At 29.7% G+C, this 51,104-nt stretch carries 46 protein-coding genes, 1 riboswitch and 2 other annotated features; of the genes, 13 read left to right on the top strand and 33 right to left on the bottom strand.

All coding sequences use genetic code 11. From position 1 onward, the window contains the following. Positions 1 to 60 precede the first annotated feature (60 nt). The 5 genes from B3630_RS07420 to B3630_RS07440 all read right to left on the bottom strand — a co-directional run bounded on the left by B3630_RS07420 (position 61) and on the right by B3630_RS07440 (position 6,333). Entirely contained in the window at positions 61 to 1,794 is a 1,734-nt protein-coding gene (locus B3630_RS07420) for a phospho-sugar mutase (protein WP_346896851.1), read from the bottom strand. A gap of 33 nt (positions 1,795 to 1,827) precedes the next feature. Beyond that, entirely contained in the window at positions 1,828 to 3,294 is a 1,467-nt protein-coding gene (locus B3630_RS07425; RefSeq protein ID WP_346896854.1) for a lipopolysaccharide biosynthesis protein, read from the bottom strand. Between the two features lie 11 nt (positions 3,295 to 3,305). After that, on the bottom strand, positions 3,306 to 4,046 hold the full coding sequence (locus tag B3630_RS07430) for an N-acetyltransferase (RefSeq protein WP_346896856.1): 741 nt from the start codon (positions 4,044 to 4,046) through the stop codon (positions 3,306 to 3,308). Positions 4,047 to 4,295: 249 nt separating this feature from the next. Continuing rightward, positions 4,296 to 5,849 carry a cell wall-binding repeat-containing protein gene (locus B3630_RS07435; protein WP_346896858.1) on the bottom strand — a complete coding sequence of 518 codons (1,554 nt, stop codon included), beginning with the start codon at positions 5,847 to 5,849 and terminating at the stop codon, positions 4,296 to 4,298. Positions 5,850 to 5,994: 145 nt separating this feature from the next. Continuing rightward, positions 5,995 to 6,333 carry a hypothetical protein gene (locus B3630_RS07440; protein WP_346896860.1) on the bottom strand — a complete coding sequence of 113 codons (339 nt, stop codon included), beginning with the start codon at positions 6,331 to 6,333 and terminating at the stop codon, positions 5,995 to 5,997. 376 nt (positions 6,334 to 6,709) lie between these two features. On the opposite strand from B3630_RS07440, the gene B3630_RS07445 reads away from it, so the two are divergent. Further along, a complete protein-coding gene (locus B3630_RS07445) occupies positions 6,710 to 8,200 on the top strand; it encodes a 4Fe-4S dicluster domain-containing protein (RefSeq protein WP_346896862.1) in 1,491 nt (496 codons plus the stop codon). Positions 8,201 to 8,266: 66 nt separating this feature from the next. On the opposite strand, the gene B3630_RS07450 is transcribed toward B3630_RS07445, so the two are convergent. Both B3630_RS07450 and ileS read right to left on the bottom strand, forming a co-directional pair. Beyond that, a complete protein-coding gene (locus B3630_RS07450) occupies positions 8,267 to 9,262 on the bottom strand; it encodes a LacI family DNA-binding transcriptional regulator (RefSeq protein ID WP_346896864.1) in 996 nt (331 codons plus the stop codon). A gap of 156 nt (positions 9,263 to 9,418) precedes the next feature. Beyond that, positions 9,419 to 12,520: an isoleucine--tRNA ligase gene (gene ileS / locus B3630_RS07455; RefSeq protein ID WP_346896866.1), complete on the bottom strand. Its 3,102-nt coding sequence runs from the start codon at positions 12,518 to 12,520 to the stop codon at positions 9,419 to 9,421. A 177-nt stretch (positions 12,521 to 12,697) separates the two neighbouring features. Next, positions 12,698 to 12,912, bottom strand: a binding site (T-box leader). 246 nt (positions 12,913 to 13,158) lie between these two features. Between ileS and B3630_RS07460 the strand changes: the two genes are divergently transcribed. The 4 genes from B3630_RS07460 to thiT all read left to right on the top strand — a co-directional run bounded on the left by B3630_RS07460 (position 13,159) and on the right by thiT (position 16,799). Beyond that, positions 13,159 to 13,791 carry an MBL fold metallo-hydrolase gene (locus B3630_RS07460; protein WP_346896868.1) on the top strand — a complete coding sequence of 211 codons (633 nt, stop codon included), beginning with the start codon at positions 13,159 to 13,161 and terminating at the stop codon, positions 13,789 to 13,791. Positions 13,792 to 13,943: 152 nt separating this feature from the next. Continuing rightward, on the top strand, positions 13,944 to 15,407 hold the full coding sequence (locus tag B3630_RS07465; RefSeq protein WP_346896870.1) for an SH3 domain-containing protein: 1,464 nt from the start codon (positions 13,944 to 13,946) through the stop codon (positions 15,405 to 15,407). A gap of 200 nt (positions 15,408 to 15,607) precedes the next feature. After that, a complete protein-coding gene (locus B3630_RS07470) occupies positions 15,608 to 15,808 on the top strand; it encodes a cold-shock protein (RefSeq protein WP_035130858.1) in 201 nt (66 codons plus the stop codon). A gap of 140 nt (positions 15,809 to 15,948) precedes the next feature. After that, positions 15,949 to 16,044: riboswitch (TPP riboswitch) on the top strand. A 110-nt stretch (positions 16,045 to 16,154) separates the two neighbouring features. Next, positions 16,155 to 16,799, top strand: coding sequence for an energy-coupled thiamine transporter ThiT (thiT, locus tag B3630_RS07475; protein ID WP_346896872.1), 645 nt, complete (start codon positions 16,155 to 16,157; stop codon positions 16,797 to 16,799). A 72-nt stretch (positions 16,800 to 16,871) separates the two neighbouring features. Here the strand turns inward: thiT and B3630_RS07480 are convergent, their stop codons facing one another. The 7 genes from B3630_RS07480 to B3630_RS07510 all read right to left on the bottom strand — a co-directional run bounded on the left by B3630_RS07480 (position 16,872) and on the right by B3630_RS07510 (position 23,856). Then, positions 16,872 to 17,678 (bottom strand): hypothetical protein, encoded by an 807-nt coding sequence (locus B3630_RS07480; protein WP_346896875.1) that lies wholly within the window; start codon positions 17,676 to 17,678, stop codon positions 16,872 to 16,874. A gap of 93 nt (positions 17,679 to 17,771) precedes the next feature. Further along, the gene (locus tag B3630_RS07485; RefSeq protein ID WP_346896877.1) at positions 17,772 to 18,356 is read right to left on the bottom strand and encodes a hypothetical protein; all 585 of its coding nucleotides are present in this window, start codon (positions 18,354 to 18,356) and stop codon (positions 17,772 to 17,774) included. A gap of 94 nt (positions 18,357 to 18,450) precedes the next feature. Further along, entirely contained in the window at positions 18,451 to 19,989 is a 1,539-nt protein-coding gene (locus B3630_RS07490; RefSeq protein WP_346896879.1) for a hypothetical protein, read from the bottom strand. A gap of 101 nt (positions 19,990 to 20,090) precedes the next feature. Beyond that, on the bottom strand, positions 20,091 to 20,933 hold the full coding sequence (rsmA, locus tag B3630_RS07495; protein ID WP_346896881.1) for a 16S rRNA (adenine(1518)-N(6)/adenine(1519)-N(6))-dimethyltransferase RsmA: 843 nt from the start codon (positions 20,931 to 20,933) through the stop codon (positions 20,091 to 20,093). Position 20,934: 1 nt separating this feature from the next. Next, on the bottom strand, positions 20,935 to 21,477 hold the full coding sequence (gene rnmV, locus B3630_RS07500; RefSeq protein WP_346869230.1) for a ribonuclease M5: 543 nt from the start codon (positions 21,475 to 21,477) through the stop codon (positions 20,935 to 20,937). A gap of 269 nt (positions 21,478 to 21,746) precedes the next feature. Then, positions 21,747 to 22,772: a 3D domain-containing protein gene (locus B3630_RS07505; protein WP_346896883.1), complete on the bottom strand. Its 1,026-nt coding sequence runs from the start codon at positions 22,770 to 22,772 to the stop codon at positions 21,747 to 21,749. A 319-nt stretch (positions 22,773 to 23,091) separates the two neighbouring features. Then, complete coding sequence (locus tag B3630_RS07510; protein ID WP_346896885.1) at positions 23,092 to 23,856, bottom strand: TatD family hydrolase; 765 nt, start codon at positions 23,854 to 23,856, stop codon at positions 23,092 to 23,094. A gap of 226 nt (positions 23,857 to 24,082) precedes the next feature. On the opposite strand from B3630_RS07510, the gene B3630_RS07515 reads away from it, so the two are divergent. Next, on the top strand, positions 24,083 to 24,850 hold the full coding sequence (locus B3630_RS07515; RefSeq protein ID WP_346896888.1) for a histidinol phosphate phosphatase: 768 nt from the start codon (positions 24,083 to 24,085) through the stop codon (positions 24,848 to 24,850). A 20-nt stretch (positions 24,851 to 24,870) separates the two neighbouring features. Here the strand turns inward: B3630_RS07515 and B3630_RS07520 are convergent, their stop codons facing one another. Together B3630_RS07520 and metG are read right to left on the bottom strand one after the other, a co-directional pair. Continuing rightward, complete coding sequence (locus B3630_RS07520) at positions 24,871 to 25,119, bottom strand: TIGR04076 family protein (RefSeq protein WP_346896890.1); 249 nt, start codon at positions 25,117 to 25,119, stop codon at positions 24,871 to 24,873. 80 nt (positions 25,120 to 25,199) lie between these two features. Next, on the bottom strand, positions 25,200 to 27,134 hold the full coding sequence (gene metG / locus B3630_RS07525) for a methionine--tRNA ligase (RefSeq protein ID WP_346896892.1): 1,935 nt from the start codon (positions 27,132 to 27,134) through the stop codon (positions 25,200 to 25,202). An 84-nt stretch (positions 27,135 to 27,218) separates the two neighbouring features. Further along, positions 27,219 to 27,467: a binding site (T-box leader), on the bottom strand. A gap of 387 nt (positions 27,468 to 27,854) precedes the next feature. Here metG and B3630_RS07530 point away from each other — a divergent pair. Beyond that, positions 27,855 to 29,240 (top strand): MATE family efflux transporter, encoded by a 1,386-nt coding sequence (locus B3630_RS07530; protein ID WP_346896894.1) that lies wholly within the window; start codon positions 27,855 to 27,857, stop codon positions 29,238 to 29,240. Positions 29,241 to 29,339: 99 nt separating this feature from the next. Here B3630_RS07530 and B3630_RS07535 read toward each other — a convergent pair whose 3' ends face one another. Both B3630_RS07535 and B3630_RS07540 read right to left on the bottom strand, forming a co-directional pair. Beyond that, positions 29,340 to 29,873, bottom strand: a complete 534-nt coding sequence (locus B3630_RS07535; protein ID WP_346871208.1) for a spore maturation protein — start codon at positions 29,871 to 29,873, stop codon at positions 29,340 to 29,342. Between the two features lie 14 nt (positions 29,874 to 29,887). After that, positions 29,888 to 30,463: a nucleoside recognition domain-containing protein gene (locus B3630_RS07540; RefSeq protein ID WP_346896896.1), complete on the bottom strand. Its 576-nt coding sequence runs from the start codon at positions 30,461 to 30,463 to the stop codon at positions 29,888 to 29,890. 174 nt (positions 30,464 to 30,637) lie between these two features. Here B3630_RS07540 and B3630_RS07545 point away from each other — a divergent pair, with 174 nt between their 5' ends. Together B3630_RS07545 and B3630_RS07550 are read left to right on the top strand one after the other, a co-directional pair. Next, complete coding sequence (locus B3630_RS07545; RefSeq protein ID WP_346896898.1) at positions 30,638 to 30,841, top strand: hypothetical protein; 204 nt, start codon at positions 30,638 to 30,640, stop codon at positions 30,839 to 30,841. A gap of 77 nt (positions 30,842 to 30,918) precedes the next feature. Beyond that, positions 30,919 to 31,104, top strand: a complete 186-nt coding sequence (locus tag B3630_RS07550; RefSeq protein ID WP_035130839.1) for a hypothetical protein — start codon at positions 30,919 to 30,921, stop codon at positions 31,102 to 31,104. A gap of 51 nt (positions 31,105 to 31,155) precedes the next feature. Here the strand turns inward: B3630_RS07550 and B3630_RS07555 are convergent, their stop codons facing one another. Both B3630_RS07555 and B3630_RS07560 read right to left on the bottom strand, forming a co-directional pair. Continuing rightward, positions 31,156 to 32,649, bottom strand: a complete 1,494-nt coding sequence (locus B3630_RS07555) for a leucyl aminopeptidase (protein ID WP_346896900.1) — start codon at positions 32,647 to 32,649, stop codon at positions 31,156 to 31,158. A gap of 86 nt (positions 32,650 to 32,735) precedes the next feature. Then, entirely contained in the window at positions 32,736 to 33,611 is an 876-nt protein-coding gene (locus B3630_RS07560) for a YitT family protein (protein WP_346896902.1), read from the bottom strand. Positions 33,612 to 33,811: 200 nt separating this feature from the next. On the opposite strand from B3630_RS07560, the gene cls reads away from it, so the two are divergent. Further along, positions 33,812 to 35,266, top strand: a complete 1,455-nt coding sequence (cls, locus tag B3630_RS07565) for a cardiolipin synthase (protein ID WP_346896904.1) — start codon at positions 33,812 to 33,814, stop codon at positions 35,264 to 35,266. Between the two features lie 122 nt (positions 35,267 to 35,388). Here the strand turns inward: cls and B3630_RS07570 are convergent, their stop codons facing one another. Then, positions 35,389 to 36,954 (bottom strand): hypothetical protein, encoded by a 1,566-nt coding sequence (locus B3630_RS07570; RefSeq protein WP_346896906.1) that lies wholly within the window; start codon positions 36,952 to 36,954, stop codon positions 35,389 to 35,391. Positions 36,955 to 37,070: 116 nt separating this feature from the next. Beyond that, on the bottom strand, positions 37,071 to 38,630 hold the full coding sequence (locus B3630_RS07575; protein ID WP_346896908.1) for a hypothetical protein: 1,560 nt from the start codon (positions 38,628 to 38,630) through the stop codon (positions 37,071 to 37,073). 232 nt (positions 38,631 to 38,862) lie between these two features. On the opposite strand from B3630_RS07575, the gene B3630_RS07580 reads away from it, so the two are divergent. Further along, the gene (locus tag B3630_RS07580) at positions 38,863 to 39,435 is read left to right on the top strand and encodes a hypothetical protein (RefSeq protein WP_346896910.1); all 573 of its coding nucleotides are present in this window, start codon (positions 38,863 to 38,865) and stop codon (positions 39,433 to 39,435) included. Between the two features lie 63 nt (positions 39,436 to 39,498). On the opposite strand, the gene B3630_RS07585 is transcribed toward B3630_RS07580, so the two are convergent. Beyond that, the gene (locus tag B3630_RS07585; RefSeq protein WP_346896912.1) at positions 39,499 to 40,674 is read right to left on the bottom strand and encodes an N-acetylglucosaminidase; all 1,176 of its coding nucleotides are present in this window, start codon (positions 40,672 to 40,674) and stop codon (positions 39,499 to 39,501) included. 169 nt (positions 40,675 to 40,843) lie between these two features. On the opposite strand from B3630_RS07585, the gene rluF reads away from it, so the two are divergent. Next, entirely contained in the window at positions 40,844 to 41,569 is a 726-nt protein-coding gene (gene rluF / locus B3630_RS07590) for a 23S rRNA pseudouridine(2604) synthase RluF (RefSeq protein ID WP_346896914.1), read from the top strand. Positions 41,570 to 41,642: 73 nt separating this feature from the next. On the opposite strand, the gene B3630_RS07595 is transcribed toward rluF, so the two are convergent. Beyond that, the gene (locus B3630_RS07595) at positions 41,643 to 42,188 is read right to left on the bottom strand and encodes a hypothetical protein (protein WP_346896916.1); all 546 of its coding nucleotides are present in this window, start codon (positions 42,186 to 42,188) and stop codon (positions 41,643 to 41,645) included. A gap of 575 nt (positions 42,189 to 42,763) precedes the next feature. Between B3630_RS07595 and ispF the strand changes: the two genes are divergently transcribed. Beyond that, positions 42,764 to 43,246, top strand: coding sequence for a 2-C-methyl-D-erythritol 2,4-cyclodiphosphate synthase (gene ispF / locus B3630_RS07600; RefSeq protein ID WP_346896918.1), 483 nt, complete (start codon positions 42,764 to 42,766; stop codon positions 43,244 to 43,246). Between the two features lie 53 nt (positions 43,247 to 43,299). Here the strand turns inward: ispF and B3630_RS07605 are convergent, their stop codons facing one another. The 9 genes from B3630_RS07605 to pyrB form a co-directional block, all read right to left on the bottom strand. Further along, positions 43,300 to 43,782, bottom strand: coding sequence for a YhcN/YlaJ family sporulation lipoprotein (locus B3630_RS07605; protein WP_346896920.1), 483 nt, complete (start codon positions 43,780 to 43,782; stop codon positions 43,300 to 43,302). Between the two features lie 122 nt (positions 43,783 to 43,904). Then, a complete protein-coding gene (locus tag B3630_RS07610; protein WP_346896922.1) occupies positions 43,905 to 44,126 on the bottom strand; it encodes a hypothetical protein in 222 nt (73 codons plus the stop codon). 186 nt (positions 44,127 to 44,312) lie between these two features. Then, complete coding sequence (gene pyrE, locus B3630_RS07615; RefSeq protein ID WP_346896924.1) at positions 44,313 to 44,885, bottom strand: orotate phosphoribosyltransferase; 573 nt, start codon at positions 44,883 to 44,885, stop codon at positions 44,313 to 44,315. A 12-nt stretch (positions 44,886 to 44,897) separates the two neighbouring features. Beyond that, the gene (locus tag B3630_RS07620) at positions 44,898 to 45,794 is read right to left on the bottom strand and encodes a dihydroorotate dehydrogenase (protein WP_346896926.1); all 897 of its coding nucleotides are present in this window, start codon (positions 45,792 to 45,794) and stop codon (positions 44,898 to 44,900) included. A 10-nt stretch (positions 45,795 to 45,804) separates the two neighbouring features. Beyond that, positions 45,805 to 46,548 carry a dihydroorotate dehydrogenase electron transfer subunit gene (locus B3630_RS07625; RefSeq protein ID WP_346896928.1) on the bottom strand — a complete coding sequence of 248 codons (744 nt, stop codon included), beginning with the start codon at positions 46,546 to 46,548 and terminating at the stop codon, positions 45,805 to 45,807. 73 nt (positions 46,549 to 46,621) lie between these two features. Next, positions 46,622 to 47,497 (bottom strand): orotidine-5'-phosphate decarboxylase, encoded by an 876-nt coding sequence (gene pyrF / locus B3630_RS07630; protein WP_346896930.1) that lies wholly within the window; start codon positions 47,495 to 47,497, stop codon positions 46,622 to 46,624. A 19-nt stretch (positions 47,498 to 47,516) separates the two neighbouring features. Then, on the bottom strand, positions 47,517 to 48,704 hold the full coding sequence (locus tag B3630_RS07635; RefSeq protein ID WP_346896932.1) for a dihydroorotase: 1,188 nt from the start codon (positions 48,702 to 48,704) through the stop codon (positions 47,517 to 47,519). Between the two features lie 22 nt (positions 48,705 to 48,726). Further along, complete coding sequence (locus tag B3630_RS07640) at positions 48,727 to 49,161, bottom strand: aspartate carbamoyltransferase regulatory subunit (protein WP_346896934.1); 435 nt, start codon at positions 49,159 to 49,161, stop codon at positions 48,727 to 48,729. Between the two features lie 21 nt (positions 49,162 to 49,182). After that, on the bottom strand, positions 49,183 to 50,106 hold the full coding sequence (pyrB, locus tag B3630_RS07645) for an aspartate carbamoyltransferase (RefSeq protein WP_346896936.1): 924 nt from the start codon (positions 50,104 to 50,106) through the stop codon (positions 49,183 to 49,185). Positions 50,107 to 51,104: the final 998 nt, after the last annotated feature.

Consider the following 51,104-nt stretch of genomic DNA (forward strand, 5'->3'; position numbering starts at 1 on the left):
GCCCATGCTGGGCGCACTTAATAGGAGCTACATGGATTAAATTCCATGTAGCTCCTGCTTTTACTGTGGTAAAAACTCTTTTATACTATTTAAAACAGCGTCTTCTAATTTTAATAAATTTCTATCCGAAACTTCATTGTTCTCTCCAGTTACACCTAAGTATATTTTCATCTTAGGTTCTGTTCCTGAAGGTCTTACTACAAAGTAACATCCATTGCAGAAGATGAATTTAATAACATTTGACTTTGGTAAATTTATAACCTCTTTACTAGAACCTTCAACATTAATACTATAACTTAGTTTATAGTCTTCCTTAACAGATATTTTATAATCTCCAAAACTTCTTATATTCTCACTTCTGAAATACTCAATTATTTCTTTAATTTTTTCTTGACCATCCTTACCTTTTAGCTCTATAGATATTAACTTTTCTTTATAATATCCATAACTTTCATATAGTTCTATTAATCCTTCATATAAAGTCTTACCTATGGATTTATAATAAAGAGTCATTTCACATATTAAAGCTGCTGCTATAACTGCATCCTTATCTCTAACAAAATCCCCTGCTAAATATCCATAACTTTCTTCAAACCCTAATAGGAACTTATTATTACCTGGAGCTTTTTCAAAGTTTCCTATAAGCTCTCCTATATACTTAAACCCTGTTAGAACTTCCTTAATCTGTACGTCAAATTTCTTACATATAGGTTTTATCATATCTGTGGAAACTATAGTTTTAATTATAGTACCCTTAGTATCTAAATTTCCTGTTTCTCTTAAGGATGATATTATATAATGAGTTAATAGTACACCTACTTGATTACCCGTAAGAACTCTATATTCACCTTTATTATCTTTCACTACAGCCCCTATTCTATCACAATCAGGATCTGTACCAAGGATTATATCAGGAGCAAAATCCCTTGCCATTTCTAAAGCTAGCTTAAATACTTTACTATCCTCTGGATTTGGATATGGTGCTGTTGGAAAAGCTCCATCAGGTAGTTCTTGTTCTTTAACTACCTCTACATTCTTATAAGACAGTTCATCTAGTACTCTTCTTACTGGAATATTGCCAGTACCATGAATAGGAGTATATATTATTTTAAGCTCCTTACCATGATTTTTTACTAGTTCTTTTCTTATGGTAAGCTCCTTTACTCTTTCTATATACGAAGTATATATTTCTTCTCCTATATAGTTAACTAATTTTTTTTCAACTGCTTCCTTAATATCCATTACTGTAACCTGGGCAAAGGAATCAATATTATTTACAAAGGTTATAATTTCATTAGCTGATGCATCTGTAACTTGACATCCATCATCACCATAGACTTTATATCCATTATACTCTTTAGGATTATGTGAAGCTGTTAATACTATGCCACCTTGGCAGTTTAACTCTCTTGCAGCATAAGAAAGCATAGGGGTAGGAGTAAGCCTATCATATAAGTATACTTTTATACCATTACCAGCTAAAACCCTAGCAGCATACTCTGAAAACTCCTTAGACATATGACGAGAATCATAAGCTATTGCAACCTTTGGAGAAGTATATTTATTATTTAAATAATTAGCAAATCCTTGTGTTGCCTTTCCTACAGTATATATATTTAACCTATTGCTCCCAGCTCCAATTATTCCTCTTAATCCTCCTGTTCCAAATTCCAGCTCTTTATAAAATCTATCTTCTAGTTCAGTTTCATCAATAATGTTTTTTAGTTCTGCTTTAGTTTTATCATCAATTTCAGGTGAATTAATCCATAAATTATATTTATCTCTATAATTCAATTATACTCCTCCCTATTTACATATTTTATCTTTTTAAATTTTTATTTTTTTATCTTTAAATATCATGTCTTTCATACTTTTAATAGTATTTCTATATAAGAATAAAACTATTAATATAACTATAATGCCAATAATTACTGTAATAATAGAAAATTCCATAAAACTTGTGTATAAAGCAAGAATAGATATAGCTAATATAGCTACTGTAGTCCTTCCTATACTATAATCCACTTTATAGAGTTTTCTAGATATTAAAGTTCTTGCATAATAAAATACTATATATGCTAGTCCTGTAGAAATACCAGCACCTTTAGCTCCTAGCATTGGTACCAAAATACTATTTCCTATAACATTAAATAGGCAAGCTATTGAAGCTATTACTATGTGATATTTAGGTTTCTTTTTAAAATTTATACCTCCAACTGATACCTCTGACATGGTATATAATACAGGCATAAATACTAAAAATGGCATTATGTAAGATGCAGTTCTATACTTAGGTCCTAAAATTAACACAATTACATCTTTAAACAATATTATGCCAATTCCTATTCCAAACATTAAAAAACTAACTATATCATTAATATTTGAAAAAAACTTTGTATCCTCTGGAGCTTTTTCATACTTTTCAAAAGCCACCGGTATCCAAAAGGTTGCAAATGATGTCTGTAATATGTTTAATATGGCTATTATACTATTAGCTGAGCTATATATTCCCACTTCATAATTACCATAAAAAGCTTTTATTGCCATCTTATCAGCAGATTGGAATAACCATGTAACCAATACTGTAAAGATCAATGGTATTCCATATTTTAAGATATCTAATTGAGAATTTTTTAGTTTTTTATCTTTAATGTTCTTAAAGTTCCAACTATCTCTCTCAGCAAATATAGATATACCTGCTACTACAGCATTTGAAATCACGGTTGCATAAGCAAGAGTTAAGAAATTATTACTATATATCATAAAAAACAATGCTATAGACATAAGATAACTTAGCTTTTGCATTACCTGTAGCATAGAATATAGTCTTCCCTTTTGCTTCATTCTTACTGTCAAAAGTGAAAATCTGCATATAGAAGCTAAAGTTACATTTAATATAAGTAATATTATAAAATTTGGATTATATTCAGATATTACATAATTTGATATAGGAACTTTAAATATAATGATTATAATCGATATTAATATATTTAATATCAAAGGAATCTTTATACTATCAAATAATAATTTGTTTCTATTAACTTCATCCTCTTCGTAAAAAAATCTTACATAAGACTGGTCTAATCCACAGGTTATAATTAACGTAAGTATGCCAGCATATAAATTGAACATTCCAAACTTACCGTATTCCACAGGCTCTATTATCCTGGTTATAATTGGAGAGGATATAAGCCCTATGATTAATACTATCCAATTCCCTATAGAGAAAGATAGAAACTTTCCAAGTAAAGAATTCTTTTTTATACCACTTAATTTTGAATTTAAATTACTCATAATCTTTAATCCTACTGATTCTCTAGAAGTTGATCCTCTGGTACATCTCTTAAAACTTTTGCTGGACTTCCAACTACTACTTTTCTAGCTGGTACATCCTTTGTAACTAAAGACCCTGCTGCTGCAAATCCTTCCTCTTCTACAACTTTACCTGGAAGTACTACCACTCCTGCTCCAAGTCTACCACCATTTTTAATAGTAATACCTTTGAACTTTCCAAATCTCTCCTTTGAACGTGCTGCATAATTATCATTTGAAGTTACAACACAAGGTGCTATAAATACATAATCCTCCACAGTAGAATATGCAGTTAAATATACATTAGTTTGAATCTTACAATTTGATCCTACAACACAGAAGTTTTCTACAGTTGAGCCTCTTCCTATAACTGTTTTATCTCCTATAGTTACATTTTCTCTTATAGTTGCCATGTCTGCAATTAATGTCTTATATCCTATGATTGCTCCTCTATAAATTATTGTAGTAGCCCCAATTAAACACCCTTCTCCTATGGTGCAGTTTGGTAACTTCTCTTCATCTTTAAATATACTGTTTACCCCCCTCATTGGAGTTTTACCTATAACAGTATTATCATCTATCCTAACATTATCTTTTATTATAGTATCTTCATGGATAACTACATTATGACCAATAATGCAGTTATCCCCTATAATAACATTATCTTCAATAACCGCAAACCTTCCTACCTTAACATTGTCTCCTATAGTAGCTTTTTCTGATATATAATTCATATATTACACTTCCTTTTTATATGCTAATCCATTATTCACTTATATTATTTTTAGATTTTATACAAAATCGAATATAACATGTTGTATTCTCTATTGTTTATTAATAACTACTAGATATATTATATCTTATTTAATACTTATCTTCTATATAAATAATTTTTCTATGCACAGCTTAAATTTAAAGATTTATTAATTTTATTAATAATATAAAAATTGACTTAAGATTAACTATCTTAAGCCAATTTTTAACTATATCCCAGATTCGTGAAGATATGACGGTACTTTTGGATTAGATGTTAATCTTATAAATAATTTACTTACTGATTTATAACCTATACCTTCTCTTATCATATCTTTATTATCTAATTCATACTCACTACATGCATTAAGAACTTTTTTCTTTTCTTCATTATTATCTGCAACACTTTCTATTAATTTATGTCTTAAAATTCCTGAGATTTTATCCTCTCTAGCTAAAAATCTACAGTCTTTTATAAGTCCATTTACATACAAACTATTAACTGTATTTCCTGTAGCTATGTGTTGCAGATGGGTTTCATATTTATAACTATGGGTAATGTGTGTTACATTATTAAAGGTATTTTCAAAATATAATACAGTATCTTTTAAAAGTTCGTTATTTATTTTATCTTCTGGTTGATTTAAAAATATTACATTTTCTAATTTTACCCCTAATCTATCTATTGCTGCTTTAAATTCATTGTCTCTTAAATTTACCTTCTGCTCATGTGTAAGATCCTTGTATCTTTCGTAATTAAACACCTTAGATCCACTTCCATCTGTAACTAGGACTATATAAACATTCTTACTTCCTACAGACTTTATAGCATCTATTACAGTGCTTCCACCAAAAATAGTTTCATCATCTTGATGTTGTACATAAAATATCACTTTATCTCCATATAAATAACTCTTAGCACGACTTATAGCAATTTCGCTTATATTTCCTAAAATAGTAGCACTCTTAGCACCTGCAATTATACTCTTATCCGAATCATCCGAAACTAAAACTACAGGCTCCTTTAATACTGAAGCTGTTAATGCATCAACTAATATATGAGACTTACTTAAATTAACATGACGTTTATCGTGGAAAAATTGATTAATAACATTCCTATTAGTATCAAATCTATCTATTCCATCAATTCTCGTAGAAAAATTATTAAAATTAGTACTCATAACTCCAGTACCACCTATAGAGTAAGATTGTACATTTTTTCTGTAAGTCGTAGAGTTACCATCTGTTAAAATTACAGGATTTCCTTTATTAGCTGCTACTGGAGCTATACTCATAGCATCCGCTTCTCCTCTAAGTCCGTTTACATAATATATTTCTCTAATACCATTTATTTTTTCAATTTTGTTTGCTATTAAAATAGATGTATCATATCTATTTTTTCCACCAATCCTTATAACTTTTTTACCCATCTTGGTTATCTTTGACTCTATATTGGAGGAAATTACGCTCTTTCCACCTATAATGTATACAGTACTCGCTTTTTTTAGCTTACTACGTGTTACTTCTGGTAGGATATTGGACTGAGTCAGTAAGATCGGAGAATTTACTGCACCACTTAACCCACTAGCAGAAAGTCCATCTGCTAATGAACTTCCATTAACTAAAATAACAGAAGAATATTGCATTTTAGATGCAATAATAGATGCTGTTTCATACCTATCTATACCACAAATATAGTCCGTATCTATTCCATATGCACTCATTATATTGAATGTTAACAATATAAATAAGCTCACTAATATCTTTGTACAGCATCTTCCCATATCAATTTCCTCCAAATATTGATAAATTATTATTATAATACTATTATTATATCATATATTTACAAACTACATCGTAATTTTCCCATATTGATTTATTTCATTTAAATAAAGAGCAAAACATAATAAATATATTTTGCTCTTTTCTTTATACTATTTCTTCATTACTATCTTCATTACTATCTTTATTATTCTCTTCAAATCTAAATTGCCCATAAGTAAATCCTTTAAACATATCAAAACTTAAATCATTTACTTTCTGATCTTTTTCAATCCAATTGGTAAATAATTTAAATGGCTCTTCACTAAAATACTTTGAATTTACTCTAGGGAATCCTTCTAATACATTAAAGCCTTCTTCCATAGCTCTTTTCACTTCTCCTAGATTATACCTAAAGTAGTATCTATGGTCACTATTTAAAATCTCCCCTATTATAAAACTATTGTTCTCTTCACTTTTCCATATAACATTAATTTTATTACTCATTATAATCTCCTCCTTCTTTTAGTCTTCTTATAGTTAAAATATCTTTTCTTTATCATAAAATTTTATTATAAACCTTTTAATATAAATTAAATTATCTTCTTTATTAATTCTATGTTTTTATTATGAAATTTATTTCTATTTAAATTAAAATAAACTTCACGGGTATAAATACTTTTTTTAACCAATAATTAAACCTTTATTAGTATATAACTATGTGACCCTAATTTCAAATATATTTATCTGATGACTATCATCACTAATATATTCTTACCAAATTTTATTTTTCAATGCTTGACCTATTGCATAAAATTAAAATGATGCTATAATTAATGTTGGTTAAAAAATTAACAATGTTATTAAATTAGGAGGGATTTTAATGTTTACTTTTGATACATCGTTAAAAAAGATTAAGCATGAGGTTCTAAAGCAAATTGTCCTTTTATCTATTAATGATAATCTAAATACCAAAGAAATATTCAATATTCATAAATTTATAGTTGATAAAGATACCCCCGCATATAGATGCTGTATTTTTAAAGAGCGTGCTATAGTAAATCAAAGAGCTAAACTAGCTGCTGGATATATGCCTATAGGGGATGAATATAGTGATCTTATTGATATTAAAAATAATGAGCAAATTATGTACGTCATAGAAGCTGCTTGTGATAGATGTCCCATAGATAAATATACCGTTACAGAGGCTTGTAGAGGTTGTATTACTCATAAATGTAAGGAAGTATGTCCTGCTAATGCCATGATGACTGTAGGTGGTAAATCATATATAAATCAGGAATTATGTAAAGAATGTGGACTTTGTAAGAAGATTTGTCCTTATAATGCTATATCTGAAGTTCGTCGTCCTTGTAAAACTTCATGCCCAACTGGAGCTCTCAAGGTAGACGAAATCACTAGACGTGCTATTATTAATGAAGATGATTGTATTCAATGTGGAGCTTGTATGACAGCTTGTCCTTTTGGTGCTATATCTGATAAAAGTCTTGTGGCTCCTGTATCCAAAAAATTATATCAGAAAAAACACAACATGATTGCAATTGTTGCCCCATCAATTTCTGGTCAGATGGGCAATAATGTTCCAATAGGTAAAATTAAATCTTCATTAAAAGCAATTGGATTTTCTGATGTGTTCGAAGCATCTTGTGGTGCAGATATGGTAACAATGCACGAAGCTAAGGAATTTGTAGAGAGAATGGAAAATGGACAAAATTATATGACTAATTCTTGTTGTCCAGGCTTCTTTAGCTACATTGAGAAAAGATTTCCTACTGAGGTTTCTCACATCTCCAATACAGTGTCTCCAATGATTGCAATTGGACGTGCTATAAAAAATGAAACTCCTGATGCTAAAATAGTATTTATCGGTCCATGTACAGCTAAGAAAGCTGAAGCTAAAAGACGGGATGTAGCTGCAGTTATTGACTACGTGCTAACCTTTGAAGAGCTTTGTGCTATATTCGATGCTTTCGATACAAATCCTGAAAACTGTAGTGAAGAGACCCTTGAAGATGGCTCAACTTTAGGTAGGGGCTTTGGTATGGCTGGTGGACTTACTGCTGCTATAGAAAATTATGTTAGTACAGAAAATATTGATGTAGAATTTAAACCAGTAAAAGTTTCAGGTTCTACAGAAATAAAAAAAGCTTTAAACATGGCAAAAATAAACAGACTACAAGGTAACTTTATTGAAGGAATGATGTGTAATGGTGGATGTATAAATGGTGCTGGAATCTTCTCAGATCCTGTGACCACTAAGGGAATCTTTATTAAAGAAGGTAAAAGTTCATCTATAAAAAATGTGTCTGATAATAAGGCTAATAAACTTATGGGAAAAGTATCCTTAGATAGATAAACAATAAAAAAGTGGATTCTAAAATCCACTTTTTTATTGTTTAAATTATTTTATATTTAATTTTATTTATTTCTTACAAGAATCTCTTTCAACTATGTTATATGGTAATCTGTAATAAGTCTCTTCAACCGGAATCTTATTTACAAGCTTTATAAGAAGTCTCATTCCCACAGATCCCATATCGTATAGGGGACGAGAAACTGTAGTAAGCTTAGGATAAAATACTCCTGATAATGCTATATTATCAAAGCCTATAACATTTATATCTTCTGGTACCCTAATTCCTTTTTCTCTTAACGCATTTATAACTCCAAGAGCTGATTGATCGCTTCCACATAAAACTGCATCAATCTTATTATCTTTTATAATATGAGTGATTCCTTCAAAGCCGTCCTCATATTTTAAACTTCCAAGATAAACTAGTTTTTCATTGAAACAATTCTCTTCATCCATGGCGTCTTTATAGCCATGATACATTTTTTTATATTCAGTAGCATTTTCTTTAATGTATCCTATATATGCTATGTTTTTATTATTTTTTGAGAATAGATAATTTACAGCATCGTATGCAGCAGTATAACTATCTATACCTACACTAGGAACATCTCCTTCATCATCCATAGCACCTATTGATACTACAGGAGTGCCAACAGATTTTATAGCTGCCTTTATCTCTTTATCTAGACGGTCTCCCATATATATTATACCGTCTACCATCTTCTCTCTTAATATATTAAAACTTTCTTTTTCTCTACTCTTGTCTAGATCAGTATTACATAACATTATATTATAATTATAAATACTTGCTAAGTCCTCTGCCCCTCTTACAATCTCAGGGAAAAGGGAATTTGATATATCTGGTATTATTATACCAATTGTGCTTGACCTTTGAGTCTTTAAGCTTCTTGCTAAAATATTTGGTCTATAATCTAACTTGTCTATTGCATCTAGAACTCTTTGCTTTGTCTCTTGATTGACTACATCTATATCATTTAATACTCTTGAAACTGTGGCAATAGAAACATTTGCTTCTTTTGCTACATCTTTAATTGACGCTGCCACTATATATCACCTCTCTTATTATTCTGCATATTTTTAATACATATATACCTTATTTATACTATAAAGTAAAGTATAATTATAAAGTTTAGATGGAGCAATTTATTATCATATTAACTCCATCTAAACTACTTAATATTTTAATTTAACATATTATTATTAAACTCTTTCTACATGTAATAATAACTTTTCACCATTAATTTTAACTTCATTTATAGCCTTATCACTATTATAGGCTACAGTTAATGCTAATGTATCTTTCTTTATTTGATTTTCAAACTTTCTTATTACATTCTCTAAGATTTCATTTCCAGCAAAGTATAAGTTTATCTTGTCTGAAACTTCAAATCCTGTTTCTTTTCTCATGTTTTGTATTTTGCTTAGAACTTCTCTTATGTGACCTTCTTCTCTAAGTTCTTCTGAAATATTTGTATCTAATACTACACCTATTTCACCTTCCCCAGCAAAAGCAAATCCTTCTAAGCCCTGCATTGTTACAAGTAAATTTTCTTTATTTAACTCTATTTCAGTTCCATCTACATTTATTGTAACCACTTCACCATTATTTACTCTTTGTGCAAGATCCATTTGATTCATTGAGGCTATACCTTTTCTGATTCCTGGAATCATTTTTCCGTAAGCCTTTCCTAGTACTGGAAGATTAGGTTTTATTTCAAAGTTAACATATTTAGAAAGGTTTGCTCCTAGTTCTACTTGTTTAATATTAAGCTCATCCTTAACTATGTGTCCATAATATTCTGGAAGTGAATCTACAGATACAAGCATTTTTCCAAGTGGCTGTCTATTCTTAATATTAGCCCCATTTCTTGCACTTCTTCCAAGCTTAACTATCTTATATGCCTTATCCATTTCATCTTCTAATACCTCATCTACATCAGCTTTAACGTATTCTGGCCATTTACATAGGTGAACACTCTCTTCTGCATCCTTATCAAAAGCAACAACAAGATTTTGATATAACTCTTCTGTTATAAATGGTATAAATGGTGCAGCTATTTTAGAGAATGATACAAGTACTCTATATAAAGTCATGTAAGCACCTATCTTATCCTCTGTAAGCTCTTCACCCCAGAATCTTGCTCTGTTTCTTCTAACATACCAGTTAGATAATTCATCTACAAAATCTTCTAATTCTTTAGCTCCTTGAGTTATTCTGTAGTTTTCTAAATGCTCATCTATATTTTTAACTAATGTATTCAGCTTAGACATCATCCATTTATCCATTATATTTTCTGATTTAAAATCTTTATAATCCATTGGATTAAAATTGTCTAATTCTGCATATAGAACATAGAAGGAATACACATTCCATAGTGTTCCTATAAATTTTCTTTGAGCTTCTATAACAGCTTCTTCATAGAATCTTGATGGAAGCCATGGTGCACTACCAGTATAGAAATACCATCTTAAGGCATCTGCTCCTTCATTTTCAAGTACTGTAAATGGACTAAGTACATTCCCTTTATGTTTAGACATCTTAAGTCCATCTTTGTCTAAAACGTGTCCTAGTACTATACAATTTTCAAAAGGATTATTCTCAAACACAGTTGTAGAAATAGCAAGAAGTGTATAGAACCATCCTCTTGTTTGGTCTACAGCTTCTGAAATAAACTGTGCTGGGAAGTTTGCTTCAAATAGTTCTTTATTTTCAAAAGGATAGTGATATTGAGCAAATGGCATTGAACCTGAGTCAAACCAACAATCTATAACTTCTTCAACCCTTGTCATTTCCTTTTGGCAGTGTGGACAAGTAAGCTTAACCCTATCAATATATGGCTTATGAAGCTCTATTCCCTCTGGTACACTTACACCTTTTTTCTTAAGTTCTTCAACACTTCCTATTAACTCTCTGTGCCCACATTCACATTCCCAAATTGGAAGTGGAGTACCCCAATATCTATTTCTAGAAATTCCCCAATCAATTACATTCTCAAGGAATTTACCCATTCTACCTGTTTTTACATTGTCAGGCATCCAATTTATTTTGTTATTATTTTCAATAAGTTGGTCCCTTACTGAAGACATTCTTACAAACCAACTTTCTCTTGGATAATAAAGAAGTGGTGTATCACATCTCCAGCAATGTGGATATGAGTGCATAAATTTCTCACTCTTATAAAGAATATTATTTTCTTTTAAATAAGCTAAAATCTTCTCATCTGCTTTTTTTACAAATATTCCAGCCCAAGGAGTTACTGCTGGAACAAAGTTACCTTCTCCATCTACTAGATTAATCATAGGAAGACCATATTTCTTTCCTAATTGATTATCATCATCTCCATAAGCAGGTGCTATATGAACTATTCCAGTACCATCTGTTAATGTTACAAAATCTCCATGAACTATATAAAATGCTTTTTCTTCAGGCACTTCGAACTTAAACATTTGCTCATATTCTTTTCCAAGCAATGTTTCTCCTTTAAATTCAGCTACCACTTCATACTCACCTTGAAGTTTGTTTAAAAGAGCTCTTGAAAGAATTAGATATTCACCTTCATGTAAAACTTCCACATAATCATAAGATTTATTGATAGCAAGAGCAACGTTACTTGGTAATGTCCAAGGAGTTGTTGTCCATACTAATACATATTTGTCTTCATCTTTTAATTTAAATTTTACATAAGCCGAGCTATCTTTTACATCTTTATATCCCTGTGCTACTTCGTGAGATGATAAAGTAGTTCCACATCTTGGGCAATAAGGCATTACTTTGTGTCCTTTATATAATAAATCCTTATTCCACATTTGCTTTAAAGCCCACCATACTGATTCTATATAATCATTATGATAAGTTACATATGGATTTTCCATGTCAATCCAATAACCAAGCCTTTCAGACATTTCTCTCCACATTTCAACGTAAGAGAATACACTATCTTTACATTGAGTAACAAATTCTTCTACACCATACTTTTCAATCTCAGGCTTTCCTGAAATTCCAAGTTTCTTTTCAATTTCAAGTTCTACTGGAAGACCATGAGTATCCCATCCAGCTTTTCTTAAAACCTTATATCCTTTCATAACTTTGTATCTTGGGATTATATCTTTCATAACTCTAGTTATAACATGGCCTATGTGTGGTTTACCATTAGCGGTTGGCGGTCCATCATAGAACGTAAAATATTCACCTTCATCATTTAAGTCGAAGTTCTTTTGTATTACGTCTTTTTCTTCCCAAAGCTTTAACATATCTTTCTCAATGTCCATAAAAGACTTTGTGTTGTCAATTTTCTTATACATATATTTTTCCTCCTTACATAGTTTATCTGTACCATTTCTGGTTAATCTCATGGGATCTTTTAAATATTGTAAAGTATTATAAGGTCAAATTAATTTAATAGTATATATTCCTAATTTTATCCATATCATACATTAATTAATCTAATATATCCTGGATAAAAATTAAAACTCCGCCCTACTAAGGACGAAGTTACTTCGCTATACCACCTACAGTGTTGATAATTTCGGATACTAACATATCCTATTCCTTAACGCAGAAATACGGAAAAACTTACTAAATTTCAGTTCTCAGCTCCTAGGTGATCTTCCTCTAATTATTCACTATGGGTTTTCACCTACCCCCACTCTCTTTAAGCTACCTTTTAGAGTACTGTCCTGTTCTTAGCTTTTATCTATACTATCTTATAAATTAATTTTACATCTATTATATTATATAAAAATTTTAATGTAAAGGCCTTTATCTCTAATAACATAATAAAATATTATTTAATCTACTACAATTTTGTCTAATCTCATTATTGTAGTCATCTTATTAAATTAAAATGTTCTTTTCACATACTAAAGCATAAATTAAGCTAAGCTGTTAATAATTAAAATAGACTAAATAATTAACTTTACTTAATTAGGAGGTACTACCTATGGTAATTACTTGGTTTGGACATTCTTGCTTTCTACTTGAAAATTCTCATGGAGAAAAGATACTTATGGATCCTTTTAATAAATGTTTAGGTGGAACACCCTATAAAGGTTCTGTAGATATAGTTACCATCAGTCATGACCATTTTGATCATAACTATACGGATTTAATAAACCCTGGTGCAATTATTATAAACACACCTTGCTCATATGAAAGCTCTTCTATTAAAATTCAAGGCTTTCCATCTTATCATGACAATATAAAGGGAGCTAAACGTGGTGACAATATAATTTACTTAATAGAAACGGATAGCTTAAAACTATGTCATTTAGGAGATCTTGGACATATGCTAGCAGCTGAAGAATTAGATTTATTGGGCACTGTAGATATACTCTTCATACCAGTAGGGAGTAATTTTACCATTGCTCCTGAAATTGCTGCCACTCTTTGCAATAAAATCCAAAGTAAACTAGTAATTCCAATGCATTATAAAGTTCCACATATAGACTTTCCTGTTCATGGAATAGAAAATTTCATATCTTTTATGAAAAATGCTGTAAACCTGAAATCTCATACATTAGCTATAAACCAACCTTTAGAAGGTGTAAATTTAGTTAAAATTTTTGAACTCTAATCTTAAAACTAGATTAGAGTTCTATTGAATTAAAAAAATATAGATGTATTTGCTGTTATTTGTTGTTATATATCATTTTTTACCTTATAATTTAAGTAATAATATGAAATATATTCTATGGGAAAATATTGTTGAGAAAGGACTGTTAATTAATGAATGATAAAGCATTGAAAGTTTTATGTACACTTGCAACGGGCACAGCCATTGCTACTTCTATGCAAGTTATAGCTATAGCTGATCCAGCTCAAACTTCAAATTCTTCATACAACTCTGAAGTTACAGGAACTATAACTGCAGATGTATTAAATATAAGATCAAATCATAATACCAGTAGTAATATTATTGGTAGAATAAATTATAATACTAAAGTATTAATTCTAGAGATATCAAATGGATGGTATAAAATTAAATATAATAATACTACGGGTTGGATTTCTGGAGAATATGTAAGACTAGATAATAATTCTAATACAGTACAAGCATCTAAGAATGGAATCGTTACAGCTACTGCCTTAAATGTGCGTTCTGCAGGTAATACTAACAGTAGAATTATTGGCTCTCTTTCTAAAAATGCTAAAGTCCAAATAATATCTACTAGCAATGGTTGGCACAAAATTAAATATAATAATACTACGGGTTTTGTTAGTGCTGAATACATTAATACTTCTTCAACTAATACAAACTCAGGTAATAGTACTAATAATAACTCTTCTACTGATAGTACCGTTAAATCTACGGGTTTTGTTAATGCAGATGCTCTAAATGTTCGTTCTAGTGGAAATACTAGTTCTAAAATAGTTGGAACTCTATATAAAAATTCTAAGGTTGAAATACTGTCAACCAGCAACGGTTGGCACAAAATCAAATTTAAAGGTAGTACAGCCTTTGTAAGTTCAGAATTCATATCAAAGAATAGTAGTTCTACTGACAAGAATCCTGGTACAGGTACTGTTACACCACCTGAAGTAACTCCACCTTCTCACACTGTAAACGGTAAGGTTGCAATTGTTAATGCAGATGCTTTAAATGTCCGTTCTGGAGCTGGCACTAGCCATGCTATCATAACTACAGTAAGATATGGTAGTAAATTACCTATTATTTCTTATACTAATGGTTGGTATAATGTTAAGGTAGGTAATACTAATGGATATATTAGCGGTGACTATGTAACCATAAGTGATGAAAATCAATCATCAAATCCTATAGTAAAGGAAACTCCTCTTATTCAAAGTAACTATACTGGAGATGATATAGTTTCTAAAGCTGAAGAATACCTTGGAGTACCATACCTTTGGGGTGGATTTACCCCTGTAGGTTTTGATTGTTCTGGGCTTGTACAATATGTGTACAAGCAACTAGGTATCTCTCTAGAAAGATCTACATACTATCAAGTGCATCAAGGTGTTATTGTTGATCGTAAGGATTTAAAACCTGGAGATTTAATCTTCTTTACTACTAATGATGATGATTCTAATGATATATCTCATGTAGGAATCTATAAAGGTAATGATTTATTTATACAATCTCCTAAACCCGGTGACTGCGTAAGAGTTTCTAACTTAAATTCTGCTTATTATAGTAATAGATATTATATTGCTAAACGTATAATAAAATAGTATAAAAAATTTCAAATTGAGAACACTATAATTAATATCTAAGAAATTAGATATGGTCAAATATTTTGAAAGGAGATTCCGTGCTTATCTTAATAATATTAAGATTTGATGCCCTAGAGTACACGACCAACAGGAGTAGCACCGCAAAACTGAGTATGTTGAAAAGGGTGCAACTATTTAAGTTGCTTAACGGAGATTATATGGAAGTAGGAACAGTAAAATGGTTTAATAGTGAAAAAGGGTTTGGATTTATATCTATGGAAGGTCATGAAGATGTATTTGTACATTTCTCTGCTGTAACAGGAGATGGCTATAAGGTTCTTGATGAAGGACAAAAGGTTCAGTTTGAAATAGTTAGTGGGGATAGAGGCCCTCAAGCAGCAAATGTTACAAAAATATAAATATATATTTTAAAGAAATATGTATTATTCATCATTATAGAGACACGATTAAAATTCGTAGTCTCTATTTTTATCCGGTTTCTATAAGGCTCTATTGAACTATAAAACTATGTGTGCTATCATGAAAATATAAAATAATATTATTGTGCTAGGGGTGCTTCGGCTGAGAAATGATATTTCATTACCCTTTACCTGACCTAGATAATGCTAGCGTAGGGAAGCGATTAATAAGCTTAAGTTAATGCTTAGTTATTTAGCCGTGTTCTTACGAACATGGCTTTTTTGTAGAGTATACTTCAGCTTCAACATTAGTCCTTAGCACTAGTTAATTAAAGGAGGACTCTCTATGAATATCTTAGCAAATATGAAAAATATTCTAGCTAGTTGGACAACTATTGCCACCTTATTTGGTGTCCTAATTCTATTATGTGTGTTTATAAAAGTTAAACATATCAAGTTTACTTCTAGGCTAACAACTCATATAGCCTTAGCAGTTGCCATGTCGGTAATTCTTCAATTTTTCAAATTTTTTGAATTTCCTTTAGGTGGAAGTGCAACCCTTGCTAGTATGCTACCTATAATTTTAATATCTTTAATTTATGGACCTACTATAGGAATGTTCACTGGCTTTGTGTACGGAATATTAAACTTTGTTATAGGACCTACATATATTCTGCATCCTATTCAAGTTCTTTTTGACTATACTCTACCTTTTATGGCAATTGGATTTTCAGGATTTTTTAAGAAAAATAAATATTTAGCTATAATAGTGGCTTTCTTTGCAAGATTTATATTCCACTACATAGCGGGAATAATTTTCTGGGGAAGTTATGCTGCTGAATATAACTTAACTCCGGCAGTATATTCATTAGTATATAATGGTACTTATATTCTTATAGATTGTATAATTTGCTTAGCTGTATGCTCAGTTATAAATTTAAGTAGTCTTACAAAAAGATTAGCTCCTTATACTAATAATTCTATACAATAATCAAAAGGATATAGCATGATGTTCATTTAATCATCACGCTATATCCTTTTAATTACTATACTTATTTTACTTTTAGAATTCTTTGGGTTCTTCATCACTTATGCTAAACTTCCATTCTCCACGATCATAAACGTTACTTATATAATAGCTAGTGGAGGAAGCATTTTCAGTCTTTTCAAATGTAACAATACCTTTATATTTCTTAGATGTATATCCTTCTGTTTTTATATTCATAACTACATTAAAGTCGTCTCTGGTAACAGAGTTATCCATAAATGTTACTGATTTAAGTTTATTTACTTTCTTCTTAAATTCCTCAATCTCTGTGGATATTTGAAAACGTGCAGCCATATTATCACTAGATATATTAACTCCAACATTACCTGCATCTTTATTAGCGGATACGTACTTATCTAAACAACTTAAAATAGAAGTATAATATATATACTCAAAGTCGATAGGTTTTCTTATATTTGCAAAGTTTTTTATAATATCATTATCAAGCCTCTTAGAAACAATATACTTATTATCATCATTATACAAATTTGCCCCATCCTTTTTATCAAGTCCAGCTACATAATTAAAGGTCTTAAATTCTGTTGGGCTCTCATATATCTCCAGAGTATAGTCTGGCTCTAAAGTTGACTTTTTCTCAACAACACTTGCACTAGAAAGTATACTATATATATCATTTATTACATCTTTGTCAGTAACAGCAAACTTGTAACTTTTATCTCTAGTACTCTGAATTGTAACCTTCATAATGTTCCTTTCTTGCATATAGTTAAAATCACCATTTCCCCTTATACCACAAGCGGAAATTAGTAATGATGATATTATTAATAATATAACTATGAAATTACTTTTTACTCTTCTCACCTTTGCCCTCCACTTGAAAAATTCTTAGAATTTTTCATTCTTTATCATATGTTTTATTATAATAGTTGTTATACATTAAATCAAATAACTCTTTTACTTTTCAAAGGAAAAAGTTTTAATTATATTCTCAAATACCACTTGTGTATTCTCTCTAGCTTTTTTATCACTAATTATAAATGTTATTCTAGCTACGTAATCATCGTATGGAACATAATATTCATAGGTTCTTTTTACATTTTCTTTACTACTTTTTAAATCATACTTAATATAATCTAATTCTATATTATCTATCTTTACTTTTTCTTTTTTATAGTCTTTTATTCCCATGCCTTCTACATCTGCTATGCACTTATCTATTGTTGCTTTAACACCTTCACTGCTACTTATGAACTCTATAGAACCATAAGTATTAGCATCATTTGAAACAAACTCATTTAAGTATACAACTTTATCATCTTTATTCTCTTTTATTGTAGTTAACCAGCTACTAGGTAACTTATATTTTATTTTACCATCTAGAATATCATATTGCTTAAATTCAACCATACTATTTTGAGTTAATGTAGCTGTTCTTAGACTTTCTTCAAAATATTTTCCAACTCCTAATATAACTATCATAAGCCCTGCTAGTATTATTGCTAATCCTAATTTTCTCATATTATCATCTACTAATTTCATATGTTACCCTCCCTTTATTAATATACTATGTACCTTTTTCAAAAAATAGAATAAACTCCGAATAAAATTCGGAGTTTTAAACTCATATATTATCTTATCTCTTAACTGGTACAACCACAGTATTGCCTTTTATATCATAATACATTAACCAATGACCTGTTTTATCATTATCTTCATCTGGCATGAAAGTTACGAAACCAGTCTTTCCTTCATATGGTTGGTCTGCCAAATCTCTTGTGCCTGGTATTGCATATATAATATATTTTAAATTACCTTCATCATCACATTTATATCCAACCATGAAATTTCCATGTCGTGATATATAAGGATAATAGCAAATCATCGGATAAAACACCACAGAATATTTATTGTAATCATAAACACAATACATATCCTCTAATTTTTTTACATGAGCTTTATACCAAAAACAGTTTTTAATATTCTCATTACTGCCAATCTTCTCTAAACCATAGATTACTTCTTTAAAAAATTTACCCATAGTTCCGATTGGATAATCCTTATCATTCCATTCATTTTTTTTATATTTCTCAGGTTTACAATCTTCATATTTTTTATTTATATCGTCATAATCATATGACTTTTTCACCTTACAATCCTCATATTTATTCTTCTTTTTAGAGTGTTTTTTTCTATAATCTTTTAACCTTTCTATTTCTTTTTCATATTCTTCAAATATTCTATTCTCCTCATCAATATAGTCTTCATCATTACTTTCTAATTGCTCATTTATTAGATCATTCTTTACCAAAGGTTCAATCTCTTCAACATCAATAATATCTACTTCATCACTTATATAATTTTCATCGCTTCTTGTATTAGACATTGGAGTAGGGGTGATTCCAGGTATATTTATATTAGGGATAGGAGTAGAAGTACTCCCAGGTATATTAGGAATAATTCCACCATATGGAGGATTAGTAATGTTTGTATTATCAGTTCCTACATTTTGTGGCATTCCTGTTTGTTGCTGTATATTATCAATTCCTGTATTTTGCGGCATTCCTGTTTGTTGCTGTATATTATTGGTGTTGTTTTGTATAATTCCAGCATTACTTTCTTGCTGCCCCAAATTTGTATTTTGAATTTGAGGCACTACTTTATTAATATTTTCATTATATGATTTTGGAGTTTTTTTTACTGGTGTAGTTTTACTATTATTTTCTTTTACAGTATTACTATCACTCTTGGCTAGAGGATAGTTCTGCCAGTTTTTAAGCTCTTCCCCTCCAATAAACCCTACCATTACAGGCATAACTTTATCTTCACTTATCTTACCAATAGCTGCTCCTTGCACCTTGTCCATACCTATGTTTGTATTTACTAAATTATTAGCATCAAATTCATTGCTAACATCAGCTTTTCCTCCATCATCTATATTGATTCGACCAAGATTTATTAGTTCATTACCATTATTTCCTTGAACTATTAAAATCATAAAGTATGGGCCCTTTTGCTTTTTAAGATTTTGAGCATAAAATGAGGCTTTTGCTTTATCATTTCTTACCTCTAACTTAGCGTAGCCTGAAGGTGTTTTATTGGAATCTAGTCCATATCCTTTTTGATCTTCTTGTAATATTATAAAAAATCTATTATAGCTTTTTCTAGACGGCATACTCTTTACCTCCACTTTTATTTATACATTATAATATATGACTATTATGTATAAAAAATGAAGGATATTCTCTATTTATTTTTATAAGAAAAAAGATTCGTCTATTTAAGGCGAATCTCGTATATTTTATTTGCTAAAGTAGCAAACTCTTCTATTGTTAGAGTTTCACCTCTTCTAGTTGGATTAATACCCGCATCTTCAAAAGCCTTTTCTTGTAGTTCCTTAGATAATCCTATAGCTTTCATACTATTCCATAGGGTTTTTCTTCTCATATTAAAAGATTGCCTTATTATATTAAAGAAAAGTTTTTCATCCTTCACTTCAACTCTAGGTTTATCTAATTTATCTAGTCTAATAACTATAGAATCTACTTTAGGAGATGGAATAAAGCAACTTGGAGGTACACTCCTAATAATTTTTGTATCACAATAATACTTTGCAAGTAGAGTAAATGCTCCGTATTCTTTAGTACTTGGTTCTCCGTTAATTCGTTCTGCAACTTCCTTTTGAATCATAATGGTTATAGATTTTATATCTAATTTATTATTTAAAAGATTTGCTATTATAGGTGTTGTTACATAATATGGTAAATTAGCTACTACCTTTACACTTTTTTCTTCACCTATTAGTTCTCTATAATTTACCCTTAAAGCATCTTTATTTATTAAACTAAAATTCTCATAACTAGATAATTCTGATTCTAAGATAGGTATTAATCTAGAATCTAGCTCTATACTAGTAACTCTTTTAGCCCTTTTAAGTAACTCCTTAGTTAAAGTTCCAACACCTGGACCTATCTCTATTACGTAGTCATTCTCAGTTATATTTGCACCCTCTACAATATCCTCAAGTACTGTGTAATCAGTTAAAAAATTTTGTCCTAAACTTTTAGTAAACTTAAAATTATATTTTTCAACTAGTTCTTTTGTATTTAATTTATCCATACTAAATCTCCTTATCTACCTTCTTCATAGCTTCTACAAATTCATCCTTAGATATACCATAATTATTTAATCTAGTTAGTAGCTGATTTGTATTACTATACCCTATTCCTAATTCTCTTCCAATAGCATCTCTTCTTTTTTTAGCATCTTTATCTGCTGTTAATCTAAAATAGTGCATATCTTGTATAGTAAACTCGTGTCTAGGATCTTTTAATTCACACTTTGCTCCATTTAAAGCCTTGATAATAGTTTCTGGTGAAGCATTTTCAACTCCTATATTATCACCTTTTCTTCCTTCGCTTTGAGTTATATAAGCATGTTTAATATTAGGAATTCTTTTAGCTATAATTCTTCTTATTTTTTCTCCAGCAAAATCAGGGTCTGTTAAAACTATTACCCCTTGTCTCTTATTAGCCTCTTTTATTCTTTCAATAACTCTACTATTTATACCAAATCCACTAACTGATATTACTTCAGCATCAACAGCTCTTTTTACAGCTGTTACATCATCTCGTCCCTCTACTACTATTACTTCCTTAATCATAAAAGCCTCCATCATGCATTATTCTATATAAAATATTATGTAACTTTTATATATAATTTATCCGATGACTAGCTGCTCTAATACCCCCATTTTCTTCAAAGTGGGAGTAAAGAACAGCTACGTCTCTGGATAACGACTTCTAAAGCTTCGAAGAAGCTAAGAACTCTGTTTATATATATTTCTTTGTATTTTAAAATTTCTCAATGTAATTATATCATAGCATATTTAATTTTAGGCATCTGAAAATAAAAAAATAGGAGCCTATGCTCCTATTTTAAAATATAAACGTTAACCTGTCTTCTTCCCCAGTTAACAGCTTCATCATAGCTATTAACATACACATCAACCTTATTACCTACTATGGCTCCCCCTGTATCTTCTGCAATGGCAAGTCCATATCCTTCGATATAAAGCTTTGTTCCTAATGGAATTACTCTTGGATCTACAGCTACAGTGCTGTATCCATTTGGATTACGTTTAACAGTTGTACCTGTTGCTGTTATAGTACCTGAATCTCCCCTATCGGAAGTATAGGCAGTTGATACACAAGATATCATACTTGAATATGCAAAGTCTTTTACATCGCCACCACGTGATGGTCTTACAACAGCTAAGGTTCCTATATCTATTATCTTATTTATAGGATTCTTACTAACAACCTCTTTTACAACTCTTCTATTAACCTCTTTACCATTCTCATACACAACCTCTGTTGTGATAGTTCTCTTACCCTTAGAACCTTTTTGAACTACTTTTTCTACTCCTTGGTTAAGTTCAGAGTTTTTCCTTGTTTCAGTTTCAAAAGCTATTGGTTGAACTTCTTTTAAAAGTTTCTTCTTTACTCTTGTAACTTCAACAGTCATACCTGCTTGTAAATTTTCATCCATAGATGGAACTATCTTGTCCTCTTGACTTATTTTAATATTCTCAGCTTCTAACATATCTTCTACTGTCTTCTCTGCTGATGCTATTGATAAGTTTTTTCCATCTACCACTACTTCTACATCTACTGCCTTATTAATATAAATTATGTCACCATCATTAACTTCGCTGTCTAGTTCCACAGAAACTTTATCCTTCTGAGCAACTGTTATGCCGTTGTTCTCTAGTATAGTATTTAAATTTTTTGATAATGTAGTTATTTCTACTTTTTGACCATCAACTACTACTTCAACGGTATTCCTTAACCCCCAAATAGTAACTGCAGCACTTAATAGAATTAATACAACAACGAACACCGTCTTTGGCCAAATTGAAAAATTACTTTTCAATTTATCTTTGAATTTAATCATCATAAAGATTACCTCCCTCAGACAAGAGTACTTTGCTATTATATATTAGATACCGTAGTTATGTCAAATTTAGCACTCTAATCATTGAATTGACTGAACTTAATGCATACTATGCATAATAAAATAATAATTAAAATAATAGCTTTTTTGTGTTTTAGTTTCAGTCTTTCCGGGGTGATAAGTACAGGTTTATACTATACATATGCAAAAATAAGTTCATTTATTCTTTATATACATTTGACTTAAAAACTAATGAAATTTATATATATAATTTCATATATCTTAACTACACTTTCAAATTTATATTTCAAATTATACATCACTAATTTAAATTAAACAAGCTTTTTGTGTTAAATATTGTAATTTCTTCAATTTGCTCTCTGCTTGTACCTTTAATATTAGCTATTTCTTCTATAATAAACTTTATATAATTAGATTGATTTCTCTTTCCTCTATTTGGTGTTGGTGCCATATATGGGCAGTCGGTTTCTACCAGCAACCTATCTAGGGGCAATTCCTTTACCACTTCTTTTATAACCTTAGAATTTTTAAAAGTAACTACCCCAGTAACTCCTATATAATATCCTAATTTTAAACATTCCTTAGAAAATTCTACACTTCCTGAAAAGCAGTGAACTACACCTACTACATCAGGAAATTCCTTTAATATTTCTAGGGTATCTCCATGGGCATCTCTATCATGAATTATGACAGGCAAATTAAATTCTTTAGCTATAGCCATTTGCTCTCTAAAAACTTTCTTTTGTACTTCTCTTGAAGGATTTTCTTCCCAATAGTAGTCTAGTCCTATTTCCCCTATTGCAACTATCTTCTTATCCTTAGCTAGGATACGTATTCTCTCTTTAACTTTATCCTTAAATTCATCAGCATTCTCTGGATGAATTCCTGCCGCAGCATGAATGAAATCATAGTCTTCAGCTAACTTTACAGACATTTCAAGCCCCTTCAAGCTAGAACCACAATTTATTACTCCTATAACCTCTTTATCTTTTATCTCCTTTAAAATAACATCTCTATCATCTTTAAATTGTTCATCATCATAATGAGCATGTGAATCAAATATCATATTATCCCCACTTTCCTAAGTTAAGTTTTTATCAATTCAATATTTATCATTTAATTTATCATATATGGTAAAATAATCTTTGTCTATAGCTAAAATTCACTAATAAATATATAAGCTAGTAAGGTATTTAGATTTTATCCAATATATGTGAATTTATTCATGATAGCAAGGGGGTAAATTTTATACTGTGTTATAATTATATAGTAATATTTAAGGGGGTAATCTTATGATTTTTGATAGCCACGTACATACATGTTTTTCAACTGACTCTAATATGAGGCTGACTGATGCTATTAATACAGCAGGTAAACACAACATAGGTTTAGTTATTACAGACCATATGGATTTAAATTATCCTAAGGAAGCTGGATTTCGTTTTAATGTAGGTGATTATTTTAAAGAATACGGAAAATACAGAAGTGATAATCTATTATTAGGTATAGAGGTTGGAATGTCTCTAGATTATAAAGAAGATAATGAAAATCTTATAAATTCTTATGACTTTGATCAGGTTATAGGTTCTCAGCATACAATAAGCAATATTGATATTGGATACTCGGATATTTACGAAGGCTTACCCTATAGAGAAGTTCTAATTAAGTACTTTCAAGAGATTTATGACTGTATAAAAACTCATCCTTACATAGATACTTTAGGACATATAGATTATATATCCAGATATGCACCTGTAAGTGATAGTGAGATTTATTATGATAAATATAATGATTTAATAGATAGTGTTATAAAAACTTGTATTGATACTAATACTGCTATGGAAATAAATACTCGTAGAATAAAAAGCAATGTAACCTTTGATAATCTTAGAAAAATCTATAGTAGATATAGAGAATTAGGAGGGATGTATGTAACTATTGGTTCTGATTCACATAATCCTTCTGCTATTAATAACAATTTTAAAGAAGCTCTTTTATTATGCCATCTATGCAATGTTAAGCCAATATATTTTAAAAATAGAAAGCCTGAATTTTTCTAAATACTCAGGCTTTCTATTTTTTATTCTATAACTTCTCCCTTAACTTTCACCCTTCCTCCATCTGGACATGAAAGCTGAAACATCTTTCTACGTTCATCTCCAAAATCTAAATCTCCTCCATTAAGTAAAGTGTATACACTTGGATAAATATTTTGCCACAATTCATGACAAATTGGAGGACAAATATCTTCCACTTCATATATATATCCCTTTTTATGATATCCACACCTACACTTACTTTCTAAAATAGTTATTCTTACCTTTCCCATATAATTCTCCTTAATAGTATATAATTACCTCTAATTATACAATAAAAAAAGCTACATCCATAGGATGTAACTTTTTTTTATTAACGTACTATTGAACCTGATTCTATGTCACCTGGATCTACTACACATAGTTTTGAATCATCATCTGTAGCTGCAGAAAGAATCATACCTTGAGATATTTCACCTCTTAAAGTTACAGGCTTAAGGTTTGCAACTAAAACTACGTTCTTTCCAATTAACTCTTCTGGCTTGCAGTGCATTGCAATACCTGATATAACTTGACGAATCTCTCCACCCATATCTACCTTAAATTTTAAAAGCTTTTTAGCTTTCTTAACTGGCTCACATTCTAAAACTTTAACTACTCTAAGGTCAATTTTTTCAAAATCATCTATAGTTATTTCTTCTTTTATTGGAGTTATTTCTCTTTTTTGTGCAGCTTTTTTAGCTGCTTCAGCGATTTCTTCAAGTTCTTTTATTTTAGCTTCTACATCTATTCTTGGGAATATTACAGCTCCCTTATTAACATTAGTTCCTGCAACAGTACCATCAAAAGAAGTCAAACTTTCCCATGTAGCATTAGAAATGTTTAATTGTTCATTTATTTTAGCACTTGTTGTTGGTAAAAATGCTGAAGTTAAAGAAGATATTATTCTTAAACTTTCACATAAGTTATAAAGAACTGTAGCCAATCTTCCTTTCAAGTTTTCATCCTTACCTAATATCCAAGGAGTTGTCTCATCGATGTACTTATTGGTTCTTCTAATTAATGTCCATATATGATCTAGCGCATCAGAAACTCTTAAATTCTCTATTTCAGCTTCAACCTTCTTAGGTACTTCTAATGCAACGGAAATTAACTCTTCATCGATAGCCTCCTTAACATCTGGAGCTGGAATTACTCCTCCAAAGTATTTCTCTACCATAGTTACAGTTCTTGAAACTAAATTTCCAAGGTCATTAGCTAAATCTGAATTAGTTTTCTTTATGAATATTTCATTGTTGAAAAGTCCATCAGAACCAAATGGTATTTCATGTAGTAAGTAATATCTTACAGCATCTACTCCAAAGTGATCTACAAGTATCACTGGGTCTACTACATTTCCTTTAGATTTAGACATTTTACCACCATCAACTAAAAGCCATCCATGACCAAATATTTGTTTTGGTAACTCTAATCCTAATGCCATTAACATAATTGGCCAATATATAGTATGGAATCTTAATATATCTTTTCCTATTAGATGTACATCTGCTGGCCAGAACTTCTTATAAAGCTCTGTGTTTTCTTGGTTATAACCTAATGCAGTTATATAGTTTGAAAGAGCATCTATCCAAACATAAATTACATGACCATTATCAAACTCAACTGGTATTCCCCAATCAAAAGATGTTCTTGATACACATAAATCTTGTAATCCTGGTTTTAAGAAGTTATTTACCATTTCATTTTTTCTTGATTCTGGCTGTATAAAGTCTGGATGAGATTCTATATACTTTAAAAGTCTATCTGCATATTTAGACATTTTGAAAAAATATGCTTCTTCTTTTGCCTTTTCTACTGGTCTACCACAATCTGGACACTTTCCATCTACTGCTTGAGTCTCTGTCCAGAAAGCTTCACAAGGTGTACAATACCAACCTTCATAAGAGCCTTTATATATATCTCCTTGTTCATATAGCTGATTGAATATTTTTTGTACAGAGCTTTTATGATAATCATCAGTAGTCCTAATAAATTTATCATAACTAATGTCCATAAGCTTCCAAAGATCTTTAATTCCAGATACTATTTCATCTATGTATTCTATTGGTTTAACTCCCTTGTCTTCAGCTATTCTTTGAAGTTTTTGACCATGTTCATCTGTTCCTGTTAAAAACATCACTTCATGACCTGTAAATCTTTTAAATCTCGCTATAGCATCAGCTGCCACAGTTGTATAAGTATTTCCTATATGAAGATTTGCTGATGGGTAGTATATTGGTGTAGTAATATAAAATGGTTTCTTTGTCATATTTCTTCCTCCTAAAATTATTGTATTTTTATTATGTTTTTTGGCTTTAAGTCTAAAAAAAATCTCCATGCAGAAATATTTCTACATAGAGACGTTATATACGTGTTACCACTCTAATTTATATCTACTTCACAGTAGATACCTCAATAAGTAACTCAGCCTTAGCCTTTATTACTTTGTCCTATAAGGGGGACTTCCCTATTTCCCTTGGTGACTACACTTCAGAAAATCTGCTCCAAGACCATGTTCCTAAACTTCTTTTTCGCTAGTTTTCACCTATTCTAGCTCTCTTTAGAAAATTTCATTTAGTACTCTTCTTTTCTTCGCATTAAATATCAATATTAATTAATATGATAATACTATAATTATTTTATGTCAACGGTATAATTAATATATTATGTTTATTAATATATTATTAAATAGTAGCAATATAATTATTCATAACTTCCCTTTATACAGATGTTTAATCACATCTTAAAAGGGTAGAACAGTCCTAAAATCCGCATAACCACAACAAATAGTTAACTATATAACTATTTACATAGGTGTATATTTATATAGTTATTTATTCATTTTTATGAGTTTTTATACTTTACTTATTTTTATTTATATTACATCTATTTTTTTTGGCAAATATGAATTATCATTATATATGTGCCATAATTTTCTTACGTTATTATTAGGCAATTAAAAGGGAATTTTTTAAAAGGAGGTAGTTATATGGAATTATTAAAAAAGAACCTTTATTTAAATAAATCTACAGTAAAGGATGTACTTAAACTATCCTTACCAGCTGTAATAGAAATGTTATTATATACAATGATATGGACTGTTGATACTATGCTTATAGGTCAATATGGAGGAGATATTGCTGTTAGTACTGTAGGAATGTCTAGTGAAGTTATTTATACCTTTACTAATATTTTAGTTGCTCAAAGCTTATCTGTTGGAATTACTTCAATTGTAGCAAGAAGATATGGTGCTAAAGAATTAGATAAGGCTAATGAATACGCAACCTTAGGATTTTCTTTAGGGTTCCTAGTAAGTATGGCTACTACACTATTTATATTCTTATTTAGTAAAAAATTATTAATTTTAGCTGGTGCTGAGCCAAGCATAATAGGATTAGGTACAACTTATATAAACATTGTATGTATTGGCTTGCCCTTTAATATGTTATCTAGTATGTTAAATGCTGTTAATAGATCCTATGGAAATACTAAAACTCCAATGATTGTTTCTATTGTTATGCTTGTAGTTAACCTTTCATTAGATACTATATTAATATTTGGTTTACTTGGTTTTCCAGAACTTGGAGTTAAAGGTGCCGCTATTGCTACAACTATAGCTAATATATCAGGATTTATTTATTCAGCTATATATACCTATAAAAAATCCCTAATAAAAATTGAATTTAAATACTTAATGAAATTTAGCGGTGCTAGAATAAAAAATATTACTGCTTTATCTATACCTGCTGGAATGCAAGAAGCTGCCTATAGCTTAGCTAGACTTTTCACAAGCATGATGATTATGCATCTTGGTACCGTCGCCTTTGCTGCCAACCAAATCACTTTAACCTTAGAATCTATTTCTTTTATGCCTGGATGGGGATTTGCTGTTGCTGCTACAACTCTAGTTGGAAATAAAGTTGGTGAAGGTGACTATAAAAAAGCCAGGGAATATGGTCGTACTGCTATGATTTTAGGGATAGGTGTAATGTGTATATTCACATTACTATTTTTACTATTTCCAGTACAGCTTATTAAAATGTTTATAGATAGTAGTAATACTGAAGTTATTTCTCTTGGGGCAGCTTGTTTAATGATAGCTGCTGCAGAACAACCTGCCATGGCACTATCAATGGTTGTAGGTGGAATTTTTAAAGGTTATGGTGATACTAAAACTCCATTTGCTATAGCCTTCATAACCTCTTGGTTTATAAGACTTCCACTAGTGTTTATATTCATTTATTTACTAGGCACATCAATAACTGTGTTCTGGATTATATGTCTAATTCAATGGTCTGTAGACGGACTTCTGCTATATATATTCTATGTAAAAAAACTAAAACCTATAAATAGTCATATAACAAAGCTAGACTAAAATATTGATATCTATATATTAAAAACTGCCTAATAAAGTATGCTAATGTTCTTTATTAGGCAGTTTCATTTACTGTTATTTCCCAACTTTCAGTTTTCTTTATTTCATTAACATTACAGCTAAATTAACAGCTAATAGTACGGCACAAAAATCAACTATTAGAGCTACCCATAAACTGTGTCTTACCTTCTTTATACCAACAGCTCCAAAATACACAGTAATAGTATAAAATATAGTTTCTGTACCACCCATTATTATGGATGATAAAAACCCTAAGAAAGAATCTGGCCCGTAGCTTTTTACTATATCTGTGAAAACTCCAATTGCTCCACTACCTGACAGCGGTTTTATAAATATTAATGGAACGATTTCTGGAGGTATACCTACCACGTTAACAGCGGGCTTTATCAAGTTTATAACATAATCCATAGCCCCCGAAGCCCTAAAGCAATTTACTGCTATAAGCATAGCTAAAAGATAAGGAAAAATCCTTACACATACATTTATACCTTCCTTAGCTCCTTCTACAAAACATTCATATACTTTTACCTTAGCAATAATGCCATATAGTACTACAGCACCTATAATTATTGGAATTATTCCCTTTAATAAATAATCAAATATATTTCCCACAGCATATCCCTCCTTTAAAAATATCTTTGTAAAAACTTACATAAAATAATTCCAAGTATAGATGCAAAAGTTGTAGTAAATAGTGCTGGTAGAATTATTGAACCTGGATTTCCAGAATTAAATGCAGCTCTAATAGAAACAACTGTAGTTGGTACAAACTGAATACAGGCTGCATTTAACACTAGAAATAGTACCATATCGTTGCTTGCCACATCTTTATGCCCATTTATTCTATCCATTTCCTCCATAGCTCTTATACCAAAGGGGGTTGCTGCATTAGATAGTCCAAACATATTAGCTGTAAGATTCATAACTATAGCTCCTAAAGCCTTATCATCTTTTCCTGCTTCTTTAAAGATTTTTCTAAGTATAGGTTTTAACAATCTTGCTAATTTGTCTGTAAGTCCACTTCTCTCTGCAATTTTCATCACCCCACACCAAAGACACATCATTCCTAATAGCTCTATAATAAGCTTAACTGTATCTGATGTAGTTGATACTATGGTTTTAGATAAGAGCTCTCCATCTCCTGTAAGTACGCCAAAAGCTATACCTATAAATAAAATTCCGAACCATATTACATTTATCATACAAACTCTCCCATATCTTTAATAAATTAAAATATATTTATATGTAATGTATATGTTCTTCCTTTAAATAATATTTAACTTTTTATTTTATAGAAAATTCTATCCTCTATTTTATCATGCATAAAAACTGTCAGTTTAGGGAAAACTACTAAAAATCATATTAGGAGGTATATTATGGATTTAAATGAAATAATAGAAATGAAAAATCAAAATCCTGGAGCTACTGGTTATTATAACAATAGAGAGTTATTCATTAGAAAAATTTATGATAATTCTGGTCTTGTAGAAGTTATTGATTTAGTTAATGGAGAAGTATACTCCCTTCATAGTAGCAAAATTGATAAGTCTTATACTAACTCCTATAATTCATTTCAATAAATTTATAGTTGAATTTAAATCTTCTCAATGATAACATTTAATGTATAGATTAAATAAATAACTAAAGGAGATTTTTTATGAATGAAACTAATTTAAAGCAAGCACAAAAAGAGATTGATGAAGCACTTTCTACTATTGAAAAATTAGAAGAAAATATTAAATTTAATTCTGTATCTGAGGACATGATAAAAGAAAACTTTATTTCTCTTGCTAAAAAAGTCCAAGAGATTGAATCTGTTCTTAAAAATGAAGGTATCTTATAATTAAATATTTACATAATAAAAACCTGTGTTTACACAGGTTTTTTATGTTTATTAATATCTTTTAGCAATTTCATATAATAATCTTGACCCTACTCCTGTTGCGCCCTTTGAGAAATATTCTCTATTTGGTGTCTGTGATGTAAAAGCTGTAGCTGCAATATCAAGATGTAACCATGGCTTATCTTCTACAAATTCACCAATAAATAATCCTGCTGTAATTGCTCCTGCACCTACAGGGCCAGTTGAGTTAACTAAGTCTGCATTACCAGTTTTTATTTTTTCTTTATATTCATCAAAGGTTGGGAATCTCCAAACTCTTTCATCACAATGTAAAGAAGCTTGCTCTAAAAGTGAGTAGAATTCATCATCATTAGTTACAACTCCTGTAGCGGCACTTCCTATAGCACCACCTACAGCACCAGTAAGAGTAGCAATATCAACTACCTTAGTTACATTTTCTTTTCTTATTATATACGTAACTGCATCTACTAAAGTTAATCTGCCCTCAGCATCTGTATTTATAATTTCTATGGTTTTACCATTCATAGTATTAATTATATCTCCAGGTCTATATGCATCTCCTGAAATTAAATTCTCACAAGCAGCCACTACAGCTACAATATTTTTCTTTAATCCCTTTCTTGCTATGGTAGACATGGCACCGATAACAGCACCTGCTCCCCCCATATCACTCTTCATAGTCCACATACTTCCTGCAGTTTTTAGGCAATATCCTCCTGCATCAAAGGTTAATCCTTTACCTACAAGCCCTAATATATTTTCTTTATTATCAGTATCACCCATATACCTCATTACAATTAGCTTAGGTTCATTTGAAGAACCTTTACCAACGGATAAAAATGATTCCATACCAAAGTTTTTAATTTCTTCTTTATTATATACTTCAACTTGGAATCCATGATCAAGACCTAATTGTTGAACTTTTTTAGATAATGCCTCCGGAGTTAAAATATTAGCAGGCTCATTTACAAGCTCTCTTGAAATTAAATTTCCTTCTGCAAGTAGTCTTCCTTCTTCTACAGCTTCATTTAATTTAGCTAAATCTTGGTCCTCATGAAATATAATTCTTACTTCTTCTAATAGTACTTCTTTTTTATCACTTTTATATTTATCAAAATTATAAGTGGTCATTATAATGGACTCAGTAATAGCTTTAACTTTTTCATAATTACAACAACAATCCATAGATTTCACATGTAAATCTAAAGTTTTTATTTTTTGTTTGATTACTTCCTTGATTAACTTAGAAGTATTATTTCTAACATTATCTACTTTACACTTAGCTTTTTCACCAAGACCTACAAGTATAGTTTTTTGTATATACCCATCTTCTATATTAGTTAGTGTATATAAATCTCCTTTTTTGCCAGTGAACTCTCTACTTTCACTTAAGCAACTAAGGATACTAGCTAATTTGTCACATGAGAATCCTTGTTGTAATTCCATATAACTTTCAAATAAAAATATACCTTTGGAATTATTATGTGATTGAACATTTTTTAAGTTCTCAACTTTTATATTCATTTAAATCACCTATCCTTTCAAAACTGAATATACATTCTATACTTAAATAGTTTCTATACTTATTTTCTAAATCCTTCTATAATCTTCTATTTTTCTTCTTTGTATCCATCATACTGTGGCTGAGTAAACCCTCTTCCAACTACTTCTCTTACATCATTTATTATTATAAAAGCTTCAGTATCTACTTCTTTTACAATTCTTTGAAGCTCAATTAATTCTTCTGTAGAGCATACAATATACAATATATCTTTACTTTTTCCAGTATATACACCCTTACCATTTATACTTGTTATTCCTCTATTTAAGTGCTTCATTAATTCTTGTGCTATTTCACCAGACTTTTCTGAGATTATATGTACTTCTTTAGAGTAATTTACACCCTCTACTAAGGTATTTACTACTTTAGAAACTATAAAGATAGATATCAATGCATACATAGCCTTTTCTACGCCAAAAACAAATAAACCTACTACTATTATCATTCCATCTATGCACATCATTATTTGATTTATAGGTATTTTCTTTAAATAATGTTTTATAATTATTGCAAGTAAATCTGTACCTCCTGTTGATGCAGATGATCTTAATACTAATCCAACTCCAGTTCCTACAAAAAGGCCTCCAAATACACTTGATATTAATAAGTCCGATTGAACCGGTGGTATAAAACTAGTATACCAAAGGGCAATAGATACAAAAGCTGCTCCAAATATAGATTTTTTTGCAAAATCCATCCCTTTTATTTTTATTCCTACTATAAATAGTGGTATATTTACAATTACATTAGTTAACCATAGTGGAATGCTAAATACATAATCTAATATAATAGCTAAACCTGATACTCCTCCCGTAACTAAATGTTGTGGTGAATAGTATACGTTTATTCCTATAGCCAGTATTGTTATACCAACCATTATCATTAGATAATTTTTAAGTTCACTTTTGTTTAAAAACTCCTTCATTTTGCCCTCCCGTTTACTTTATGTTATACTATATTATTTATGTTACACTAGTTTTATAGCATAGAATCATACATGTTGCAAACACTAATTTCAATTATACTTTTATTATTATAATAATTATATAGTTTTTAGAGTTTTTTATATGTATTTTTTATATGTTATGCTAAAATTTAATTATTATATTATAATAAGGAGTTTTTATGAGTAATTATACTGTTTTTTTAAATATTATAAACCTTATATTTGTTGTAAATATTGCTTTTGCTATAATTGTAATTATATTTGAAAAGAGAAATACTAGTAATACTTGGACATGGCTTATGATAATGCTATTTATACCATTTATTGGTTTTATAATGTATTTATTCTTTGGTCAAAATCTTCGTCGCAAAAAATTCTTTGTTCTAAAAAAGGAAGAAGAATCTGTTCTTATGCAATTCTCTGAAGAGCAAAAGCGTCTTCTCAGCGACAAAGCTATAGTTAATAATAACTCTCTATTAAAAGAATATCATGATGTAATAAATTTAAATCTATATAGTGATAATTTTATTGTTACTAATAATAATAAAGTAGATATTCTTAATAATGGAAATGAAAAATTTCCTATCATGATAGATTGTATAAAGAATGCTAAAAATTTTATTCATATTCAGTACTATATATTTAATGATGATAACCTAGGTACTGAAATACTTAATCTTTTAGTGGAGAAAGCAAGGGAAGGTATTGAAGTTAAACTTCTTTACGATGGTATGGGTTGCATTCATAATAAAAAGCATTTTTTTGATCCACTGGTAAAGGCCGGTGGAGAAGTGTATTGCTTCTTTCCACCTTTTATACCTTACATAAATGTGAGGATAAACTATAGAAATCATAGAAAAATATGTGTTGTAGATGGAGAACATGGTTTTGTTGGAGGTTTAAACGTAGGAGATGAATATTTAGGACTATCTAAGAAATTTGGCTTTTGGAGAGATACTCATCTTCACCTTCAAGGTGACTCTGTAAATTATTTAGAAGTAAGATTTTTAATGGATTGGCGTTTTGCAAGCAAAAAAGACTTTTTTATGGAAGAAAAGTATTTTTCTAGAAAACAATATATAGATAATACAGCTGTTCAAATAATTTCTAGTGGTCCAGATTCAGAGTGGTGTAGTATAAGAAATACTTACCTTAAACTAATAAACAAAGCTGAAAACTCTATTTATATCGAAACTCCATACTTCATTCCAGATGAAAGTATCTTAACAGCTCTTAAAATAGCATGCCTATCTGGTGTAGATGTTAAAATTATAATACCTTGTAAACCAGATCATCCATTTATTTATTGGGCATCTAAGTCTTATATTTGGGAACTTGTAGAATGTGGTGCCAAATGCTACACCTACGACAATGGATTCATCCATAGCAAAATGGTATCCGTAGATGGGAAAATGTGTACTATAGGAACTGCTAATATGGATATTCGTAGTTTTAATCTAAACTTTGAAGTTAATGCCATAATATATGGTACAAGAACTACCTCTGTAGTTGATAAAGCTTTTGAAGCAGATATATTGCAAAGCACTTTACTTACTCCTGAACATTATTCTAATAGATCTCTAATAATTAAATTCAAGGAAGCTATATCTAGATTACTATCTCCTATTCTATAAATAGCATTTTAGTTACTCTATAGATAACTTTATTGATTATAACAAAAGTATTGTGATTATTAAATAAACCGTCATATCTATAACTATTAGAAGTTTAAAATAGATATGACGGTTTAAATTTTTTATATTATTAATGGAGCATATATCATCAAAGTTAATAATGCATCAATTAATAAACTTAAAGCAAATTTTGATATGAATATCCCCTCAAATTCACTTGTATAAGTGCAGTATCCATAACTATATGTTATAACTGCTATTAATATACATAAGGCAATACCAATATAAATAGGGGCTATAGCTGACGGTAACATATATACATATTTAACATAGAACATTTTTATTATGAAAAAGGTCTTCGCACAAGCTGTTAATGTAGCTACTATTATATATGCACTCTTCTTTTTCTTATTAGATAACTTATAGTCTAGGAATGTAACTGCTCCACTTAAAACTAAACCTATTGCTATCCATGGGAATCCAACAATTATTATACATACAAAGCTATTCATCAGTCCCTCAATGGTATAAGTAAGAGCACTTTTCTTCTCTGACTCTCTTGGTAAATTATTTACATCCTTAAATTCTTTATCTGTTGATGCTATGACAACATCATATAAATCTTCATCTCTAAAACTTAAGTAACTAATATAATCCTCGTTTATATTAGGGTTAATGCATACTCCTCTTGTTCTTGTAACTGGCTCAACCTTATTTATCTTACCATCCTTTACAACAAAGGACGCTATTCCTCTTCTTGCCTCTTTCTTCCCATAAGAGTTATCTATTGTAGAATAAAACTTCCCACCTTCTTCGTCAGAGTAAGTTCCTATAGCATTTATTAGTTCATTTGATTCATTAATTCTTGGTTTGCTTTCCTTAACCTCACCTCCAGTTATAGGAAACTCAAATAACCTACAAGAGTGAAGTTCACCTTTAACATATTGCTCGAACATTGTATATCCATTTTCTCTATCTGAAGAACAGGACATATTCTTATAAGTAACTCTATTATTCTTAGCTATTTCTTCCGCTAATATAGGTTCTGAAATCCTATCTTCATTAAATGTAATTGCTTTAATATATGAGTTGTCTTCCATATAACATATTAAAAACCCATCTTTACTCTTACTAGCTGAAAGCATGTCTGTATTTTTTGCTGGAATAGATACTATTTTATCTTCTACTGTATTTATTATCTCAAGTTTATCTTTGTAAGCAACTACTATATTGTTATTATCTAATTGATAAGTACTATTTATATCTTTAATATTCTCTCTATTAACCTCATTTAAATCTTTATCTATATATATCTTTAATAAGTATCCCTCACAATCTTTTATAGAGTTAAGCATTAGTATATACCCATCTACACTTTTAGTGAGTAACACATTGTTTATTAATTCTTCATTAACTTCATATTGTTTATTATTCAAAACTTCTCCTACATCATTGGTTTCAACAATATTAAGATTTTTATTATTATCGTATGCTACAAGTATTCTATTATCTTCTTTCAAAATTACTGGAGCATTTTTCGTTGTTGCAGTTGCTACACTTACTTCCTTACTCCATGTTCTAGATGGTGGTTGTATCGCTAAGTTATAGTTATTTTTATAGTTTCCAATAAGTATTAATATACACGTCACAATAATAAGAAAAATTAAAATAATTTTTTTCTTTTTCATATTTCCATCTCCTTAAACTATTATATATAGTCTGGATATATTTTGTATAAATTTAATATATTACTTGAATTAATTATAAGAAATAATCTTTTTTTAACTGCTAATTAAACTCTTTTTTATATTATAATAGGTACAAATATCATCAATGTAAACAATGCATCAATTAACATGAATATACTAAACTTACCTAAAAATATGCTCTCTATATCATCTATATAGACCATATATCCATATCCATATACAACTAGTCCAATTAAGGAGTTTATCAATATGCCTACAAATGATGGGGCTAAAATAGTAGGTAACATGTGTGAATATTGCACATAAAAAGCTTTATTTATAGTATATATTTTCATTATTACAACAATAGCAGCTAGTATGATATACATATATCTCTTCTTTTTATCATCAAATTTGTAATCCATAAAAGATACTGCCCCTGCTATAACTACACCAGGAACTATCCATCTAAATCCTATTATTATAATATAAGATACACTAAACATAAAACCTTCTACTACATAACCAAGAGATCTCAATCTTTCATCTCTACGAGGTCCATTATTCGCATCCTTAAACCTCTCATTACTAGATGCTATATTAACACTATATACTCCATCCTTTTCAAAACTAAGAAATGCTATATATTCTTCATCATTATATGGATGAATACATAATTCTCTTAGTCTAGTTATCTTCTCTGAACTTGAAACTTCACCATTTTTTATTTCAAAAGAAACTATAGCCTTTTGAAATTCCTTTTTACCAAAAGGTACTTCCATGGTGGCATAAAATCTTGCACCATTTTCTGAATATGCTCCTTTAGTATTTATAACGTAACTGGATTTATCAACTGAAAGCTTACTAATCTGACCCTCTCCTCCACTTATAGGAAACTTCATTACTTCTGTAGCAAAGTATTCATTTCTATCATATTTCTCAACAAGCAAATATCCATTTTCTGCATCTGAAGATAATGACATTGCACCATAAGTAATTTTGTCAGTTTTAATCATTTCTTTGATGAGAAATGGCTTTGATGCCTTTCCACCTTTAACTGTAAATCCTTTAAATAATTTCTCTTTTTCTAAGTAACATACTAATAGTTCATCTTTACTTTTATTGGCAGTAAGCATACTTAAATTTTTTACTGGTATTTCTATATTTTCATTTGATGCTGTGTTTACTACCTTAATTTTATCTTTATAGGCTAAAACTATATTTTTACTATCAATTTGTTCAGTAAATGTAATTCCTTCTTCTATCTCTCTTTTCACCAAATTTAACTCTTCATCTAAAACTAACTTTTCTAAATAATCTATGTTTGATTTATTAGAATTATAAATCAAAATATATCCTTTATCAGTTTTAGTAAATATTAAATTTTTAAGCAATTCTTCTTCTACAGCATATTCTTTAGTTTCAATTTCTTTTCCATCTAAATCCGTTTCACATACTTTAATCTTTTTAGTATCCTCATATGCTACTAATAAACGATTTTCTTCTTTTATAATTACTGGTGTATTCTTTCCTGATCCACTTCCAATTTTTACTTCTTTACTCCACTTTTCTGAAGGTGGCTGTTTCAATAAATTGTAGTTATTTAAATAATTACCAATTATAATTGTTAAAAATCCAATTATTATACTTAAAAATAATATCCTTTTTTTATTCATATTAACTCTCCCCCAAGGGTCTTAATAATTCCCCTTTTTTATCTATTAGTATAAATTATACTCTCGGTATACTGAATATTCAAACACTTTTTTGCAAATATTATCTAATATAATATTTTTTTGTAATAAAATATTTTTTTATGATGATGATTACTTTTACTTTTATATTTTAAAATTGTATTGTAAAATATACTTATGTTGTAAGTAAATTTAATTAATGAAAGGTATTTATATGCGAAAATCTGGTAAAGTAATTAATTTTGATGATGATAAAGTTTATATAGTAACAAATAATAAAGAATTTGTTACATTAGAGCGAAATGATAAAACTCCTATCAAAGGTAATATTTATGATGGTACTGTATATGTAGATAGGTCAAATCTTATAAAAATATTTATAATACTAATATTTATTTGCGCATTAGTATTAAGTTGTATTTATTTTATCTTCTTTTCACCTAGAGCTAATATAATCCTCTCTTTAGATTCCAATATCAAAATAGGTATAAATAGAAACAAGATAGTTAAAATTACAGATTCTAGTGGGTCTACTTTAGGATTGGAAAGTTTAAGTTCACTAAAAGGAAATGAATTAAATTTAGGCTTAAATCTTTTATTTGACTCAGCATTAAAAGAGGAGTTAATCCCCAAGTGTGATAAATATTCACCTGGCAGTATATATATATATATAACTAAGGATAACAAAAGAGAGCCTCTTAATTTTGATAATTTTAAGAAATATGCTGAAAAATATAATTATAAAGTTATAGTTAATAGAAATAATAATGCTCTTAATATTGATTAGTATATTGATTCTATAATTTGAAAACCCTAGTCAATTTATGACTAGGGTTTTATACTATACTTATTATTTATACACCGGTATTTCAAATTGTGGTTTAACATTAGAATGCTTGTCCATTATTAATTTAATATTAGTTACTTGTTTATATGCCCATACAATATCTGTAGCATATTGATGCCATGGACTATTGTAATTATGAACATTCCATCTCATTTCATATATCGTATCTTGAGCTGGTCTAGGGTTTTTTGCATTTTTATCTGAATGTATATAATTTTCAGCAATCCATTTAATACCGCCTTTAATAGCCGCCTCTGGTGAAGTCCATCCATTTTTATAGGCTGCTTCTGCTCCAGAGCTTACTGGTGAATTATCAAAGGCACAAATTCCAAAGAAATTATAAACCTTAACGGTAGTTCCATCTTCTTTTTTATAGTCTACTCCTCTCGCCAAGGTAGATGTACCATTTCCAGTCTCTAATATTGTATGTGCCACTGCATAGGCTTGATTTACATTATTGGTTTTACAAGCATCGTAAAATGCTTTTCCCATATTAGATAATGTACCCTTACCCATTAATACACTATTTAGTGTACTTACACTTATATCTTGTATGAAGTTTAGTTTCATAAACATATATATACCATTTTTATCATTTTTATATCTGTTTGGTTCTAAATATTGTACTATATCTGTTTTTCTTGCATCTCCAGGATATAAAGCTCTAAATATTGGTGGTTTCTTATTATATTGGATATTTGCAAAATTATCTACTGTAGTTCCTACTGAATATGTAGATATTGTACCTAATGCGGATACATTATGGTTTGATGGCACTGTAGAAAATTCTTTTACTACAGGTAATTCAATATATTTTCCTTCACTATCATATAAGCCAGATTTTACAATTATACTATAGGTGGTGCTTGTACTATATCCTCCAGAAGGCGGTGTTATTTTTATAGCCTTGTTAGTTGCATTGTAGCTTAACCCTACCTTTAATTCACCACCATTAGGTGAAAAAACTTTTACATAAGTACTAAGGTTATTTATTAAGTTTGGATGTAGTTTATTACTAAGCTTTATTGTCCAGGTTTTATTTGTTGGTATATTTATTTGATGGTTTAAATCCTGTATATTTACTGCTGCAAATGCACTACCAGTTAATGCTAACGGTGTCATACACATTATAATTACTATTAAAATACTAGAAATCTTCTTTACTACTCTATTATTCATAGTTCCCCCCATATCCTCTAAAATTTTATTTATATAATATCTGTCATATTGTATAATACTAATAACATTGATATTATGCTATAATTATACAATAAATTTAAAGTGAATGTAAGTAATTATATAATAACTAACATTCATTAAGTCTTACGCTAGGTGGTGATATAACTATATGGATAATAAAAACTTACTTAGACTTAATAAGTACATAAGCGAAAGTGGAATTTGTTCCAGAAGAGAAGCAGATAAGTTTATTGAATCTGGTAAAGTATATGTAAATAGTATCTTAGCTACCCTTGGAACAAGAGTTAGTCCTACTGATATTGTAGTAGTTGATGGAAAAACTATTAAACCTAAGTCAAATAAAGTATACATAGCCCTTAATAAACCTGTAGGAATTACTTGCACAACAGAAACTCATGTTAAGGGAAATATAATTGACTTTATTAACTATCACGAGAGAATATTCCCTATAGGACGTCTCGATAAACCTTCTGAGGGATTAATATTTTTAACTAATGATGGAGATATGGTAAATAAAATATTACGTGCAGGAAATAATCATGAAAAAGAATATGTAGTTTCCGTTGATAAACCTATTACAAAGGAATTTATTAATTCAATGGAAAATGGAATTCCTATACTTGGTACTGTGACAAAGCAATGCAAAGTTAGAAAAATTGGCAAATGTACTTTTAATATAATTTTAACCCAAGGTCTAAATAGACAAATTAGAAGAATGTGCGAATACTTAGGATTCAAAGTAACTAGTCTTAAACGTATTAGAATTATGAATGTATCCTTAAGTAATCTTCCTACGGGGAAATGGCGTTATCTAAGCTCTGAAGAAATGTCCACAATCATTAATCTTACTAAAAATTCAATAGGTACTATTTAAATTGAAATTCAAATATAAATAAAAAAGAAGAAGATATTTATTCTATCTCCTTCTTTTTTATTTTTTATTTTAATTAAAATTCACCTTTAAATAATTCTGCAAATTGTTCATGTGCAATTATGTCACTATTTTCTTTTACTTCTTTAAAAGTTATTTTAAAATCATCAGATACATCTGAATAAACTTCATATATTTTCTCTGCAGTATTATTCTCTCCATAAGTAATTACATATGCAACTTGATCTTTTTTGCCGTTTACATTTCTGTAATATTGATATATTTTCGCCTTTGATTTGTCTATTTTTTCATCAGTTAATACTTTATCAAGAGCAGTTTCTGACTTTTTTACATATGCAGCTTCATCTTCATCAGTAAGTAATTTTAAAGTGTTTGCTTCATTATAATAATATTCTTTGTTAGCAAAACTATTTAATAGTGATTCAAAGCTTTCATAAGTAACCTCTGATACTTCTGTGCTTTCTTTTTCTTTACTATCTTCAGTAGAAGCTTGCTCAGTAGTCTTAGCTGATGAATCCTCTGAAGTATTAGTTTTTGTTCCACATCCTACTAATGCTAAACCTATGGTTGCTGTTAATACTAATGCGATTATTCTTTTCATTTTAAATCCTCCATATTTCTTAATAAATTTAATACTTAGTAAATGATATACCAAATAGTATAATCTTTTGTATACATTTACATAACTAATACAAAATATTAAGAGTATTTCTACTCTTTGTAAATCCATATAAAATTATATCATATTTTGTAATATTTTCAATACTAAATTTCTACATATTATTTTATTAACATACATTGTTAATAAAATTTTGTCCATACTATAAAGAATAGTCTTATGTACTGTTAAACTATCAACTTGTCCTTATTATTAACATTATCCACAGGTATCCTGTTTATAACTTAGTGAATTCAATGTTAATACATAGATTTTCGTCTTATAATTCTATAATTTCTCTTCTGAACTCCATATACACCTTATAAACACGCGAAATTTTATCAACATTATCCACACTAATGTGAATAACTTGTTTATAACTTTTCATTTATACATCTTTACTAGAGAATTTAGATGTTACACACTTAAACTTTTTTTATCTTTCTAATAGATACTACTGATTAAACTGTGTTAAACTTAAGTTGACACATTATTTATTATTTATTGGAGGTTTATATATGCGAATTGGTTTAGGATATGATGTACATAAGTTAGTTCCTAATAGAGATTTAATTATTGGTGGAGTTAAAATACCACATACACTTGGTCTTTTAGGGCATTCAGATGCTGATGTTCTTATTCATGCAATTATGGATAGCTTACTAGGTGCTGCAGCACTTGGTGATATAGGAAAACACTTTCCTGATACAGATGCTAAATTTAAAGGCATTTCTAGTATTAAACTTCTTAATGAAGTTAGAGCATTATTAAGTAAAAATAATTATAAAATAGAAAACATAGATGCAACAATAATTGCCCAGCGTCCTAAAATGTCTCCTTATATTACATCCATGAGAGAAAATATTAGTGAAGCATTAAAAATTTCTATAAATCAAATTAGTGTAAAGGCTACTACTGAAGAAGGCCTTGGCTTTACTGGTATTGAAGAAGGAATTTCCTCTCAATCTATATGTTTAATAAGTAAAATATTAGCTATATAAAAATACAAGTCCAAGGTTGTTAAAATTCAACCTTGGACTTTTTAAAATGTTTATTACATATTCTCTATTATCTCTTCTAAATCTTTCTTAAGTTCTTCAAATGGCTTATTCTCCTTAAAAGACTTCAACAATTTGGCTATTGACTCATATACATATTCGTCATCACTTATAGCTATGGTTTTAGCATTAGAATAGATGTCATTAACTTTTTTTTCAACTTCCATTCGTAGTTCTGGAGATATATTATTGTAATTTTCCTTTAACTTTAATGCAACTAATACAGATTCATGGTTTATATAGGTTACTGAAGATTGAATTTCTGGAATCTCTTCTACGTTTACCATAATTCTCTCACAGGTGGATATAGCATTTCTAATTTCCATCTCTTTATCTATAGGTTCATCACTCATATCTTCAATAGTAGGACCAGCTCCCACAGTATCACTTTTCTTACTATTACACCCCATTAGTACCACAGTTACTATAATTAATAATACTACAATAAATAGTAATATATCATTTATTTTTCCTTTCATTTCATATCCTCCTATATATAATTATATTAATTTAGTTTCTATAATCTATAGAATTTATAATACATAACTATATATAGTTTGGCTTATAGGCATATTCCTATTCTAATTTTTGTATCAGTCTTTTACATTGTATCTGAATTCTCAAATATATCTTTTGTAATAACAAAATTCCCATTTCTTTCAACTAAGTCAAATTCACTTATACTTGTTATTCTTTCCTCCCTCTCAACATGAAATACATATCCAACTCTCCCATATTTCTCAAAGAACACTCTTGATGATTTTATAACTCTAAGAGGATTTTCATTTTTATCATATATAATACTAGGAACATCATTAATCATATTTACATTCTCCTTACACCGGTTGTTAATTAATGATATATAATATTATCCTATTGCATAATTTATGACTATAATTATTAGTTATAATATAAAATTTATTTTCACGATTTTCTATAAAAAAATCCACCTCACTACATAAAATCTATAAGTAAGGTGAACTCTATTACAACTTGGTTAATTATTCAATTATTTAATGTTTCTGCTACCTAGTTTTACATAAGGTATATCCTTTTTACATAGTGGGCACTCTTCCTTATCAAAGCTTTCTATTTCCAACTTACATGCACTATAAACCGGAAGAGTCAAAGCACAATTTTCAACTCGCCTATCAACTATACAACATACACCTACAACTTCTGCTCCTAACCCTCTTAGTACTTCTACAACTTCCATAGTAGATTTTCCTGTTGTAACTACATCTTCTGTAATTAAAACTCTTTGTCCTTGCTTAATTTCAAAGCCTCTTGTTAATGTCATTACACCATCTTTTCTTTCAGTAAATATCCCTAGCTTTCCAAGTTGTCTTGCTAACTCATAAGCAACTATTATTCCTCCCATAGCAGGACCTACTAACATATCTACATCTAAATCTTTAACTTTGTTTGCAACTACCTCCAATACCTGCGCTGCCTTATCTGGATACTGTAGTAATTTTGCACATTGACAGTATCTATTACTATGTTTACCTGATGACAGTAAGAAATGCCCTTCTAATAATGCCTCACACTGAACTAATATATCTACAACTTTATTTTCCATAATATTTTCCTCCTATACTATTCCTCTAATTTCACTAATATCTTTAATATTTTCTTTTATTAAAAAGTCTTCTATTCCTTTTATTATTTCTAATGGTGCAAAGGGATTTATAAAATTAGCTGTACCTATTTGAATCCCTGTAGCTCCTGCCATTATAAATTCTATAGCATCTTCCCAATTTGTAATACCGCCAAGACCAACTACTGGAACCTTACATGCCTTACACACTTGATGAACCATTCTTAATGCCATAGGCTTTACTGCTGGTCCTGAGAATCCTGCGTATATATTATCAAATACAGCCTTTCGTTTCTTGTAGTCTATAGACATCCCTTGAAAAGTATTTATTAATGATAGTGCATCAGCTCCTGCTTCTTCACAACTAAGCGCCATCTCTACTATATTTTCTGCATTAGGAGATAACTTCACCATCAATGGTTTTTTACATACCTTCTTCACTTCTTTTACTGCCGCATAGGCAACATTTGATTTTATTCCAAGAGCCATACCACCATGTTTTACATTAGGACATGAAATGTTAAGCTCTATGATGTCTACATCAACCTGGTTTAACTTCTCGATTATACTTATATATTCTTCTACTGTAGCTCCACCAACATTAGCTATTATATTAGTGTTATATTCTTTCATATTTGGAAGTTCATCTTTTATAAAGTTTTCTACTCCTGGATTTTGAAGACCTACACTATTAAGCATTCCACCTGTTGTTTCTTTGATTCTTACTCCATCATTACCTTGTCTTGGATTTAAGGTTAAGCCCTTACTACAAATTCCTCCAAGTTTTGCTATATCATAAAACTTACTATATTCTTCACCAAAGCCAAAAGTACCTGATGCTGTCATTATTGGATTCTTGAATTCCTTATTACAAATATTTACCTTAAGCATAATTTCTCCTTTAAAACTCTAAATCTAATCCATTAAATACAGGACCATCTTTACATGTTCTTTTATTTCCACTAACTGTTTTACATGTACAACCAAGACAAGCTCCTACTCCACAAGCCATCTTCTTTTCTTCTGATACATATATCTTTGTACCCACTTCCTTGCACATATTAATTACTCTATACATCATAACCTCTGGTCCACAACATAAAACTAAGTCATAGTTTTTAGGTTTAAATAGTTCTGTTACATATCCTTTATGTCCAACACTACCATCTTCTGTAGACACCTTTACTGATAAATCTAACTCACTTATTTCTTCTAACCCATAAACTTCATCTCTAAAACCAGCAAATATATGAACTTCCGAATCCTTTATGTTATCTACCAGGTATCTCATTGGAGCAACCCCAATTCCTCCTGATACTACTGCAATCTTGCCTTTTATCTCTTCTAAGTCAAAGCCATTTCCTAATGGACCCATAACCTTAACCTCTTGTCCTTGTATAAGATTACTTAATAATTTTGTTCCTTCTCCAACTAATTGATATAGAAATTCTATAGATTTTGATGTTATATTATGAATACTAATAGGTCTCCATAATATAGGTTCCTTTTCCCAGGATCTTAGCATATAAAACTGTCCCGGTTCTCCTTGAAACTTACCCTCTATAGATAATTTAAATATTCCTTTAGCAACTTCTTTATTCTCTATTACTTTACAAACTTTGTATTCATAATTGTCTTTTTTCATTCTAATCTCCTAATAATTTATTCTAATATAATGCCATACAATAAAGTTGTATGGCATTAACTGTAGTTATAATTTATTTTTTTAGATTTCCTATAGCTGTTAGAATTTCACTTTTCATTCTAATTGCCTCTTCTTTTGCATACTTAGCAAAGTTTTCTTCACCATCTAGTTTTCCTTTATATGCAAGCATTATACCCCTTGAAGAGTTTACAACTCCTCCATTTCCATCCTTAAGATAAAGGGCTACATCTTCTGCTTTCCCACCTTGGGCACCATATCCTGGTATTAAGAAGAATGTACTGTCTAAGGAATTTCTTATTTCTATACCTTCATCTACATGGGTGCATCCTATAACCCCACCTATAGAACTATACCCAGACTTTCCTATATAATTTTTCCCTAATTTATTTATAGTTTCACCTACTACATTAAATACTTTTCTACCGCCCTTAGTTTCTATATATTGAATATCCTTGCTGCCCTTGTTTGAAGTTCTTATCAGTACAAAAACTCCTTTTTCACTACTTTCAATATAAGGTAAGTATGGCTCTATACTATCTAGTCCCATATATGGACTTAGAGTTATAAAATCAGCTTCAAACTCTCCTGCAAAATGTGCTTTAGCGTACATTTCAGCCGTTTTAGCAATATCCCCTCTTTTTATATCCCCTATAGATATTGCTCCCTTTTCCTTTATATACTTTAATGTATTAGAATAAGCTCTTAATCCTTCCAATCCACATGCTTCATAATATGCTATTTGTGGTTTATAGCAAGCTACATGGTCTATAGTTTCATCTATTATAGCTTTATTAAATTCGAAAATTGCATCCCCTACCTTTTCAAATTTCTTCATAAAACTTTTTGGTATATATGATATATCTGTATCTAGTCCCACACATACATGTCCTTTTTCTGCAATTGTATCGAATAGTCTATCTATAATCATATGATACTACCTCACTTTTCTATTTTTTATAAACAACTTTACCACCTTTTATGGTACTTATAACTTCTCCATATACTTTCATACCATCAAATGGAGTATTTTTACCTTTTGATAAAAATTTTTCCTTACGTATCTCATATTCTTTTTCTAAATCTAGTATTACTAAATCTCCATCATAACCTATATCTATTTGACCCCTATTAACTCCTAGTATTTCACTAGGTCTCTTACTCATAATTTGACTTAGCTTACTTAAGTCTATATAACCTGGCTTTACAAGTTTTGTATAAGCTACTCCAAAGGCTGTTTCTATTCCTGATATTCCTGGAGCTCCTTTTTTCTTATCCTCTTCGGTATGAGGTGCATGATCTGTAGCAATGCTATCCACATATCCATCTTTTATAGCTTGGATTAAATATTCAATATCTTCCTTTTCCCTAAGAGGAGGATTTACCCTATAGTCTACATCATTGGTTAAAGCTATATGATGAGGAGATACTTCACAAGTAACTTTATGACCTTTTTCCTTCGCTTTAATGATATATTCCATAGATTCTTTGGTACTTACATGGGAAAAATGAACTTTACACCCTGCATATTTTGCTAAAGTTATATTTCTCCAAGTCATAGTATTTTCTGCCAGTCTCATATCTATATCAGATAGATTATGATTCTCACAATGGCACATAACAGTTATATCCTTCTCTTTAGCCTTAATCATAGCATTTAACATAACTTCGCTATGCATAACATCTTTTCCATCTTCTGATATTACTTTTATATCACCTTTTTTTAGCTTATCTAAATGGCTTATGTCATCTCCACTAAACTCATTAGTTATAGATATAACTTGATTAATATCTATAAGTCCTATTTCCTTCCCCCTATTTATAACATAATTAACTGTCTCCATAGTGCTACATACTGGATTTGTATTTGCCATAAGGTTTACCATTACATATCCACCTTTAACTGCAGCATGAGAACCTGATTGTATATCTTCCTTATGTGTAAGTCCCGGATCCCTAAAATGCACATGTAAATCTACAAAACCAGGCATTACTATCTTTCCTGTTGCATCTATAGTTTTACAATCCTTTATGAGATTTCTTCCTAGCTCACAAATTATTCCATCCTTTATATAGACATCTCCAATAAAGGTTCCACTCCAGTCAACTACTGTACCATTCTTTATGCAAATTTCCATAAGTATTCTCCAATCCTATCTATTAATATAATGAAGTTACCTTTTGTAAATCATCACAGTAATGACATCTATATTCCTTTGTTTCTTCATCTACTAAGTAATGTACATGCTTTATGTTAGGTTCTATAGATGTAACGCATCTAGGATTCTTACATTTAATAACATTTTCAACCTTTTTAGGAAGTGTAAGCTTAATTTTTTCCTTAATTTCTTCATTTTCTATTATATCTATAGTTATATTGGGATCTATTACTCCTAATATTTCAAAATCAATATCTATTCTAGTTTCTATTTTTATTATATCTTTTTTCCCACACTTATCACTATTAGCATTCATTATAAGGGCTACAGTGAAATCGGCTTTATCTAAGTTTAAGAAGTTAAATATTTTTATTCCTTCTCCAGCTTTTATATGATCTATTACTAATCCATTTTTTATACTATTTATAGTTAACATATTACTTCCTCCTTATATACCTTAGTAAATCCCTAATAGTTTTAGTATTAATGCCATTCTCACATACATTCCATACTTAGCTTGCTTAAAGTACACAGCTCTATTATCACTATCTACTTCATATGCTATCTCATTTACTCTTGGTAATGGGTGAAGTACTATCATATCTTCTTTCGCAAGATTCATTTTCTCATTGTCTAATATATAAGTATCTTTAAGTTTTATATAGTCTTCTTCATTAAAAAATCTTTCTCTTTGTACCCTTGTCATATATAAAATATCTATTTCCTTCATAGCTTCTTCCATAGTTCTAACTTGTTTGAATTCTATGTTTTTCTTTTTAAGGACTTCTTTCTTTATATACTCTGGTATTTCTAATTCTTCAGGTGAAATTAGTACGAACTTGTTGTTTTCATATCTACTTAAAGCTTTTATTAACGAATGTACTGTTCTTCCAAATTTTAAATCTCCACAACAACCTATTGTTAAATTATTCAGTCTTCCCTTTAGGGTTCTTATGGTTAGTAAATCAGTTAAGGTTTGAGTTGGATGTTGGTGTCCACCATCCCCTGCATTTACTACAGGAATATCACTATATTGTGCTGCAACCTGTGGTGCTCCTTCTTTAGGATGTCTCATTACAGCAATGTCAGCATAGCATGCAACAGTTCTTATGGTATCTGCAATACTTTCTCCCTTAGCTACTGAACTAGCATTTGGTTCTGAAAATCCGATTATGCTTCCGCCTAATCTATTCATAGCAGCTTCAAAACTAAATCTGGTTCTAGTACTTGGCTCATAAAATAATGTAGTAAGCAAGTACCCATCACAAGCATGTATAAATTTTCTTGGATCTTTTATTATTTCATCTGCTAGGTCAAATATTTCGTCTAATTCTTCTAAAGTAAAGTCCATTGGTTCGATTAAATTTCTTCCTTTTAACATATAAAACACTCCTTTTTAGCCTCTCTGGGATAATTTAAAGGTATTAAGATTTACTCATAAAATTCAATAAAAAAAGCTTTCCTCAGCAAGGAAAGCTATAAATATCTGTAAATACAACTTTGTATATGAATATATTATTGTAAATTTTATCATATTACAAATGTATTCATACCAAAATATTATCTTCCCTTGCCGGCATCTCTGTACCGTTTTTAAAAGGATTCTCTATTAAATTTTTACTATTTTCATTTTACTTTAAATAAACTGTAATGTCAATATAGTTTATTATAATACTAAATTTTTTAACTTAACTTATTTATGTGATTAAATCACATATCTTTCTATATAAATATTGTATTATAAATTATATAAACAGTATAAGTTTTATTCGATGACTACCAGCTCTAGTACCTCCTCTTCTTCAAAGTGAGAGTAAGGAGCTACATCCCTGGTCTAAGCTCCAGTGGGAGTAAAAACTCCCTCTGAGGCAAAGAACTCTGTTTATACTAGTTTATATTAAGAAGTAAATACCAAGCTTATCAAATATTTATCAGCATAAATGTAAAACCACATGGTATACTAAATAAAAGTAAATTATAAGGAGGATATTAAAATGAAAATAACTTTTGATAACGAAACTAAAGATGCACTTTTAGAAAATTTAAGCAAACAAGGCAAATCTGTTGTTAGACTAGCTATTGCCGGTTTTGGTTGAGGTGGCCCTAACCTAAGCGTTGTTCTGGATGAACAAAAATCAAATGATAATGTAGAAACTGTTAATGGAATAACTTTTGCAGTTGATAAAGATGAAGAATATATTTTTGAAGATTGTATTGTTTCTTACAAAAAAACATTCTTTGGAAAAACTTTTAGAGTAATATCTAAAGCTATAGGTGAAAGCTCTTGTAGCTAATATAATCGAGTAGGAGCTGAATAATTATTTTATCCAGCGACCTCTCACACCACCGTGCGTACCGTTCGGTACACGGCGGTTCAAT

This window comes from Clostridium sp. UBA7503 (genome assembly GCF_002477055.1).
Taxonomy (GTDB): domain Bacteria; phylum Bacillota; class Clostridia; order Clostridiales; family Clostridiaceae; genus Clostridium_J; species Clostridium_J sulfidigenes.

Bases quoted from the DNA above. Each gene is read 5' to 3' on its own strand.
- B3630_RS07555 (WP_346896900.1), bottom strand. From the start codon at position 32,649: ATGAATATAAAAGTTGAGAACTTAAAAAATGTTCAATCACATAATAAT.
- B3630_RS07485 (WP_346896877.1), bottom strand. From the start codon at position 18,356: ATGAAATTAGTAGATGATAATATGAGAAAATTAGGATTAGCAATAATA.
- B3630_RS07640 (WP_346896934.1), bottom strand. From the start codon at position 49,161: ATGTTAACTATAAATAGTATAAAAAATGGATTAGTAATAGATCATATA.
- B3630_RS07445 (WP_346896862.1), top strand. From the start codon at position 6,710: ATGTTTACTTTTGATACATCGTTAAAAAAGATTAAGCATGAGGTTCTA.
- B3630_RS07580 (WP_346896910.1), top strand. From the start codon at position 38,863: ATGCGAAAATCTGGTAAAGTAATTAATTTTGATGATGATAAAGTTTAT.
- B3630_RS07520 (WP_346896890.1), bottom strand. From the start codon at position 25,119: ATGGGAAAGGTAAGAATAACTATTTTAGAAAGTAAGTGTAGGTGTGGA.
- B3630_RS07610 (WP_346896922.1), bottom strand. From the start codon at position 44,126: ATGATTAATGATGTTCCTAGTATTATATATGATAAAAATGAAAATCCT.
- B3630_RS07510 (WP_346896885.1), bottom strand. From the start codon at position 23,856: ATGATATTTGATTCACATGCTCATTATGATGATGAACAATTTAAAGAT.
- B3630_RS07505 (WP_346896883.1), bottom strand. From the start codon at position 22,772: ATGATGATTAAATTCAAAGATAAATTGAAAAGTAATTTTTCAATTTGG.
- B3630_RS07585 (WP_346896912.1), bottom strand. From the start codon at position 40,674: ATGAATAATAGAGTAGTAAAGAAGATTTCTAGTATTTTAATAGTAATT.
- B3630_RS07560 (WP_346896902.1), bottom strand. From the start codon at position 33,611: ATGAAGGAGTTTTTAAACAAAAGTGAACTTAAAAATTATCTAATGATA.
- B3630_RS07530 (WP_346896894.1), top strand. From the start codon at position 27,855: ATGGAATTATTAAAAAAGAACCTTTATTTAAATAAATCTACAGTAAAG.
- B3630_RS07440 (WP_346896860.1), bottom strand. From the start codon at position 6,333: ATGAGTAATAAAATTAATGTTATATGGAAAAGTGAAGAGAACAATAGT.
- B3630_RS07435 (WP_346896858.1), bottom strand. From the start codon at position 5,849: ATGGGAAGATGCTGTACAAAGATATTAGTGAGCTTATTTATATTGTTA.
- B3630_RS07460 (WP_346896868.1), top strand. From the start codon at position 13,159: ATGGTAATTACTTGGTTTGGACATTCTTGCTTTCTACTTGAAAATTCT.
- rnmV (WP_346869230.1), bottom strand. From the start codon at position 21,477: ATGATTAAGGAAGTAATAGTAGTAGAGGGACGAGATGATGTAACAGCT.
- B3630_RS07425 (WP_346896854.1), bottom strand. From the start codon at position 3,294: ATGAGTAATTTAAATTCAAAATTAAGTGGTATAAAAAAGAATTCTTTA.
- metG (WP_346896892.1), bottom strand. From the start codon at position 27,134: ATGACAAAGAAACCATTTTATATTACTACACCAATATACTACCCATCA.
- B3630_RS07515 (WP_346896888.1), top strand. From the start codon at position 24,083: ATGATTTTTGATAGCCACGTACATACATGTTTTTCAACTGACTCTAAT.
- B3630_RS07470 (WP_035130858.1), top strand. From the start codon at position 15,608: ATGGAAGTAGGAACAGTAAAATGGTTTAATAGTGAAAAAGGGTTTGGA.
- rluF (WP_346896914.1), top strand. From the start codon at position 40,844: ATGGATAATAAAAACTTACTTAGACTTAATAAGTACATAAGCGAAAGT.
- B3630_RS07550 (WP_035130839.1), top strand. From the start codon at position 30,919: ATGAATGAAACTAATTTAAAGCAAGCACAAAAAGAGATTGATGAAGCA.
- B3630_RS07430 (WP_346896856.1), bottom strand. From the start codon at position 4,046: ATGAATTATATATCAGAAAAAGCTACTATAGGAGACAATGTTAAGGTA.
- pyrE (WP_346896924.1), bottom strand. From the start codon at position 44,885: ATGGAAAATAAAGTTGTAGATATATTAGTTCAGTGTGAGGCATTATTA.
- B3630_RS07605 (WP_346896920.1), bottom strand. From the start codon at position 43,782: ATGAAAGGAAAAATAAATGATATATTACTATTTATTGTAGTATTATTA.
- B3630_RS07570 (WP_346896906.1), bottom strand. From the start codon at position 36,954: ATGAAAAAGAAAAAAATTATTTTAATTTTTCTTATTATTGTGACGTGT.
- B3630_RS07620 (WP_346896926.1), bottom strand. From the start codon at position 45,794: ATGCTTAAGGTAAATATTTGTAATAAGGAATTCAAGAATCCAATAATG.
- B3630_RS07625 (WP_346896928.1), bottom strand. From the start codon at position 46,548: ATGAAAAAAGACAATTATGAATACAAAGTTTGTAAAGTAATAGAGAAT.
- B3630_RS07575 (WP_346896908.1), bottom strand. From the start codon at position 38,630: ATGAATAAAAAAAGGATATTATTTTTAAGTATAATAATTGGATTTTTA.
- B3630_RS07465 (WP_346896870.1), top strand. From the start codon at position 13,944: ATGAATGATAAAGCATTGAAAGTTTTATGTACACTTGCAACGGGCACA.
- rsmA (WP_346896881.1), bottom strand. From the start codon at position 20,933: ATGGATAAATTAAATACAAAAGAACTAGTTGAAAAATATAATTTTAAG.
- B3630_RS07595 (WP_346896916.1), bottom strand. From the start codon at position 42,188: ATGAAAAGAATAATCGCATTAGTATTAACAGCAACCATAGGTTTAGCA.
- B3630_RS07540 (WP_346896896.1), bottom strand. From the start codon at position 30,463: ATGATAAATGTAATATGGTTCGGAATTTTATTTATAGGTATAGCTTTT.
- thiT (WP_346896872.1), top strand. From the start codon at position 16,155: ATGAATATCTTAGCAAATATGAAAAATATTCTAGCTAGTTGGACAACT.
- B3630_RS07635 (WP_346896932.1), bottom strand. From the start codon at position 48,704: ATGGAAATTTGCATAAAGAATGGTACAGTAGTTGACTGGAGTGGAACC.
- B3630_RS07490 (WP_346896879.1), bottom strand. From the start codon at position 19,989: ATGCCGTCTAGAAAAAGCTATAATAGATTTTTTATAATATTACAAGAA.
- ileS (WP_346896866.1), bottom strand. From the start codon at position 12,520: ATGTATAAGAAAATTGACAACACAAAGTCTTTTATGGACATTGAGAAA.
- cls (WP_346896904.1), top strand. From the start codon at position 33,812: ATGAGTAATTATACTGTTTTTTTAAATATTATAAACCTTATATTTGTT.
- B3630_RS07545 (WP_346896898.1), top strand. From the start codon at position 30,638: ATGGATTTAAATGAAATAATAGAAATGAAAAATCAAAATCCTGGAGCT.
- pyrB (WP_346896936.1), bottom strand. From the start codon at position 50,106: ATGTTAAAAGGAAGAAATTTAATCGAACCAATGGACTTTACTTTAGAA.
- ispF (WP_346896918.1), top strand. From the start codon at position 42,764: ATGCGAATTGGTTTAGGATATGATGTACATAAGTTAGTTCCTAATAGA.
- pyrF (WP_346896930.1), bottom strand. From the start codon at position 47,497: ATGATTATAGATAGACTATTCGATACAATTGCAGAAAAAGGACATGTA.